The 57,429-nt window shown below is 70.0% G+C and carries 48 protein-coding genes (2 of these 48 cut by a window edge); 23 read left to right on the top strand and 25 right to left on the bottom strand.

Translation table 11 applies throughout. The features are described 5' to 3' along the window. The 12 genes from Q0937_RS07365 to Q0937_RS07310 form a co-directional block, all read right to left on the bottom strand. Positions 1 to 1,696, bottom strand: the 5' portion of a protein-coding gene (locus Q0937_RS07365) for a hypothetical protein (protein ID WP_299301712.1). The gene continues 47 nt to the left of window position 1, outside the view; the window shows 1,696 of its 1,743 coding nt (coding positions 1-1,696); it begins with the start codon at positions 1,694 to 1,696; its stop codon lies off the left edge, out of view. A gap of 74 nt (positions 1,697 to 1,770) precedes the next feature. Continuing rightward, positions 1,771 to 2,775 (bottom strand): sugar ABC transporter permease, encoded by a 1,005-nt coding sequence (locus Q0937_RS07360; protein WP_299301709.1) that lies wholly within the window; start codon positions 2,773 to 2,775, stop codon positions 1,771 to 1,773. A gap of 9 nt (positions 2,776 to 2,784) precedes the next feature. Continuing rightward, a complete protein-coding gene (locus Q0937_RS07355) occupies positions 2,785 to 3,732 on the bottom strand; it encodes a carbohydrate ABC transporter permease (RefSeq protein WP_299301706.1) in 948 nt (315 codons plus the stop codon). A gap of 715 nt (positions 3,733 to 4,447) precedes the next feature. Beyond that, on the bottom strand, positions 4,448 to 5,671 hold the full coding sequence (locus Q0937_RS07350) for a toxic anion resistance protein (protein WP_299301704.1): 1,224 nt from the start codon (positions 5,669 to 5,671) through the stop codon (positions 4,448 to 4,450). Between the two features lie 94 nt (positions 5,672 to 5,765). Continuing rightward, the gene (locus tag Q0937_RS07345; protein WP_299301701.1) at positions 5,766 to 6,749 is read right to left on the bottom strand and encodes a hypothetical protein; all 984 of its coding nucleotides are present in this window, start codon (positions 6,747 to 6,749) and stop codon (positions 5,766 to 5,768) included. A 345-nt stretch (positions 6,750 to 7,094) separates the two neighbouring features. Further along, complete coding sequence (locus Q0937_RS07340) at positions 7,095 to 8,354, bottom strand: glycoside hydrolase family 125 protein (protein WP_299301699.1); 1,260 nt, start codon at positions 8,352 to 8,354, stop codon at positions 7,095 to 7,097. Next, positions 8,338 to 9,903, bottom strand: coding sequence for a beta-N-acetylhexosaminidase (locus Q0937_RS07335; RefSeq protein WP_299301696.1), 1,566 nt, complete (start codon positions 9,901 to 9,903; stop codon positions 8,338 to 8,340). The genes Q0937_RS07340 and Q0937_RS07335 overlap by 17 nt, the downstream gene beginning before the upstream one ends. Next, entirely contained in the window at positions 9,900 to 10,544 is a 645-nt protein-coding gene (locus Q0937_RS07330) for an HAD family phosphatase (RefSeq protein WP_299301693.1), read from the bottom strand. The genes Q0937_RS07335 and Q0937_RS07330 overlap by 4 nt, the downstream gene beginning before the upstream one ends. 110 nt (positions 10,545 to 10,654) lie before the next feature. Beyond that, entirely contained in the window at positions 10,655 to 11,560 is a 906-nt protein-coding gene (locus Q0937_RS07325; protein WP_299301690.1) for a carbohydrate ABC transporter permease, read from the bottom strand. Continuing rightward, positions 11,557 to 12,552 carry a carbohydrate ABC transporter permease gene (locus tag Q0937_RS07320; RefSeq protein WP_299301687.1) on the bottom strand — a complete coding sequence of 332 codons (996 nt, stop codon included), beginning with the start codon at positions 12,550 to 12,552 and terminating at the stop codon, positions 11,557 to 11,559. The genes Q0937_RS07325 and Q0937_RS07320 overlap by 4 nt, the downstream gene beginning before the upstream one ends. Positions 12,553 to 12,554: 2 nt before the next feature. After that, a complete protein-coding gene (locus Q0937_RS07315; RefSeq protein WP_299301684.1) occupies positions 12,555 to 13,859 on the bottom strand; it encodes an extracellular solute-binding protein in 1,305 nt (434 codons plus the stop codon). A 117-nt stretch (positions 13,860 to 13,976) separates the two neighbouring features. Beyond that, entirely contained in the window at positions 13,977 to 15,023 is a 1,047-nt protein-coding gene (locus Q0937_RS07310; protein ID WP_299301681.1) for a carbohydrate kinase family protein, read from the bottom strand. A gap of 192 nt (positions 15,024 to 15,215) precedes the next feature. On the opposite strand from Q0937_RS07310, the gene Q0937_RS07305 reads away from it, so the two are divergent. From Q0937_RS07305 to Q0937_RS07285, 5 genes are read left to right on the top strand one after another with little or no spacing between them, the layout of a single operon-like run. Then, positions 15,216 to 16,037: a DeoR/GlpR family DNA-binding transcription regulator gene (locus Q0937_RS07305; RefSeq protein WP_299301678.1), complete on the top strand. Its 822-nt coding sequence runs from the start codon at positions 15,216 to 15,218 to the stop codon at positions 16,035 to 16,037. Beyond that, positions 16,034 to 17,419, top strand: coding sequence for a 6-phospho-beta-glucosidase (locus Q0937_RS07300; protein ID WP_299301675.1), 1,386 nt, complete (start codon positions 16,034 to 16,036; stop codon positions 17,417 to 17,419). The genes Q0937_RS07305 and Q0937_RS07300 overlap by 4 nt, the downstream gene beginning before the upstream one ends. A gap of 13 nt (positions 17,420 to 17,432) precedes the next feature. Next, positions 17,433 to 20,537 carry a glycoside hydrolase family 38 C-terminal domain-containing protein gene (locus Q0937_RS07295; protein WP_299301672.1) on the top strand — a complete coding sequence of 1,035 codons (3,105 nt, stop codon included), beginning with the start codon at positions 17,433 to 17,435 and terminating at the stop codon, positions 20,535 to 20,537. Beyond that, positions 20,534 to 21,562, top strand: coding sequence for an alkaline phosphatase family protein (locus Q0937_RS07290; RefSeq protein ID WP_299301669.1), 1,029 nt, complete (start codon positions 20,534 to 20,536; stop codon positions 21,560 to 21,562). The genes Q0937_RS07295 and Q0937_RS07290 overlap by 4 nt, the downstream gene beginning before the upstream one ends. A gap of 37 nt (positions 21,563 to 21,599) precedes the next feature. After that, complete coding sequence (locus tag Q0937_RS07285; RefSeq protein WP_299301666.1) at positions 21,600 to 22,439, top strand: endonuclease/exonuclease/phosphatase family protein; 840 nt, start codon at positions 21,600 to 21,602, stop codon at positions 22,437 to 22,439. Here the strand turns inward: Q0937_RS07285 and Q0937_RS07280 are convergent. The 4 genes from Q0937_RS07280 to iolD form a co-directional block, all read right to left on the bottom strand. Further along, a complete protein-coding gene (locus tag Q0937_RS07280) occupies positions 22,391 to 23,614 on the bottom strand; it encodes a Gfo/Idh/MocA family protein (RefSeq protein WP_299301663.1) in 1,224 nt (407 codons plus the stop codon). The two genes, Q0937_RS07285 and Q0937_RS07280, sit on opposite strands and share 49 nt — an antisense overlap. Further along, entirely contained in the window at positions 23,611 to 24,564 is a 954-nt protein-coding gene (locus Q0937_RS07275) for a TIM barrel protein (RefSeq protein ID WP_299301660.1), read from the bottom strand. Before Q0937_RS07275 ends, Q0937_RS07280 begins: the two co-directional genes overlap by 4 nt. A gap of 185 nt (positions 24,565 to 24,749) precedes the next feature. After that, positions 24,750 to 26,246, bottom strand: a complete 1,497-nt coding sequence (locus tag Q0937_RS07270; RefSeq protein ID WP_299301657.1) for a CoA-acylating methylmalonate-semialdehyde dehydrogenase — start codon at positions 26,244 to 26,246, stop codon at positions 24,750 to 24,752. An 83-nt stretch (positions 26,247 to 26,329) separates the two neighbouring features. Beyond that, the gene (gene iolD, locus Q0937_RS07265) at positions 26,330 to 28,336 is read right to left on the bottom strand and encodes a 3D-(3,5/4)-trihydroxycyclohexane-1,2-dione acylhydrolase (decyclizing) (protein ID WP_299301654.1); all 2,007 of its coding nucleotides are present in this window, start codon (positions 28,334 to 28,336) and stop codon (positions 26,330 to 26,332) included. 443 nt (positions 28,337 to 28,779) lie between these two features. On the opposite strand from iolD, the gene iolC reads away from it, so the two are divergent. Genes iolC through Q0937_RS07240 form a run of 5 tightly spaced genes read left to right on the top strand, consistent with a single transcriptional unit; the run spans position 28,780 to position 33,636 of the window. After that, the gene (iolC, locus tag Q0937_RS07260) at positions 28,780 to 29,808 is read left to right on the top strand and encodes a 5-dehydro-2-deoxygluconokinase (protein WP_299301651.1); all 1,029 of its coding nucleotides are present in this window, start codon (positions 28,780 to 28,782) and stop codon (positions 29,806 to 29,808) included. Then, the gene (locus Q0937_RS07255) at positions 29,805 to 30,740 is read left to right on the top strand and encodes a deoxyribose-phosphate aldolase (protein WP_299301649.1); all 936 of its coding nucleotides are present in this window, start codon (positions 29,805 to 29,807) and stop codon (positions 30,738 to 30,740) included. Before iolC ends, Q0937_RS07255 begins: the two co-directional genes overlap by 4 nt. A gap of 25 nt (positions 30,741 to 30,765) precedes the next feature. Then, complete coding sequence (gene iolB, locus Q0937_RS07250; protein ID WP_299301646.1) at positions 30,766 to 31,683, top strand: 5-deoxy-glucuronate isomerase; 918 nt, start codon at positions 30,766 to 30,768, stop codon at positions 31,681 to 31,683. Beyond that, the gene (locus Q0937_RS07245; RefSeq protein WP_299301643.1) at positions 31,680 to 32,804 is read left to right on the top strand and encodes a Gfo/Idh/MocA family protein; all 1,125 of its coding nucleotides are present in this window, start codon (positions 31,680 to 31,682) and stop codon (positions 32,802 to 32,804) included. Before iolB ends, Q0937_RS07245 begins: the two co-directional genes overlap by 4 nt. Beyond that, entirely contained in the window at positions 32,794 to 33,636 is an 843-nt protein-coding gene (locus Q0937_RS07240) for a GntR family transcriptional regulator (protein ID WP_363323212.1), read from the top strand. Before Q0937_RS07245 ends, Q0937_RS07240 begins: the two co-directional genes overlap by 11 nt. Positions 33,637 to 34,117: 481 nt before the next feature. Here Q0937_RS07240 and Q0937_RS07235 read toward each other — a convergent pair whose 3' ends face one another. Further along, complete coding sequence (locus Q0937_RS07235; protein ID WP_299301640.1) at positions 34,118 to 35,038, bottom strand: cation-transporting ATPase; 921 nt, start codon at positions 35,036 to 35,038, stop codon at positions 34,118 to 34,120. Positions 35,039 to 35,234: 196 nt separating this feature from the next. After that, complete coding sequence (locus Q0937_RS07230) at positions 35,235 to 35,987, bottom strand: TSUP family transporter (RefSeq protein WP_299301637.1); 753 nt, start codon at positions 35,985 to 35,987, stop codon at positions 35,235 to 35,237. A 116-nt stretch (positions 35,988 to 36,103) separates the two neighbouring features. Between Q0937_RS07230 and Q0937_RS07225 the strand changes: the two genes are divergently transcribed. After that, positions 36,104 to 36,937 (top strand): aldo/keto reductase, encoded by an 834-nt coding sequence (locus tag Q0937_RS07225; protein WP_299301634.1) that lies wholly within the window; start codon positions 36,104 to 36,106, stop codon positions 36,935 to 36,937. A gap of 38 nt (positions 36,938 to 36,975) precedes the next feature. On the opposite strand, the gene Q0937_RS07220 is transcribed toward Q0937_RS07225, so the two are convergent. Both Q0937_RS07220 and Q0937_RS07215 read right to left on the bottom strand, forming a co-directional pair. After that, positions 36,976 to 38,391, bottom strand: coding sequence for a 6-phospho-beta-glucosidase (locus tag Q0937_RS07220; RefSeq protein ID WP_299301631.1), 1,416 nt, complete (start codon positions 38,389 to 38,391; stop codon positions 36,976 to 36,978). Next, a complete protein-coding gene (locus Q0937_RS07215; protein WP_299301628.1) occupies positions 38,388 to 39,158 on the bottom strand; it encodes a DeoR/GlpR family DNA-binding transcription regulator in 771 nt (256 codons plus the stop codon). Before Q0937_RS07215 ends, Q0937_RS07220 begins: the two co-directional genes overlap by 4 nt. A 177-nt stretch (positions 39,159 to 39,335) precedes the next feature. Between Q0937_RS07215 and Q0937_RS07210 the strand changes: the two genes are divergently transcribed. The 6 genes from Q0937_RS07210 to Q0937_RS07185 all read left to right on the top strand — a co-directional run bounded on the left by Q0937_RS07210 (position 39,336) and on the right by Q0937_RS07185 (position 47,741). Further along, the gene (locus Q0937_RS07210; protein WP_299301624.1) at positions 39,336 to 40,700 is read left to right on the top strand and encodes an ABC transporter substrate-binding protein; all 1,365 of its coding nucleotides are present in this window, start codon (positions 39,336 to 39,338) and stop codon (positions 40,698 to 40,700) included. Between the two features lie 4 nt (positions 40,701 to 40,704). After that, entirely contained in the window at positions 40,705 to 41,640 is a 936-nt protein-coding gene (locus tag Q0937_RS07205; protein WP_299301621.1) for a carbohydrate ABC transporter permease, read from the top strand. Continuing rightward, positions 41,637 to 42,440 (top strand): carbohydrate ABC transporter permease, encoded by an 804-nt coding sequence (locus Q0937_RS07200; RefSeq protein ID WP_299301618.1) that lies wholly within the window; start codon positions 41,637 to 41,639, stop codon positions 42,438 to 42,440. The genes Q0937_RS07205 and Q0937_RS07200 overlap by 4 nt, the downstream gene beginning before the upstream one ends. Next, complete coding sequence (locus Q0937_RS07195; RefSeq protein ID WP_299301615.1) at positions 42,437 to 43,648, top strand: carbohydrate kinase family protein; 1,212 nt, start codon at positions 42,437 to 42,439, stop codon at positions 43,646 to 43,648. Before Q0937_RS07200 ends, Q0937_RS07195 begins: the two co-directional genes overlap by 4 nt. A gap of 66 nt (positions 43,649 to 43,714) precedes the next feature. Further along, entirely contained in the window at positions 43,715 to 46,483 is a 2,769-nt protein-coding gene (locus Q0937_RS07190) for a sugar-binding protein (RefSeq protein WP_299301612.1), read from the top strand. 112 nt (positions 46,484 to 46,595) lie between these two features. After that, positions 46,596 to 47,741, top strand: coding sequence for an AAA family ATPase (locus Q0937_RS07185; protein WP_299301609.1), 1,146 nt, complete (start codon positions 46,596 to 46,598; stop codon positions 47,739 to 47,741). Positions 47,742 to 47,953: 212 nt separating this feature from the next. On the opposite strand, the gene Q0937_RS07180 is transcribed toward Q0937_RS07185, so the two are convergent. The 3 genes from Q0937_RS07180 to Q0937_RS07170 form a co-directional block, all read right to left on the bottom strand. Next, on the bottom strand, positions 47,954 to 48,664 hold the full coding sequence (locus Q0937_RS07180) for a DUF899 family protein (protein ID WP_299301607.1): 711 nt from the start codon (positions 48,662 to 48,664) through the stop codon (positions 47,954 to 47,956). Between the two features lies 1 nt (position 48,665). Further along, positions 48,666 to 49,217 carry a dihydrofolate reductase family protein gene (locus Q0937_RS07175; protein ID WP_299301550.1) on the bottom strand — a complete coding sequence of 184 codons (552 nt, stop codon included), beginning with the start codon at positions 49,215 to 49,217 and terminating at the stop codon, positions 48,666 to 48,668. A 480-nt stretch (positions 49,218 to 49,697) separates the two neighbouring features. Beyond that, entirely contained in the window at positions 49,698 to 50,435 is a 738-nt protein-coding gene (locus tag Q0937_RS07170) for a sulfite exporter TauE/SafE family protein (protein ID WP_299301547.1), read from the bottom strand. A gap of 150 nt (positions 50,436 to 50,585) precedes the next feature. Here Q0937_RS07170 and Q0937_RS07165 point away from each other — a divergent pair, with 150 nt between their 5' ends. Next, the gene (locus Q0937_RS07165; RefSeq protein WP_299301545.1) at positions 50,586 to 51,413 is read left to right on the top strand and encodes an SDR family oxidoreductase; all 828 of its coding nucleotides are present in this window, start codon (positions 50,586 to 50,588) and stop codon (positions 51,411 to 51,413) included. A gap of 72 nt (positions 51,414 to 51,485) precedes the next feature. Here the strand turns inward: Q0937_RS07165 and Q0937_RS07160 are convergent, their stop codons facing one another. Further along, a complete protein-coding gene (locus Q0937_RS07160; RefSeq protein WP_299301542.1) occupies positions 51,486 to 52,712 on the bottom strand; it encodes an amidohydrolase in 1,227 nt (408 codons plus the stop codon). 282 nt (positions 52,713 to 52,994) lie between these two features. Here Q0937_RS07160 and Q0937_RS07155 point away from each other — a divergent pair, with 282 nt between their 5' ends. The 4 genes from Q0937_RS07155 (at position 52,995) to Q0937_RS07140 (ending at position 56,016) form a co-directional block, all read left to right on the top strand. Beyond that, positions 52,995 to 53,177 carry a hypothetical protein gene (locus Q0937_RS07155; RefSeq protein ID WP_299301539.1) on the top strand — a complete coding sequence of 61 codons (183 nt, stop codon included), beginning with the start codon at positions 52,995 to 52,997 and terminating at the stop codon, positions 53,175 to 53,177. A 134-nt stretch (positions 53,178 to 53,311) separates the two neighbouring features. Beyond that, positions 53,312 to 54,019 carry a GNAT family N-acetyltransferase gene (locus tag Q0937_RS07150; RefSeq protein WP_299301537.1) on the top strand — a complete coding sequence of 236 codons (708 nt, stop codon included), beginning with the start codon at positions 53,312 to 53,314 and terminating at the stop codon, positions 54,017 to 54,019. Between the two features lie 140 nt (positions 54,020 to 54,159). Beyond that, entirely contained in the window at positions 54,160 to 55,326 is a 1,167-nt protein-coding gene (locus Q0937_RS07145) for a DUF1524 domain-containing protein (RefSeq protein ID WP_299301534.1), read from the top strand. Between the two features lie 309 nt (positions 55,327 to 55,635). Then, a complete protein-coding gene (locus tag Q0937_RS07140; RefSeq protein WP_299301531.1) occupies positions 55,636 to 56,016 on the top strand; it encodes a nuclear transport factor 2 family protein in 381 nt (126 codons plus the stop codon). Between the two features lie 15 nt (positions 56,017 to 56,031). On the opposite strand, the gene Q0937_RS07135 is transcribed toward Q0937_RS07140, so the two are convergent. Beyond that, positions 56,032 to 56,733, bottom strand: a complete 702-nt coding sequence (locus tag Q0937_RS07135; RefSeq protein WP_299301528.1) for a bifunctional 2-polyprenyl-6-hydroxyphenol methylase/3-demethylubiquinol 3-O-methyltransferase UbiG — start codon at positions 56,731 to 56,733, stop codon at positions 56,032 to 56,034. A gap of 184 nt (positions 56,734 to 56,917) precedes the next feature. Between Q0937_RS07135 and Q0937_RS07130 the strand changes: the two genes are divergently transcribed. Next, positions 56,918 to 57,429, top strand: partial view of an acyltransferase family protein gene (locus Q0937_RS07130; RefSeq protein WP_299301525.1) — the beginning only. 799 nt of this gene lie beyond the right edge of the window; 512 of the gene's 1,311 nt are visible here — the first part of the coding sequence; it begins with the start codon at positions 56,918 to 56,920; its stop codon lies off the right edge, out of view.

Genomic DNA, 57,429 nt, shown 5'->3' with positions numbered 1-57,429 from the left:
TGTCCACCCCGATCGAGGTGAAGCCGTCCTGGAACTCCTGCCAGGCCGCGTCGTCGTCCACGTCCGCCCGACCGGTGCCGATCGCCGCGAAGAACTGCTCGAGGTGCTGCCCCAGGTTGGTCTCGAACTCGCCGACCTGTGCCGCCTCATCCGTGGTGAACACGAGCAGCGGGAGCTTGCTCTCCTTGGGGATCCGGTAGGGCTCATACGCCTTCCCGGCCTCGTACAGCGTTCCCTCGATGGTGAGCGTGTCCTGGGGGACGGCCTCACCGTGGCGCTGGTCCTCGGACTTGTAGTACGGGCCCCACTCCCACCAGAGCTGGTTGTCGAGGTCGTTCGGGATCCTGGTGTAGACGGCCTGTGCTCCGTTGATCCCCATGGCGCCCTCGTCGGCGAAGTCCCAGCCGACACCCTGCTCGCCGGCACCCATGGCGACGGTCATCCCGAGCTCGAACTGGTGGTCGGCCCAGCGGATCATGGTCTCCGGGTCCTCGCAGGAGGAGGTGATCACGAAGTTCGGCGAACCGATCTGGTACCAGTCCCAGTCGCAGGTCCTCACGCCGTCGGGACCCTCCATCGGGGCCAGCGGCACCATGATGCTGGCCGGGCTCCGCTCCTGCGAGGGGTCGTTCACGGAGGTGAAGCTCCCCTGGCTGCCGCCGTGCGTGACCAGGAAGCTCGGTCCCCCGTTGGCATCCCCGAGCCGCTTGAGCTGCTCGTCGGTGAGCGCGAACATGTCGGTCGAGAAGAGGCCCGCCCGGAACTGCTTCTGGATCCAGGACAGGCCCTCCCGGTACCCCTCCTGGGAGGGTCCCCAGACCACTTTCCCGTCGTCGAGCAGCAGGTGGGTGGTCGAGACGGGCAGGAAGGAGCCGAGGAAGAAGTTGAAGAGATTGGGGACGGTGGTGCTGGTCGTGGTGACGACGGCACCGCTTCCTGTCCGATCGGGATGGTCCTTGAGCTCGGTCATCAGGCTCTCGAACTCCGCGAGCGTCTGCGGATGGGCATCGGCGGGGACGAGGTCGGAGTTGATCCACGTCCTCACCCCGCTGGACTTGCAGTGGTAGCAGTCGTTCATCGACGGGACCGCATACATCCGGCCGTCGGGAGCCGTGAAGAGGGAACGCATCTCCGGGAACGTCTCGAACATGTCCCGGACGTGGGGCGCCAGGCGATCGATCAGCTCGTCGACCGGGATGAACATCCCCATCTCGCCATAGATCGCCACCTGGGACGGGCTGAACAGCTCCATCCCGCACATGATCGCGTCGGGGAGATCGCCTCCGGAGAGCATCGCGTTGACGGTCGTCTGGCCGTCCTCTCCGAGCGGGACGTCCTGATAGGCGATCTTGACCCCGGTCTTCTCCTCGACGAGGTTGGCGTAGTAGTTCTCGAGGTACGACAGGCCGGGGATCGAGCGGCCGATGACGGAGAACTCCGTCTGGCCGTCGCCGAAGGGCTCGAGCTCTCGGTGCCGCGGCCCGGCGTAGTCCTCGGGATAGTTCACGCCCTCGATCTCGGGGCCCAGCTCCACCTCGAGGGCGGCGCTCCCCTGTTCGTACTCGGCGGCGGGTTCCCCGCCTCCGCCGGGTATGGAGTCGCCCGAACAGGCGGCCAGCACGGGGGCGACGCCGGCGAGGCCGAGGCCTGCAACGCCCGCCTTGAGAACGGTGCGACGATTCGCGTGGAGGGTCATGGTGGGTCCTTCCTCAGCGTGGCGGGATGCCACGTGAACGGGGTGGGAGGGCACTGCGGAGGCGGTGGCAGATCTCAGAAGAGACCGGCCTTGGTGATGCGCTTGGACAGGTGGTTCACGGCCAGCAGCAGGACCAGGCCGATCACGCTGCGGAACAGACCGATCGCGGTGGCATAGCTGTACTGGGGGATCGGGCTGTTCAATCCCACCTGGTAGACGTACGTGTCGATGACCTGCGAGGTCGCCAGGTTGATCGGGTTCTGCAGCAGCAGGACCTTCTCGAAGCCGACGCTCATGATCGTGCCGACGTTCAGGATCAGCAGGACCATCGCGATGGGCAGGATCGCGGGGATGTCGATGTGCCACATGCGGCGAAGATGCGAGGCGCCGTCGACCTTCGCGGCTTCGTGCAGCTCCGGCGGCACGGAGGACAGCGCCGCGAGGTAGATGATCGCGCTGAATCCTGCGGTCTGCCAGACGCCGGACCAGACGTAGACGTGCCTGAACCAGCCGGGGTCGGTGAGGAAGGCCGGTGGTTCGATCCCGATCAGTTGGAGTGCGTGGTTGACGATGCCGGCCTGTGGGTCCATCAGCATCACGATCATGCCGACGACCACCACCACGGAGATGAAGTTCGGGGAGTAGGTGATCAGCTGGACGACGCGGGAGAAGTACTTCTGCCGCACCGCGTTCAGAGCGAGCGCGAGGATGATCGGGATGGGGAAGCCGGCGATGAGCTCGTAGATCGCCAGGACCAGGGTGTTGCGCAGCAGGGGCCAGAAGTTGTGGCTCTCGATGAACCTCGTGAAGTGGTCGAGACCCACCCATTCGGAGCCGGTCAGGCCCCCGACGGGCGTGTAGTTCCGGAACGCGATCTGGATCCCGTACATCGGCCAGTAAGCGAAGACGATCAGCCAGAGGATCGCGGGGAGGACCAGCAGATACAGCTGCCAGCTTCCCCGCAGCCGGGCTCCCAGGCTTCGTGTGCGCTGCTCGGCCTGCCGCGGCTTCCGCCGTGCGGGCTTGTCGTCGTCGTCGAATCGGAGCTGATCGACGAAGTTTCCGCTCTCAGTGGTCACGGTGTTCACTCAGCCTTTCAGGGAACCGATCATCATGCCCTTGACGAAGTGCTTCTGCACGAACGGGTAGGCGACCAGCGGCGGGATGGAGGCGATGATGATCAGCGAGTACTTCAGCTGATCCGACAGGCGCTGCATCTCCACGATGCGCGCGGGATCCATGCCGGGGATCTTCGAGGGATCGAAGCTGTTCTCCAGCAGGATGTTCCGCATGATCAGCTGCAGCGGATACAGGCTGTTGTCCGTCAGGTAGATCAGGGCGGGGAAGTACGAGTTCCAGGTGGCGACGCCGTACAGGAGCAGATTCACCGCGATGATCGGCTTGGACAGCGGCAGGGCGATCTGGCCGAAGAAGCGCAGGTCCGAGGCGCCGTCGAGGCGAGAGGTCTCCAGCAGCTCGTGGGGAATCGTGGTCTGGAAGAACGTGCGGGTGACGATGAGCTGCCAGACGCTGACCGCCGTCGGGACGATGACCGCCCACGGGGTGTTCAGCATCCCCAGCTGGCCGACGACCAGGTACAGGGGGATCATGCCGCCGGAGAACATCATCGTGAACACGAACAGCAGGGTGAAGACGTTCCGTCCCACGAGATCGCTGCGCGAGAGCGCGTAGCCGCCCATCGTGGTCACCGCCGTGCCGAGGAGCATGGCTGTGCCCGAATACAGCACGGAGTTCAGGAATCCCCGGGGGATCTCGGGATAGTCCAGCAGCGCCTCATAGGCGGCCGCGGATCCTCCGACGGGCCATAGCCACATCTCGCCGCGCGAGACGGCCAGCGGATCTGACAGCGAGGCGCTGACGATGTAGACGAATGGATACACGATCGTCAGCGAGAACAGTGCCAGGAGCACGATCAGGATCACATTGAGCACGCGATCCCCGCGGGGCTCCTTGATTCTCCGAGGAGAGCCGTGCGGCGGGGCGTCGGTCGACGGTGTGAGCAGCGTCGTCGCCATAGAGGGTCGTCCTTCCTGTCTCCTCAGCAGTGAGGGCTAGGCAAAGACTGAACGATGATCCTATGTCTGTCAAGTGAACCCGCGCCCGGTGGGCGGCAGGCGGGTATCGCGCCGGCAAGAGCGACTCCGCGGAGAGGTGGGGCGGGCCGGTGCCTGATCGCTTGGATGCGACTGCCGGGTTCAAGGAGGTATGAGCTGACTGACCGAACTTCTTTGCAGGTCGCGGCGGTAAGCTCGGTGACCTGCTGAGATGCGGGGCGTCACGGGAGGGGGCGCCGGCGTCATCCGTGGGAGCGGGAAGAGCGCTCTTCATAACGGGGTGCAGGGCGCTCGGCTGATTGTCTCGCGGCACGAACTCCGAGGCCTCATGCCCTAATACATCGGAGGACTGTCTTCTGGCGACCGCGATACATCCTATGTAACTGAGGTTCAGGATCAGGCAGCGCCCGTCGCGCGTCGAGAGTGCGGCAGGCCGGGAACCCGGTGACCGTGGAAACCGCGAAGGACAGCAGTCCCTGCTCCGTCGGTTCCTGCAAGGAGGCCGACGGGCGTGAGCAGCTCGGCGTCGCCGCAGAGTTCGTCAGCGCTCCACGATTTCGGGCGCACCCCTGGAGGAGCCCCCGTCGACCCTCGGAAGCCACGGTCGTCGATACCGTGCTCCCGTCGGCCGCGATGCGCAGCGCTCAGTGCCGGGCCTGCGCGGCCGGGCCTGGTCTCAGCTCCGGTCCTCGATCTCCAGCAGATCCATCGCGCTCGCGCTCTCGATCTCCGCGTGCTCGGGCTGCTCCTTCTGCATCCGCTCGAGGTACGGCTGGGAACGCTGCACCTGCTGCTCGAGGCTGTTCACCGTGGCCAGGAAGTTCTCGTTGGCCTTGGTGCGGAAGGCGTCGATCCCGTCCATCGTGGTGAACAGGTTGTCGAAGGCCTTCTGGAGGGTCTCGGGGGAGACGCCCGAGGTCGCGGCCTGCTCCTGGATCTTCACGGAGTTGTCCGCGAGCATCTGCGAGGTGCGGGAGATGAGGCTGTCGGTGGTGCGGTTGACCGCGTCGATCTGGTCCAGCACGATCTTCTGGTTCTCGAGCGCCTGGGCGGTGATCACCGCGGTGCGCAGCGCCGTGACAGTGGTGGTGCGGGCCCGCTCCACCCCCTGCTGAAGCTTGGTGTTGTTGTCCTCGATCAGGCCCATCGACAGGTAGGCCTGCACGGTGACGGCGATCTGCGTGGCCACGTCCTGGCGGCGCTGGCGCACGGCGAACAGCACATCCTTCTCGAGCGCGGCGGCCTCGGCGGCCTTGCCCTCGGCGCGGGTCTGCTCGGCCCGGCGCACCGTCCGATCATCCAGCAGGCTCAGCAGGTAGGCGGCCTTCTGCAGCGCGGCGAGATCCTCCCAGAGCGCCCGACGCTCCACGGAGAGCTCGGCATTGTCCTTCAGCAGCATCTCCTGGCCGCGGGAGAGGGCGCCGAGCACCTGATCGAGCTGGTCCTGGTTCGACTCGAAGTTGCGGAAGTAGCGCTTGGCGACGTTGCGGCCGGGCAGGAAGGAGAGTGCCTTCTCCGCGAAGGTCTCGTCTTTCGGGGCCAGGTCCTCCATGGTGGTGCGCAGCTCGGAGAGCGACTTCGCGACCGACTCCTGCGCATTTCCCTTCTCCTTCGACTCCCGCAGCGACTGCTGCATGAAGCGGGAGGAGGTCTGGCTGGTGCGCTCGAAGGTCCGCCTCGCCACCGCGCCGAGCGCGTTGACCTGCGCGGTGAACTCCTGCGAGTGCGGGTTCAGCCCTGCGACCTGATCCACCCAGGCGTCGGCCCGCTGCTCGAGCTCCTGCGCCTTCTCCTGGGGCAGATCGGGCAGCACCGAGACCGCGTCGTCATCGCTGATCTGCTCGATCGGCTCGGCGGGCGTGATCTCTTCGGCGGGGGTGGGCGGCTGCAGCTTGTCCATCGGTGCCTCCTGGGCGGTGCGGTGGGTGGAGTCGGTGCGGGGACGGTCAGTTCTGGGCTGTGTCGGTCCGGGCACGGGGTATCGGATGAGTGGGTCAGACGTCGATGATCGGGTTCAGGTGCTGGTCGGCGAAGCGGGTGCGCAGGAACTCGGAGTGCACTTCGAGGGAGCGGGAGACTCCGCCGACGATGTCGCTCTCGATCTGCTCGACCCCCTCGGCCAGCACAGCGAGCTGCTGGTCGATGCTCTCGAGGTTATCGAGCGCTTCCTGCCGGGCGGACCCGGCGAAGGTCTGCAGGAAGCCGAGGGTGTCCCCGGCGGCCGCGACCAGCTCGGGCACGTAACGGCAGGCGATCCCCTCGAGCATGGTCACCTCCGCGGCCGACGGGCGCAGCGCCTGCAGCTGCTCGGAGCCGACCAGCGCATCGATCCTTCTGACCAGGGAGTCCACGTCATCCAGCACCTGGGCGGCGCCGGGGACGGTCGCGCGGGGTCGGAGCCGGGCGCTGCGCTCACGGGTCTCGGCGTCCGCCGCCAGGATCCGCTCGAGCACGGTGCGGGTGCTGCCGTTGACCGAGGCGTCCAGCACCGGGCGTTCGTCGGCGCTGCGGCGCGGGGCGTTCAGCACCAGGGCGCTGCCGCCGAGGGTCACCACGCCGATGCCGGCGGCCGCGGCGAGCACCAGCAACGGGCCGGCCACGGCGGTGCCGAGCCCCAGCACCACCGTCGCGATCGCGGCGAGGCCGCCCAGCAGCAGCGGGGCGCCGAAGCGCACCAAAGGAGAGCGGCGGGGCCGCCCGACGGCCTTCGAGGCGGGGGAGTGGACCTTCCCCTCGAGGGGCTGCTCGATCGGACCCCAGAGGTCACGGCGCTCCGCGGTGGCCTTCCACGGCAGGTCCTGGTCGCCGGGCGCGAAGGCGAGCGTCTCGTCGGCGGCGCGGTCTGCGGCCCGGTGGGGGTCACGGTGGCCGGAAGCGGGCGCGAACGGGTCAGGGAACCGGCTGTTCCCGCTGTTCGTTCCACTGCTCGTCGTCCCACTGCTCGGCCGTTCGGCCGACGGATCGCGTTCTTCGCTCACTGGTTCCGGCTGTCCTCCCCGAGGCGGAAACGAGAGACCCGGCACGGACCGGCGGTGCAATCCTGCGATCGCTCCCGGCACCGTGCGAGCGCCTCGTCCTGGGCGTGCCGAAAGGTTATCGCGAGCCACTGGATATCGCCCGAGGATTCGCCGGGCGCGTACTCAGCCCCCGCCCGCGGAACCGGCCCCGCTGCCGGCCCCTGGCGGTTCTGGGCCGCCAGCCGTTCATCGAGATCGACGTTCGGTACAGCTTCACCCTCGCATAGGGTTCCGAAGGTCGATCTCGGTGACGGAGACCGACCCCGTCGTTTTGCTCGGCTTGCTCGGTGACGGAGGGGGCCAGGATCAGGCTGCTGCGATCCTCATCATCAATGCGCAGGCCATGGAGTTCGCCCAGCTGAACCACTCCCGGGTGAACGTGGCGGGGTCATCGGGGTCGAACCCCTCGTGCATCCGACCGGTGCCCGCATCGGTGGCGAGGAGGGACTCAAGGCAGGAGACCGCCTCCTCCGGCGTCCCCGTCAGCCCCTGCACGGCCAGCGCGATGTGCCAGACGTAGCCCTCAGGGGTGTGGGGGCTGCCGACGCCGGAGGCGTGGCGGCCGGTGAAGTGGAACGGGTTCTCCGGTCCGAGCACCCAGGCGCGAGTAGCGAGGTAGCGAGGGTCGGTGGCGGCGATGTCACTGGTCAGCGGGAGGGACAGCAGCGACGGCATGTTCGCGTCGTCCATGCACAGCTGGTGTCCGAGGCCGTCGACCTCATAGGCGAACCGGCCACCCACCATGCCGTGCTCCTCGACGCCAGCGGTGATGTCGCGCGCCAGGGACTCGGAGTCGGTGCGCAGGGCGGCGTCGTCCCAGAGCTCGGCGAACTCTCCGATCATGCGCAGCGCCATGGTGGCCATGAGCTGTGCGGGGATGTTGTAGCCGAAGGTGCAGGCGTCGTCGGAGGGGCGGAACCCGCTCCAGGTCATGCCGGTCACCGCCACGGGGGCGCCGCGGCCGTCCCGGGGCAGCGTGTCCTGCGGCTCGGTGGGGCGCACGTGCCGGTAGGGGGATCGCTCGTCGTGGTGCTGCTCGAGCCGCCACAGATCCACGATGGTCCGGCATCCCGTGTGGACGGCCTCACCCAGGTGCGAGGCGTCGCCGGTGGCGCGCCACAGCTGATGCGCCAGCTGCACGGGAAAGGCGAGCGAGTCGATCTCATACTTCCGCTCCCATACGCCCGGGTGCAGATCGAGGTCCTCGGGGTCGAAATGGGCGCCCGTGTCGCAGGCGTTGAACGCATTGGCGTACGGGTCCAGGGCGATGCAGCGCCACTGCTCGCGCACGAGGCCCTGCAGCACGTCCACCACCTCGGGGACGTGCACCAGGTGCAGGAACGGCAGCACCTGCGCCGAGGAATCGCGCAGCCACATGGCGGGGATGTCGCCGGTGATCACGAACGTGCCCTCGCCATCGCGCGACATGGTGGTGCTCCACGTATCCAGCATCATGCCGGTGAACATCTCGGCGGCGCGAGGGCCGGTGCGGGCCTCGATCCTCGAGGACCAGTGCGCGATGGCCTCGGTGACGCCGGCGGATGCGGGGTTAGTGATTGTGCGCATCGAACGCTCCTCGGGTGCTGCTGGTGGTGTCAGGGTGCGAGCGGCACCAGTTGATGTCGGCGGCGGTGAGTCGGCGCAGGTGGTGTCCGAACCCTTCGAGGGAGTCGAGCCCGCCGGGCGTGCCGGACCACAGCTGCTGGGCCACGCTGGCCCCGCGGGGCCAGGCGAAGTATTCCGCGCGTGCCGGGGTGCGGATGTACTCGCTCCATAGCTGGAACTGGCCGCCCAGCACCCTGCTGCTGGCAGGGACGTCGAGAACGGTATGCAGCTGCCCCACCTTCTGCAATGTCAGGGGCCCGCCGATCGACAACGGATGGCCGGGGGTGCCCTGGTGGTGGTCCAGGTAGGTGAACTCGGCGGGGGCGGCGATGACTTCGTGGCCCATCGCCGCTGCGCGGGAGATGGCCTGCGCTTCACGCCACACCATGATGGTGGTGCCCTCCGGGGCTCCGCCGTCGAGGACTTCGTCCCATGCGATGACCCTGCGGCCGGCGTCCAGGACGTGCTGGCAGATGAGGTTCTCGAACCATGCCTGCGCCGCTTTCCCGGTGGTGGCGCCGATGGACGCCATCGTGGCGCGCGAGATGGGGTCGGTCAGCCACTCGCGGTCCGGGCATTCGTCCCCGCCGACGTGGAGGGGTGATCCGGGGAACAGGTCCATGGCCTCGTCCAGCACCGTGGTGCAGAAATCCACGGTCCTCCTGCTGAGCTGCAGCACGTGCTCGGAGACTCCCCAGCAGGTGCGAGGGTGAGACACGTGGTCGCAGGCGCCGAGCCATGGATATGCCGCGATGGCGGCCTCCATGTGGCCCGGCATGTCGATCTCGGGCACCACGGTGATGCCCAGTCGGGTGGCCTTGGCCATCAGCGTCCCGATCTCGGCCACCGTGTACGAGCCGCCGTGGGGCCGCCCGTCGTGATGCGCGACGTCATCGCAGTCGTTCTCGTCGGGCGGGGGCTGGTGTCCCGGCAGGGTGCCGGGCCGCCAGCCGCCCACTTCGGTCAGCAGCGGGAACGAGGCCACCGGCAGGCGCCAGCCCTGGTCGTCGGTGAGGTGCAGGTGCAGGACGTTCAGCTTGTGCATGGCCATGGTGTCGAGGTGCTTCAGCACATATTCCATGGGCAGGAAGTGGCGTGCCACGTCGAGCATCGAACCGCGCCAGGAGTACCGCGGCGCGTCCTCGATCATTGTGCGCGGAAGCCGCAGGTGTGCCGGCTCCATGGGGCCGGGTCCGTAGACCTCGGGCGGTAGGAGCTGCAGCAGGGTCTGCACGGCCCAACCAGCCCCACGGGAATCGCCGGACACGATGTTGACGCGCTCATCGATGTCGAGCCGGTAGGCCTCCGCGCCGAGTGTCTCGTCGATGGCGAAGGACACGTCGGCCTCCGACGGAACGGCCACGTCGCGGAACCTCACCCCCGCCGATCGGCGGAGGTGCTCGGCTAGCACGCCCGCCGCGTCACCGCCGCCGAATACCGCCACGACGGGGCCCAGCAGCAGGTCCCCGCCTCGGCGCTGCCACGAACGCGGCGTGGGCACCACCGTCATGGCAGCTGCCCCGGTTCCCAGGCGAGGACCAGGGGGTCGGTGAGAGAGGCCGCGTGGGCATCGCCATGTCCTGCCCCGGCAGCACCGACGGTGAGCACGAATGCTCCTGCGGCCTTCCCGGCGGCGGCGCCGACGGGGGAGTCCTCCACCACGACGCACGTCTCCGGCTCGACACCGCAGCCGCGGGCGGCTGCCAGATAGAGGTCCGGTGCAGGTTTGCCGCGGGCTACGTCATCGGTCCCGACCGCAATGGTGAACACGTCATCCCATCCCATCCTCGTCACCATGTCCGACACGATGATGCTGGGGGAGTTCGAGGCGATCGCCAGCGGCACCGTCAGTGCCAGGCGCCCCAGGAGCTCGGTGGCGCCCGGCATCGTCATCACTCCTTCTGTCAGGCGCACGTGCAGGAGTTCCATGAATCGCTGCTCCGCCGCGGCGGGGTCCGCACCCGGGTGGGCGTCCATGAACTCGTCGATGATGTCCGCGGTGCTCCCGCCCAGCACATCGGCGCCGCGTTGCGCGGGGCCGGCGTTCTGCCAGAGGTCATCAGTGGCGGCGGACCATGCGTGCTCGGAAGACACCAGCGTGTTGTCCATGTCGAACAGCACGGCGCCGATGTGCTGGGGCAGGGCGGTCATCGAGTGAGCTCCAAGCTGAGAGGTGAGAGGTGAGGGGTGAAGGGGGAGTCGTCGAGGCGGTCGGTGCTGTGCCCTGCCGCGCCCGCTGCTGCGGTGTCCTGCAGCGCCTGCTACTTCAACGCCCCCTCGGTGATCCCGTCGATGAACTGCTTGGCACCGATGATGAACACGATGATCAGCGGTACCACGGCGATCAGCGCGCTCATCATGAGCATGCCGTAATCAGTGCCGTGGGTGGTCTGCAGCTGGGACAGGGCCACCTGCAGAGTCAGGCGGGAAGGGTCGTTGAGCACGATCAGGGGCCACATGAAGTCGTTCCAGGAGCCGATGAACGTGAAGATTCCCAGGAACGCGAGAGCAGGGCGCGCCGAGGGCAGCGCGACGTGGAGGTACTGACGGAAGAAGCCGCAGCCGTCGATCGTCGCGGCTTCGATCAGCTCGGTGCGCACCGAGTTCTGGAAGAACTGCCGCAGCCAGAACACGCCGAAGGCTCCGGCCAGCGACGGCACGATGACGGCCTTGAGCTCACCCACCCAGCCCAGCTCGGTCATCATCAGGAACTGGGGGATGGTGGCCAGCTGCGAAGGCAGCAGGAAGGTCAGCATCACCACCAGGAACAGGATTCTTTTGCCCGGGAAGGAGAACTTGGCGAAGGCGAAGGCGGCGAGCGAGTCGATGAGCAGCACGAAGAACGTCACCGTCACGGCGACGAGGAGCGTGTTGGCCATGGCGGCCCACACGTTGATCGTGCTCATCACCGACTCGAAGTTCTCCCGGAAGCGGTCACCCGGCAGCAGCGGCGGCGGGAATTCGTAGATCGCCGCCGAACGGTGAGTGGACAGCACGAACATCCAGTAGAACGGGAAGAACGAGAGCAGGGCGCCGGCTGCCAGCAGCAGATGGCGCAGAAGCCTGCCGACGCTCCGCCGGACGGGTGGGCGCCGACGGCGCCGGGCTGTGACGCCGGCCGCCGGGCTGGTGAGGCGGGAGGACTCCGGAGCAGAGGTGGTGGTCATCGTGAACGCTCCCTCGTGGCGACCCAGTTGATGATCGTGAACAGGATGACCACGACCATCACTCCCCAGGCGATCGTGGCGCCGTATCCGTAGCGGTTCTCCTGGAAGGCGACCGAGTAGAAGTACAGCACCAGGGTCAGGCCCGAGTTGCCCACCCCACCGGCGCTCGAGGCACCGCCACCCTGGGAAGAGGTCATCACCTGCGCCTCGGTGAAGCTCTGCAGCGAGCCGATGGTCGACATGATCGTGATGAACATGATGATCGGGCGCAGCATGGGGACGGTGATGGAGAAGAAGGTGCGCACCGGACCGGCCCCGTCGAGCTGCGCGGCCTCATAGACCTGCTTCTCCACGGACTGCAGGCCGGCCAGGATGATCATCGCGTTGTAGCCCACGAAGCTCCATGCGGAGAGGGTGGAGATCGCGACCTTGATCCCCCATTCCGATTGCAGCCAGCGCACGGACTCCAGCCCGACGGAGTTCAGCAGCGCGTTCACGATGCCGAAGTTCGAGGAGAAGATCGAGCTGAAGAGGATGCCCATCGCCACCAGCGAGGTGATGTTGGGGACCAGGTAGGCGACCCGGTAGACGGTCGAGAAGCGCACCGCGGAGTTCAACCCGAGGGCGACCAGCGTGGCGAGGGTGAGGCACGGGATCGTCGTCATCACCCAGAGGATGAGCGTATTGCTCAGAGCCTTCCAGAACAGCGGATCCTCGAGCAGGTACCCGAAGTTCGTCAGGCCCACCAGGTTCCAGTCGCCGATCCCGCGCCAGTCGGTGAAGGCGAGGAACATCGTGAACCCGATGGGGATCGCGCTGAAGATGGCGAACAGCAGGAAGTACGGTGCCAGCGCCACATAGGCGGGCCGGGCACGCCGGGAGCCGAGGGCGATCGTGCCCGGGTCCGTGCGCCGCCCCGCCCCCCGCCCGCGTCCAGCGGACGCAGGCGAGGCAGCGGTGGCGGTGAGCTTCTGGGTGAGCGAGGTGGACATCGTCAGGAGACCGTGACGCCGTTCTGCTCGGCCAGCCGCTGGGCCTCGGAGACCGCGTCCTTCCACGCGGTCTCCGGGTCCTTGCCGCTGGCCTCGACCAGGGAGAGCTCGGCGTAGTACGGCCCGTTCACGATGCCGTCGCGCGAGTCCTCGTACAGCGGCCGCACGTACTCGGCCGCGCGCGCGAAGACCTCCGCAGCCACCTGACCACCGAGGAACTCGACCTCGCCGGTCAGCTCCGGCGAGTCGAAGGCGCCGGTGTTCGCGGGGAAGTTGCCCGAATGGGTGTACTCGATGGCCTGGTTCTGGGCGTTCAGCAGGCGCAGGATGATCTCGAAGGACTGCTCGTGGTTCTCGGAGCCGGACGGGATCCCGAGGAAGGATCCTCCCAGGTTGGTGGCATCTCCGGGATGCTCGCAGACGTGCCACTTGCCAGAGGTGTCGGGGGCGTCGACGACGAGGTCCGCCAGGTGCCAGGAGGCGCCGAAGTCCACGGGGAGCTTCCCGGCCGCGACCGCCGCGGCGACGTCCGGCGTGTTCGATTCCAGTGCGGCGTTTATCCCGGCCTCCTGGGCGGCGATCGAGAGGTCCCAGGCCTTGCGGATGTGCTCGTCATCGCCGATGAAGGTGCCGTCCTCGTCGATGAAAGCGGCCCCCGACTGGCGCCAGCCGATGTCGAAGACGGCGGAGAGGTTGCGGATGATGTAGGTGTCGGGGTCGGCCTTGTTCAGCTGCTTGCCGAGCTCGAACAGGGCCTCCCAGTCGCGGATCGCCGCGGCGAGATCCTCCGGGGTGGAGGGCAGGCCGTGCTGCTCGAAGATGTCGAAGCGGTAGAACAGGGCGGTCGGGCCGATGTCGATCGGGATGCCCAGCTGGCGGCCGTCCTTGGTGGTCGCCTGCTCCCACTTCCAGGCGACGTAGTCGCCCTTGTGGTCCTCGGCGCCCAGGGTGTTGAGGTCGACGAAGAAGTCGGCGACCTCGGAGAAGTGCGCGATGTCCTCGCCCTTGATCCCGGTGAGGTTCGGCAGTCCGGACCCTGCCTGCAGCGTGGTCTGGAGCTTCTGCTTGAAGTCGCCGCCCTGGATGATCTGCTCGAAGTTCGCGTCGGGGAGGGCGGTGCGGATGTCCTCGACGATCGTGTCGTCGAAGCCCTCCGGCCAGTACCACAGCGTGGTCCCTTCGCCGGTGGCACCACCATCACCACCGCCGCCGGCGGTACTGGTCGAGCAGGCCGCGAGCAGGGCGAGCGAGCTGGTGGCGGCGCCGAAACCGAGGGCGGTGCGGCGGGAGAACGGGGTGCGGATCATGGATCTCTCCTTTGAGACGGGTGATGCAGGTGAGGGTGAGGCGGGCTGGGGAGCTGGGGTTGGATCGCAGTCGGCGGCCCGCGGCGTCCGTCCGACCAGTGGAGGGGGTGCATGAGGTCAGCTCTGCCCGGGTGTCTCGGTGAGGAGCGTTTCGAGCGCTTCGGTGCACTCCAGACGGTGCTCCCGGGCGAGGGCGGCAAGGTGGGCCAGGTCGGGGGTGGTACCGGGGCCGGCCAGCCCGGCAGCGCGTGCGGAGGCTGCCAGACATGCCGCCTCCAGGGAGTCACGGAGCTCGAGGCCACGATCTCGCAGCACGATGAGCGCGGCGCCGAAGGTGTCGCCGGCGCCGGTGGGATCGACGGGGCCGAGCGCGGGTGCTCCCACCTCCACCTCGAGACCTGAGCGCGAGTCGATCCCGATGGCCCCGTCGGCCCCGCGGGTGACGACGGTGATCGGCACGAGGTCAGAGAGCCGGCGGGCGGCGGTGAGCGGCGAGTCGGTCCCGGTGTAGGCCATCGCCTCGACGTCATTGGGCAGGAAGCCCTCGCACTGTGCGAGGTGGCGCAGCAGGGCGCGATCCCAGGTGCCGGTCGCGTCCCAGCCGACGTCGGCCCACACCGAGGCGTCCGTCTCCGCGAGCCAGGGGAGGTCCTCGAGCCCGAGGTGCAGGGCGATCGAGGAGGCGCCGCGCACGTCCGGAGCGGGCGCGGCACCCGTGGGGGCGGGGCCGCCGGTGACAAGCGCGCGATCTCCGGCATAGGGGAGTGCGGAGGTCACCTGGAGGTCCCAGCCGGGCACGAGCTGGAGGCGGGTGGTGTCGACGCCGGAGTCCTCGAGCAGCGCACGGGTGATGCGGCTGACGGGCCCGTCACCGATCCGGGCCGCGATCGCCGTGCGGGCTCCGAGCGCGGAGGCCGCAGCGGAGAAGTTCGCGATACCGCCGGGGATAAGCTGGGCGCGATCGGTGAAGATCTCCTGCCCCGGGGTCGGTGCTGCGGGGAGGACCCCGTAGAGGACGTCGAGGAAGAGCTGGCCCACCGCGAGCAGGTCCACCTGCAGGGGCATGACCGTGGCGCTCGCTGGCGCTGCGCTCGTCGGCGCTGCGCTCGCAGGCACGAGACCCGCAGGCGCGGCGCTCGCGACGTCGATCGGGGAGGGGTGCATCGATGCTCCGTTCCTCGGCGGCTCGTGGCACATCGCTGTGACCCGAGAAGATGACGCCCATTGTGCGCAGATGATTGCAGATGGTCAAGAGTGATCACAGATTGGGATTGAAGAGCCGCAAATCGGGACAGTTTGAGCGCGCATGAGCGAAAGTGTTGCTATCGCGGCGTCGCGAGGGATAGCGTGTCCCAGGTGATCAGAGTTGCCCGCCTCGATGCGATCGAGTCCATGCTGCAGGAGCAGAAGGTCGTCTCCACCCACGAGATCGTCGATGTCCTCAAGGTGTCGGGAGCGACCGCTCGTCGAGATCTCGACGACCTGGTGGCCGAGGGGCGCGTGGTGCGCGTCCACGGCGGCGCCAAGCTGCCGGAGAATGCCGAGGAGGATCCATCCTCTCTCGACGCCGAGGTGACCGAGGGATCCACCCCCCATGAGGCGGCAGAGGTCGATGAGCCCTTCCATGAGGTCCTCACGCGCAACTCCGCGCTCAAGCGCACCCTCGCTCGCGCCGCCGCCGCACTGGTGGCGGACGGCGAGACCCTCTTCCTCGACATCGGCACCACCACCTATGAACTGGCCCGCTGTCTTCTGGACCGTCCGCTGACGGTCGTCACCAACTCGCTCGGCGTGGTGGACGTCCTGTCCGCCTCGCAGCGCGGGAAGCTCGTGGTGCTCGGTGGTGAGTACAACCGCGAATATCGCTGCACACAGGGTCGGAGCGTCCAGGAGGAGCTGCGCGAGCTCCACATCGATCGTGCTTTCCTGGGCTGCGCGGGCATCACGGAGCTCGGCATCGTGCGCGACAACGACGCGCGCCAGGCTGCGATCAAGCGAGCCGCGGCCGAGTGCAGCGGCGAGACCACCGTGCTCGCCGACTCCTCGAAGATCCCCGGTATCGGTGCCTACACCGCGCTCGAACTGGCCTCCGTGGACAGACTCGTCATCGACCGCCCCCTGCCGACGGCGCTCGCTCGCCTCTGCGCCGACGCCTCGACGGAGGTCCTCGTCCCATGATCCTCACGCTCCTCGGGGGAGGCGGATTCCGCGTCCCTCTGGTGTTCCGCACCCTGCTGGCAGATCGGTCCGAGGGTCGGGTGACCCAGGTGCGACTGCACGACAGCGACCCAGCGCGCCTCGCCGCGATGACTAAGATCCTCACCGCGATGGCGGACCGGGCTCCCCACGCCCCCGAGGTCATGCACTGCGAGGACCTCGCCGAGGCGGTGCGAGGCGCCGACTTCGTGTTCTCCGCGATCCGGGTCGGCGGCACCGAGGGACGAGCCGTGGAGGAGAGGATCGCTCGAGAGCTGGGGATCCTCGGGCAGGAGACCACGGGGTTCGGTGGTATCAGCTATGCGCTGCGCGGCCTGCCCGTCGCGCTCGACATCGCGCGCACCCTTGCCGACGTCAATCCCGAGGCCTGGCTGATCAACTTCACCAACCCCGCCGGGATCGTCACGGAAGCCAGCCGGCAGATCCTCGGCGACCGGGTCATCGGCATCTGCGACTCGCCGATCGGCCTCGCCCGTCGGGTGCTCGGCAGCCTCGAATCCGCGGACCTGGTCCCGGCAGGCACGACCCGCGAGGTCGGCGTCGGCGGGGGTGACGTGCGGCTGGACTACGCGGGACTGAACCACCTCGGATGGCTCCAGGGGCTCGAGGTGCACGGCGAGGACGTACTGCCCCGGCTGCTGGAGCGGCCGGATCTCCTGGAGAGCTTCGAGGAGGGGCGGCTGTTCGGCGCTGAATGGCTGCGCACCCTGGGCAGCATCCCCAACGAGTACCTCCATTACTACTACTTCGCGCGCGAGACGGTGGAGGCCGACGGTCGCAGCGACGCCACCCGCGGTGTCTTCCTCGCACAGCAGCAGCGTGAGTTCTATCGGGCCGCTGCGGAGGCGGGTCCTGCGGACGCGGCCCAGCTGTGGGAGCGCACCCGGCAGCGCCGGGAGGAGACGTACATGGCCTCGAACCGCGAAGCCGCCGGAGGGGTGGGGCGTGACGCCGAGGACCTCGACGCCGGCGGCTACGACCGGGTGGCCCTCGCGATCATGCATGCGATCGCCCAAGACCGCCCCGCCCAGCTGGTGCTCAACGTCGCCAATCGCGGGACGCTCGAGCACCTGCCCGACGACGCGGTGATCGAGGTGCCATGCCTGGTCGACGCCCAGGGACCGCGACCGCTGCCCGTCTCCCCTCTGCCCGCGCATGCCCGCGGCCTGGTCCAGACCGTCAAGCATGTCGAGCGCACGGCGATCCGCGCGGTGACCGAATCACGCCGAGACCTCGCCATCGAGGCGCTGGCGCTGCACCCGCTCGTCGGCGGTGTGGGAGTCGCCCGTCGAGCATTCGATCTCGCGGCCGCCGAGTTCCCCGAGCTCGCCGCCCTGCGCTGACCAGGAGGTCCCGATGTTCCACGATGAGTCACGGATCCTCGCCCGGGTCGACCGCACCCAGCGCGAGCGCATCGCCCCCGCGGTGCAGCGCGATTTCGGCCCGCTCGCGGTGAGCGCCTGGGCCGTGCCCGGCGACGGCGAGCCGGTCCCGCCCGCCACCGTCCCTGCCCAAGGCCATTCTCCGATCACGCTGCCCCACCCCTGGGGCATCCCGTGGTCGACCACCTGGTTCCGGCTCGACGGCACGGTCCCCGCCGTGATGGACGGGGAGGTGCTGCGACTCGAGGTGGATCTCGGCTTCAAGGACGACTGGCCCGGCAACCAGTGCGAGGGCCTCCTCTTCGACGCCGGCATGACCCCGCTGAAGGCGATCAACTCCCGCAACCGCAGCGCGCTCGTGCCCGACGCGGCCGGCCGCGAGGTGCGCTTCCACATCGAAGCCGCGGCGAATCCCGACATGATGGAGCGGGGGACCGAGCCGACCGAGCTCGGCGACCGGCTCACCGCGCCGCAGGAGCCGCTCTACTCGCTGCGCAGCGCCCGCTGGGTGGTGCGTGATGAGAACGTGTGGGGGCTCTGGCACGACGTGGACGTGCTGCGCGGCCTCGCCGGGGAGCTGGAGGAGGGGTCTGTGCGTCGGGCCCGGATCCTCGCGGCCCTCGATGATGCGATCGACACCCTCGACCTCCACGATGTCCCCGGGAGCGCCGCGGCGGCGCGAGCGGTGCTCGCTCCGGCGCTCGCCGCCCCGGCGGGAGCGTCGGCGCTGCAGGTGACCGCGATCGGTCACGCCCATATCGATTCCGCCTGGCTGTGGCCGGTGCGTGAGACCGTCCGCAAGGTGGCCCGCACCTTCTCCAACGTCGCCGCGCTGATGGAGGAGTACCCCGAGTTCACCTTCACCGCGACCAGTGCCCAGCAGTACGAATGGCTGCAGGAGCACCAGCCGGCGGTGTTCGAGCGGGTGCGCTCGGCCGTCGCGGCGGGGCGCTGGTTCCCCGCCGGGGGCATGTGGGTCGAATCCGATGCGACGATGCCCGGCGGCGAGGCGCTGCTGCGCCAGTTCACCTACGGCACCAGATTCTTCGAGGCCGCGTTCGGGGTCCGCTCGCGCACCCTGTGGCTTCCGGACTCCTTCGGCTACTCCGCCGCTCTGCCGCAGATCGCCCGGCAGCTCGGGATGGACGGCTTCCTCACCCAGAAGATCTCCTGGAACCGCACCAACCAGCACCCGCACTCGACCTTCTGGTGGGAGGGGCTCGACGGCACCCGCCTGTTCACCCACTTCCCGCCGGTGGAGAGCTACGACTCGATGCTCACCGCGGACGAGATCTCCCATGCCGAGCGCACCTTCCACGAGAAGGGCCGTGCGAGCCATCAGGTGATCCCCTTCGGCTACGGGGACGGCGGTGGCGGGCCGACGGCCGACATGCTCGAACGTGCCCGTCGGCGCGCGGACCTCGAAGGCTCGCCGCGCGTGCGGATGGGGGACCCGGATGCCTTCTTCGACGCCGCGCGCGAGGAGTACGCAGAGGCCGCGCCGACCTACCGCGGAGAGCTCTACCTGGAGTTCCACCGCGGCATCTTCACCTCGCAGCTCGAGATGAAGCAGGGCAACCGCCGTGCGGAGCACGCGCTGCGCGAGCTCGAACTGGTCTGGACCTTGGTGGGCCTCGCCGGTCGCGGCGCCCTGGACCAGGCGGCGGTCGATGCGCTGTGGAAGCGGACCCTTCTGCTCCAGTTCCACGACATCCTGCCCGGCACCTCCATCGCCTGGGTGCATCGGGACGCCCGGGCCGACCACGCCGCGATCCTTGAACGGACGGCGGAGCTCACCAGCGAGGGCCTCGCACTCCTCGCCGCCGACGGGGCTGAGGAGCGCGGGCTGCTGAACCCCGGCCCGCACGCCCGCCGCGAGGTGATCGAGCTCGCCGGCGCCCCGCACCTCGTCGAGGTGGCCGGCTCCTCCCTCACGCCGCTCACAGAGGCGCTCGCCGCTCCGCGCGATGCCGTCACCGCCGTCGCGGACGGTGCCGGTGGTGCGATCCTGCGCAATGCCCACCTCGAGATCCACGTCGACCCCGATGGCGCGCTGCGCCGCGTGCACGATCGGAACGGGGACCGGGAGGTTCTCGCCCCCGGCGCCCGCGGCAACGAGCTCCAGCTGTTCGAGGACGTCCCCAACGAGTTCGATGCCTGGGACATCGACCGTCACTACCGGGGCAGTCGGCATGCTCTCCCTGTCGAGCCCGCGCCGACGCTCGAGATCCTCACCGCCGGGCCGCTGCGCGCCGCTCTCCGCATCGAGCGGAGGCTGGGGGATTCCCCCGCGACGATGACGATCAGCCTGGATGCGGAGTCCCGGCAGCTCGACATCGCCCTCGAGGTCGACTGGCAGGAGCGGGAGACCCTGCTCAAGGCGGCGTTCCCGCTCGCCGTCCGGGCCGAGCGCACCCTCGCCGAGACGCAGTTCGGGCACGTCGCGAGGGAGCTGCACGAGAACACCACCTGGGAGTTCGCGAAGTTCGAGACCGTGATGCATCGCTGGGTGCTCGCTGCGGAACCCGGCGACGGCGCGGCGCTGATCACCGACTCCACCTACGGCTACGACGCCATGCCCTGGTACGGGGACGGCGCCACCGGCACCCTGCTGCGGCTGAGTCTCATGCGCAGCCCGAACTGGCCCGACCCCCGAGCGGACCGCAGCCGGCGACGCCTGCGCTACGCGCTGCTGGTCGAGGCCGATCCGGTCGCCGCCGCACATGCCGGCTATGCCCTGAACCAGCCGCTGCGGGCCACGACGGCCCCGGCACGAGCCCGCGCCCTTGCCCGGGTGGAGCACCCGGGCGTGCATGTCGAAGCCGTGCTGCCGGCCCACGACGGCTGCGGCGACGTGATCGTGCGCCTCTATGAAGGCGGCGGCTCCCGGACCCGCACCGTGCTCCATCCCGGCATCGCCCTGACCCGAGCGCGAGAGGTCGATCCGCTGGATGAGCCGGTCGAGAACCCGCAGGTGGACCTCCATGCTGGTGACCTCGCCGCAGGCGCGGGGATCCCTCTCTCCCTGCGACCCTTCCAGATCCTCTCGCTGCGCCTCACCCCGGAGGACCTCTCATGAAGCTCCTGCTGATCGGACTGGACGGGGTTCGCATCGATCTCGCGATCCCCGCCGCACTCGACCGGCATGACGGGTTCGCCAGCCCGGACCATCCCGCGGACCCCCGGTTCGCCGCCGCACCCCGCCCTGCCGATGCACCGGAGATGCCCGCGCCCGGCGGTGAACCGGCGGCGCCCACCCTGTCCCGTCTGCTCGAGGGCGGGGCGGTGCTCCCGGTCTGGATGACCCCGCCCACCGACTCCGGGCCGGGCTGGGCCTCGCTGCTCACCGGCACCACCCATGAGCAGAACAACGTCTGGTGGAACGAGTTCGTCGGCCATCGGCTCGCCCGCACCCCGGATCTGCTCTCCCAGGTGTTCTTCGCCGACCCGTCGGCCCGCACCTTCGCCGCCTCCACCTGGGATGCGCTGGTCACCGCCGGCGGTGCGGGCCCCGTCATCCACCAGCGCACGGATCAGCAGCTCGGCGGGCAGCACCAGCTGATGGCGGCCACCGACTTCTCCCGCGGCTGCGTGAGCGCGGACGTGCAGGTGCGCACGCACGCCGCGTGGGTGCTCAACCACGAGGGGCCGGACGCGGCCTTCGTCTACTTCGAGGGGGCCGACGAGGCCGGCCATGCCCACGGCGCCGCGTCCCCGCAGTACCGGGCAGCGATCACCGCGGTCGACGAGCACGTGCGCTACCTGGTCAAGGCCGTCAGCGAACGCTATGAGCAGCTGGGGGAGGAGTGGCTGATCGCCGTGGTCACCGACCACGGCCACAAGCCCGGCGGCGGGCACGGGGAGGACGAGGAGGACGTGCGCCGCTCGTTCCTGCTGCTCCACCGGGTCGGGCCGGAGGGCTCCTCCACGTGGGTCCAGGACCGGGTCGCCGGGACTCCTGCCCTGCGCAGCGAGGACGTCACCCCGCTGCTGCTCGATCTGATCGGCGTCACCCCGGCGCGCTGGGAGGCCGGGCACGAGGTCGGGATACGGTGCGACACCCCCTCCGTCGGCCCGACGCGGAACCAGGCGTACGAGTGGTGAACCTCAGCACCCGTCACGCAGCACCCAGGAGCTCCTCATGACCCGACCCTCGCCGGCTCTGATCGGGCCCGCCACCCCCGCGCAGCTGCACGTGATGAGCATGAACATCCGCCTCGACCGCTCCGGCGACGGCGCCACCCACCCTGGAGATGCTGATCACTGGCCAGAACGTCGGCCGCGGCTCATCGAGCTGCTCGCGCGTGAGCGGCCCGCGGTGCTCGGTGTCCAGGAGGCTCTGCACGGCCAGCTCTCCGCGATCGAGGAGGCGCTGCCGGGCCATCGGTGCGTCGGCTACGGCCGCGAGGGCGGCAGCCACGGCGAGCATGCCGCGATCTTCTATGACGCAGAGCGCCTCGAGCTGCTCTCCTGGGACCAGTTCTGGCTCTCGGACACTCCGGAGATCATCGGCTCGACGACCTGGGGTCACACCGTCACCCGCATCGTGGTGCGAGCTGAACTGCGCGACCTCGCCACTCACCGTGAGCTCACCGTGCTGAACACCCACTTCGACCACGAGTCCGAGATCGCCCGGCGCCGGAGTGCCCGGGCCCTCACCGAACTGGTCACCGGCAGCTCGGTGCCCGTCATCGTCACCGGCGACTTCAACGCTGCGGCCCACGACTCCGGTGCCTACACCGCTCTGGTCACCGAGGGGCCGACGGTCGACACCTGGGACACCGCGGAGGCGCAGCTCACCCCGGCCTGGGGCACCTTCCTCGACTACCGGGCACCCGTCGAGGGCGGTGAGCGCATCGACTGGATCCTCACCTCAGAGGACATCACCACGGTGCGCGCGGCGATCAACGTCTCCCGTGGCGGCGAGGGCCGCTATCCCTCCGACCACGCCGCCGTGCAGGCACTGATCGCTCTGCCCTGAGGCACGGCCTCCCAGCTCCGTGACGCGGCGGACCGCACGATCGAGTCGCAGATCTCCGCTGCGCTCAGCCCGTCGGCCGCGTTCGGGGCGAGCTGCGTGCCGTGCACGACGTCGGAGAGGAACGACGCGGCCTCGATGGTCTTGAGGTCATCGAAGCTCATGGGGATGCCCGGCCCGGGCTGGAAGCGGGCGTAGTCGCCATGGCCGGGACCTGCGAGCACCGTGGTGTAGCCGTGCTCGGTGCCGCCCTCGCCGAGCATCACCTCGAACTCGTTCATCCGGGTGAAGGACCAGCGCGCCGAGCCCTCGGTGCCGAACACCTCCAGCGCGTAGTCGGAGCGGTGCCCGCGCGCCACCCGCGAGGACTCCAGGGTCGCGTGGGCCCCGCCGTCCAGCCGCGCGAGCGCCGCCACCCAGTCCTCGTTGCCGACGCGGCCGCGCTCCTCGCCGACCTCGATACCGCCATGACCCACCCCCGCGGAGAGGGCGATCGGACGCTCGGTGATGAACACGTCGGAGACGGCGGTGACCTCCGTGAGGCGCTGCCCGGTGACATGCTGGACCAGGTCCGCGCCGTGGGAGAGCAGGTCGCCGATCACGCCGCTGCCCGCCTTCTCGCGGTCGTAGCGCCAGATCAGGGCGCCGTCGGGGGAGGAGGCGTAGTCGGCGTTCAGCCAGCAGCGCACGTTCGTGATCCAGCCCAGACGACCCTCGGCGACCAGGGCGCGCAGATGCGCGATCGCCGGGGCGTGGCGGTAGTTGAAGCCGACAGCCGTGGCGACGCCCGCGCCGTCGTTCGCAGCGGCAGCGGCGTCGTGGATCTCGCGGGACTGCGCGGCGGAGACCCCCATCGGCTTCTCGATCCAGAAGGGCTTGCCGGCCCGCGCCGCCGCGACGGCGAAGTCGCGATGGAGGAAGTTCGGCGAGCAGATCGAGACCGCCTCGACCTCGGGATCGGCGAGCACCTCCTCGATGCTCGCGACCGCCTTCTCGAAGCCGAACTGCTCGACCGCGGCCTGCTGGTTCTCCTGGATCGGGTCTGCCGCGACCACCAGGCGGGGCCGGATCCCGAGCTCGGGGAAGCGGGAGGGGAGGCGCTGGTAAGAGGAGGCATGCAGGCGCCCCATCCAGCCGAGGCTGACCAGGCCGATGCCCAGTTCCCGCGGCGCGCTCACTTCAGTCCCAGTCCGCAGTCGGCCAGGAACTCACGGGTGGCGATCGCGTTGGGCAGCGGCAGACCCGGCTCGCAGGGGTAGAGATCCTGCTCGCAGATCACGTAGAGCTCACGATCCAGGGTGGCCAGCTTTGCGACCAGCTCCCGCATGTCCGGCAGACCGTTCGGCGGGCGCACCGAGGCGCCCTTGGCCACGGCCTCCCCGAAGGGCCAGTCCTTCTCGTGGGCCTCGCGGGTGATGTCCGGGTCGAAGGCCTTGATGTGCACGTAGCCGATGCGCTCGGGGTACTCCTCGATCATCTGCACCGGGTCTCCGCCGCCGTAGACGATGTGGCCGGTGTCCAGGCAGAAGCTCACCAGCTCCGGGTCGGTCGCCTCGAAGACGCGCGCGATCTCCTCCGGGGTCTCGATGTGGGAATCGCCGTGGGGGTGCAGCACCATCGTCAGCCCGTAGTCCTGCTTGAGCAGCTTGCCGAGGCGGTTGGCGTTGTTGACATACAGCTTCCATGCCTCACCGGTCAGCTCCCGATCGTCGGTGAACTCCCAGGTCTTGTCGTCGCGGTAGAGCGGCGGCAGGTGCACCATGTACTCCGCGCCCACGGCCGCGTGGGTCTCGGCGATCGCGCGGAAGGTCCGCTCGGTCTCCGCCCAGGCCTCCTCCTTGTGCAGGATCCCCCAGCCGGTGCCGGCCACGACGCGGAAGCCGTGCTCGTCCATCACGGACTGGAGCTGCTTCGCATCCTGGGGGAAGTAGCCCCAGGGCCCGGTCTCCATCACGGAGAAGCCCGCCTCGGCCATCTCGCCGAGCGCTGTGCGCCAGGGGATCTGCTTCTCGTCCTGGGGGAACCACACCCCCCACTGGTCGGGGCACACGCCGATGGTGAGCTTGTTGAACGGCGGCTCGGGGTTGCGGGACTTGTCGATGCGCGCGGCACCGGAGGTGGTGGTCAAGACTCTTGCTCCTTCGGAGGTCATGTGCACGGAGGGGCCAGCCCGGGGTGTGGCCGAAGCGCTGTCTCTCGGACCAGGCCCGAGGATCGCGGCGAGGGTGCGGAGTCTTGTGGCCTGAGGACCGATGGTGAGCTCAGCATCGGTCCTCAGGCCACAAAACTGTGGCACCAGACCCCGGGCACGGGTCAGTCGTGGGTGGGGAAGCTCATCGAGGCTTCGACGGTCTCGTTCTGGGCGGGCCAGCGGGTGGTGACGGCCTTCTGGCGGGTGTAGAAGCTGACGCCTTCGGGACCATGGGCGTGGTGCTCGCCGAACAGCGAGTCGTTCCAGCCGCCGAAGGAGTAGTAGCCCACCGGGGTGGGGATCGGGACGTTGATGCCGATCATGCCCACCTGGATCTCGTCCTCGAAGCGGCGGGCGTAGTGGCCGGAGTCGGTGAAGATCGCGGTGCCGTTGCCGAAGCGTGAGGAGTTGACCAGGTCGATCGCCTCGTCGAAGTTGTTCACATGCATCACCACGAGAACCGGCCCGAACACCTCCTCGGTGTAGGTGGGATGGTCGGCGGCGAGGTCGGTGATGACCGTCGGCCCCACGAAGTTGCCCTTCTCGAAGCCCTTCACCACGAGGCCCCGCCCGTCGACCACGATCGTGGCGCCGGCCTGCTCGGCTTCGTCGGTCATCCGGATCACGCGCTCGCGCGCTTCGGGGGTGATCACCGGCGGCATGTCGGTCGTCGGATCATCTCCCGGGCCCACGACGAGCTTCTTCGCCTCGGCCGTGATCGCAGTCATGAACGCTTCATGGGCGTCGCCCACGGTGACCGCGACTGGGACCGCCATGCAGCGCTCGCCGGCGGAGCCGAACGCGCCCGAGGCGACCTGCGCGGCGGCGAACTCGAGGTTCGCATCCGGCATGATCACGGCGTGGTTGTTCGCACCGCCGAGGGCCTGGACCCGCTTGCCGGCCGCGGAGGCGGTGGCATGGACGTGCATGGCGATCGGGGTGGAACCCACGAAGGACACCGCGGAGACACCCTCGTGGGTGGACAGGGCGTCGACCACGGTCTTGCCGCCGTGGACCACCTGGAACACGCCGGCAGGCAGGCCGGCTTCCTGGTAGAGGCGGGCGACGATGTTCGAGGCGGACGGGTCGCGTTCGGAGGGCTTGAGGATGAACGCGTTGCCGGTCGCGATGGCGACGGGGTGCATCCAGAAGGGCACCATGGCCGGGAAGTTGAACGGGGTGATCCCGACGACCACACCGAGCGGCTGACGCAGGGTGTGCGCGTCCACCCCGGTGGAGACGTTCTGGGAGAACCCGCCCTTGAGATCCTGGGTGATGGAGGTCGCGAATTCCAGGGTCTCCAGGCCGCGGGCGATCTCGCCCTTCGCGTCCCCGAAGGTCTTGCCGTGCTCGCGCGAGATGACCTGGGCGATCTCGTCGGTGTGCTCGATCATCAGCTCACGCATGCGGTAGAAGATCTGGGTGCGTCCGGCTAGGGACACCTTGGCCCATGCCTTCTGCGCGTCCGCGGCGATCTGGACGGCGCGGTCGACGGTGGACTCATCGCCCAGCTGCAAGGTGCCCACCTGGGCGCCCGTGGCAGGGTTCATGATCGGCTGGGTGGAGCCGCCGCCGTTCTCTTCATGGCCATCGATCCAGTGCGGGACGTCGTAACCCATGAGTGTTCTCCTTGCGGGTCGGGCTTGCAGGTCGGTCGGTGCGTGGTGTCGTGGGGTGGTGCTTCGTGCGGTGCGCGGGCGGGTCAGAGGTAGTGGCGCTGCGGGGAGCGCTGGTCCTCGTAGACGCCCCGGGCGGACTGCGTGGAGTCGAGGGTGGAGACCTCCGAGACGGGTACGTCCCACCAGCTGTTGCCGGGCGGGTTCGGGCCGTACAGGTTCGTGGTGACCACGATCGCGGTGGCCTCGCTCGAGGCCGCGGCTCGACGATAGGCCTCACGGAAGTCGGCGGCGCTCGAGACCTCCTGGACCTCGATGCCGTAGGAGCGGATGTTCGCGGGGACGTCCAGCGGGACCAGCCCGCCGTCCAACAGCCCCGACGTCGCGTCGCGCATGCGGTACTGGGTGGCGAAGCGCTGGCTGCCGTGCGATTCGGACAGCGCACCGATCGAGGCCCAGCCGTGGTTCTGCAGGATCACCAGGATCACCTTGACCCGTTCGGCGACGATCGTGGCGATCTCCTGGGGTGCCATCTGGAAGGTGCCGTCGCCGATGATCGCGACCACCTCCGAGCCGGGGGAGGCCATCTTCGCGCCGAGCGAGGCCGGCAGCTCGTAGCCCATGCACGAGTAGCCGTACTCCAGGTGGTACTGCAGCGGCGAGCGGGCCTTCCACAGCGCCTGCAGGTCACCGGGCATGGAACCGGCGGCGTTGATGACGATGTCCTCGTCGCCCATCAGGTCGTTCAGGGCGCCGAAGATCTCGGTCTGGGCGGGCAGCTCCTGGTCGTGCGGGGCGAAGCACGGGGCCACGAGCTCCTCCCACTCGGCGCGCAGGGTGCGGGCGCGCTCGGCGTGCTCGGCCGGTGCCTGGTAGCCGGTAGCTGAGGCGATGTCGGTCGCCGTCGCCCCGGGTGCCGCGTCGCTCGCCGTGGCCCCGGCCAGAGCCTCGCGCAGGGCGTCCAGCCCGGCGCGGGCATCGGTGACGACCATGGTCGCGGAGTGCTTGGCGGCGTCGAACGCCTTGACGTTGAGGTTCACGAAGCGCACGTCGGGGTTGCGGAAGGCGGTGTGGGAGGCGGTGGTGAAGTCGGTGTAGCGGGTGCCCACACCGATCACCACGTCGGCCTCGGCGGCCAGCGTGTTCGCGGCGTTGTTGCCGGTCGAGCCGACGCCGCCGATGCACAGCGGGTGATCCGCGCTGAGGGCGCCCTTGCCGGCCTGGGTGTCCAGCACCGGGATGGAGGTGGCGTCGGTGAAGGCCGCCAGCGCATCGCTCGCCTCGGAGTAGATCGCGCCGCCACCGGCGATGAGCACCGGCTGCTTCGCGGAGCGGATGACCTCGGCGGCGCGGTCGAGGGCTACGGGCTCGGGCACCGGACGGGCCACGTGCCAGGTGCGCTCGCGGAAGAACTCCAGCGGCCAGTCGAAGGCCTCGGCCTGCACATCCTGCGGCAAGGAGAGGGTCACCGCACCGGTTTCCGCCGGATCGGTGAGCACCCGCATCGCCTGCAGCGCCGCCGGAATCAGCTGCTCGGGCCGGGAGATGCGGTCGAAGTAGCGCGAGACAGGACGGAAGGCGTCGTTGACGGAGACGTCCCCGCTGGTCTCGTCCTCGAGCTGCTGCAGCACCGGGTCAACGGTGCGGGTGGCGAAGATGTCGCTGGGCAGCAGCAGCACCGGGATGCGGTCGACGGTCGCAAGCGCCGCGCCGGTGATCATATTCGTGGAACCGGGGCCGATCGAGGCAGTGCAGGCGAAGGTCTGCAGGCGGTTCTTGGTGCGGGCATAGGCGACGGCCGTGTGCACCATGTTCTGCTCGTTGCGGGCCATGTGGAAGGGCATCGGCGCTTCACCCTCGGCGGGATCCTGCGCGTTCTGCAGCAGCGCCTGGCCCAGCCCGGCGACGTTCCCATGGCCGAAGATACCGAAGGTGCCGGGGATGAAGCGCTCCCGGATCCCGTCGCGCTCGGCGTACTGGGCGGCCAGGAAGCGCACCAGCGCCTGGGCGACGGTGAGCCGGATGGTCCCGGTGGGGTGAGCGCTCGCGGCGGGGCTCACGGCCCCGGCGGGCGTCGAGAGGTTCTCGCTCATGCTGCCTCCGTTGTGCAAGCCCGCCGCGCAGGGCGGGACGTGGGTGGCACCGCCGGACGCGGTCCACTCGACGGTGAGTTCGTTATCCACCAGCATGGACCGACCGCCCAACCATGTCAAGACAATGTCGAGGTGTGGCGGCGTTGCTGTCCGCGCAGGTCGCGGCAAGCTTTGCGGGATCCGCCGGCTCCGACAGGCATGCCGAGAGGTACGTGTGGCGCGACTACTGGCGTGAGGTGTCGGGCTGCCAGCTTGGCTGGTGCATGCACCCAGCAGGCAGCATCTTTTGTCTGGACAAAGAGGAGCCTCCGTGGGAGCATGGGCGCACTCGCCGGACCGCCGGGCACCGTCGCACACGGCAGCAGTCACACACGGCGGCAGTCACGGCAGCAGTCGCAGACGGCGGCGATCCAGGTTTTCGACGCAGGGAGGCATGGAGACCCATGGCAGCAGATTTCGACATCATCACGTTCGGGCGCAGCGGTGTGGACATCTACCCGCTGGAGATCGGCAAGGGGCTCGAGTACATCCAGAGCTTCGGCAAGTTCCTCGGCGGCAGCCCTACCAACGTCGCCGTCGCCGCGGCCCGCCTGGGGAACAAGCCCGCCGTGATCACCGGGGTGGGGGATGATCCCTTCGGCCGCTATGTGGTCAAGGAGATGGAGCGCCTCGGCGTCTCGGGCCGCTTCGTGGTGAGGAACCGCGAGCTCAACACCCCGATCACGCTGTGCGAGATCTTCCCGCCGGATGACTTCCCGCTGTACTTCTACCGCCAGCCCAGCGCCCCGGACCTGCAGGTCGCCCCCGAGCACCTGGACCTCGAGGCGATCCGCGAGGTGCCGCTGTTCTGGTTCTCCGGCACGGGGCTGTCCGAGGAGCCCAGCCGCTCCGCCCACTTCGCGGCGCTCGAGGCACGCGGCCGCACCGCCCACACCGTCTTCGATCTCGACTACCGGCCCATGTTCTGGTCCAGCCCGGAGGAGGCCCGCGAGCTGTACCGCGAGGCGCTGAAGCACACCACTGTCGCCGTGGGCAACAAGGAGGAGTGCGAGGTCGCCGTCGGAGAGACGGAGCCCGAGCGCGCCGCCGATGCGCTGCTCGAGGCGGGCGTGCAGATCGCGATCGTCAAGCAGGGCCCCAAGGGGGTGCTCGGCAAGACCGCCGATGACCATGTGGTGGTCGCCCCGAATCTGATCCAGGTGATCAACGGCCTCGGCGCCGGCGACAGCTTCGGCGGCTCCCTGGCCCACGGCCTGCTGGCCGGCCAGGACCTGGAGACCATCCTGACCCGCTGCAATGCGGCAGGCGCCATCGTCACCAGTCGCCTGGAGTGCTCCACCGCGATGCCCACCGGTGAGGAGATCGACCTGCTGATCGCGGGCGGTGACCCCAACCACGGCCAGACTGTCGAGCAGATGCTCGATGCGCTGCGCAATCGCGGTGTCAACGAGCCGGCGGTGCAGAGCGCATGAGGCCCTTCCAGGTCGGCGGAGCCTCTGCCAGTACCCCCACCACCGAGTTCGTCTCCACCTACGAGGACGTCACGCGGGTGCGCGTCGAGGATCCGGGCCGTTTCGCGCGCCTCGCCGCGACCCGCAGTCGACGCACCGTCGCCGACACGGACGGCACGATGATGATCATCGCCGCGGACCATCCCGCCCGTGGTGCCCTCGGAGTCGGCTCCCGCGGCCAGGCCATGGCCAGCCGCACCGAGTTGCTGGATCGCCTGCGTGAGGCGCTCGCCGTCCCCGGGGTGGACGGAGTGCTCGGCACCGCCGACATCCTCGAGGACCTGCTGGTCATGGGAGCTCTTGAAGACAAGATCGTGTTCGCCTCGATGAACCGCGGTGGCCTGCAGGGCAGTTCGTGGGAGATCGAGGACCGCTTCACCGCCTATGACGCGGCGTCCGTCAAGGCGGCCGGCTTCGACGGCGGCAAGATGCTCACCCGCATCGACCTGGACGATGACCGCACCCCCTTCATCCTCGAGGCGAGCGCGACGGCGGTCTCCGAGCTCGCCCATCACGAGCTGATCGCGATGGTCGAACCGTTCATGTCCTCCCGCCCCGGCGGACCTGGCACGAAGGTCGTCAACGACCTCTCCCCGGAGGCTGTCATCAGGTCCATCCACATCGCCCAGGGCCTCGGCACCACCAGCGCCTACACCTGGTTGAAGCTGCCGGCGGTGGAGCACATGGAGCGCGTCATGGACTCCACCACGCTGCCCACCCTGATCCTCGGCGGGGACCCGGCGAACGACGACCCGATCGCCCTGCGGGCATCGTGGAAGCGTGCCCTGGACCGGCCGAACGTGCGCGGGCTGGTCGTCGGCCGCACCCTGTTGTATCCGGCCGGTGACGACGTGACCGCTGCGGTGCGCGCCTCGGTCGAGATGATCCGCTGACTGACCCCTTCGGGAGGAGAGCACGATGACCACGCATGTCACGAGCACGCACGACAGCTCGGAGTTCCATCTGCCCGCCGGCTCCACCGGCCGCGGCCCCTACGAGACGATCATCGACCCCGGTGCGCGCGAAGGCTGGGTCCATACCGGCCTGCGCGTCCTCGCCCTCGGGGCGGGGGAGAGCGAGATCTTCACGGCGAACAGCGTCGAGGCGATGATCGTGCCCCTGAACGGCAGCTGCGAGATCTCCGTCGACGGCGAGACGTACACGCTGCGCGGTCGCGCCGACGTGTTCGCCTCCGCGACGGACGTGCTCTACGTGCCCGTCGGCTCCCAGCCCACGATCTCGTCGGCCGACGGGGGCCGCTTCGCACTCGCGACGGCGGTCGCGACGGGCAGCCACCCGGTCGCGCTGATCCGCGCCGAGGACGTCCCGGTCGAGATCCGCGGCGGCGGGAACATGACCCGGAAGGTGCGCAACTTCGGTACCGTCGGTGCCTTCGATGCGATGGACAGCCTCATCGCCTGCGAGGTCATCACCCCTGGTGGGAACTGGTCCAGCTACCCGGCGCACAAGCACGACGAGACCGTGGACGACGGGGAGCATCGCGAATCGGAGCTCGAGGAGATCTACTACTACGAGATCCAGGACGCCCCCGGCGGCGGGCCCGGCTTCGGCTTCCACCAGACCACCTCCAGCGGTGAGGACACGCCCATCGACGTGCTCACCGAGGTGCGCAGCGGCGACACCGTCCTGGTCCCGCACGGCTGGCATGGCCCCTGCGCCGCCGCCCCCGGCCACGACATGTTTTACCTCAACGTGATGGCCGGCCCGGACGCCGAGCGGGCCTGGAATATCACCGACCATCCTGAGCAGACCTGGGTGCGCGGCACCTGGGATGAGGCCGGGATCGACCCCCGACTCGAAGGAGAGGCCCGATGAGCGCAGCCACGGCCCAGCCCGCCGCACCCCCGCAGACCGGGCCGCAGGACGCGGCGAAGAGCACCGGCCCCACGGCGCTCCCGCAGGACATCCGCGTGGGCGTCATCGGCGTGGGCCGCATGGGCGCCGACCATGTCGAGCGCCTCTCGCACCGCATCAAGGGCGCGCGCGTCAGCGTGGTCAGCGACTACCTGCGCGAGACCGCGGAGAAGGTCTCCGCCACGGCTCCCGGCTCCCGCGTGGTGGATACCCCCGAGGAGGTCATCACCGCCGACGACGTCGACGCCGTTCTCATCGCGAGCCCCGGCCAGTTCCACCGCGACCAGGTGCTGGCCTGCATCGCCGCGGGCAAGCCCGTGCTGTGCGAGAAGCCGCTGGCGATGAATCCCTCCGATGCCTATGACGTGGTCCGGGCCGAGCACGAGGCCGGCCGCGCGTTCGTCTCGCTGGGCTTCATGCGCCGATTCGATGCGGGCTACGGCGAGCTGAAGGACGCGCTCGACGCCGGTGACCTGGGCACCCCGCTGGTCCTGAACTGCAAGCACCGCAATGCCGACGTGCTGCCGGGCTTCACCGACGTGCACATGGTCTACGACTCCGCCGTGCACGAGATCGATGCGATCTCCTTCTTCCTCGAGGAGCCGGTGGTCTCGGTCCAGACGCTCACCGGTCGCAGCTCCGAGAACGCGCCGGACGGGCTCAGCGACCCGATGCTGCTGCTGTTCCGCACCGCATCGGGCACCCTGATCACCGACGAGCTCTACGTCAGCACCCACTCCGGTTACGAGGTGCGCACCGAGCTGGTGGGCTCGAAGGGCACGGCGACCATCGGCCAGGAGACCGGCATGGTCACCACCCAGCAAGCCGGAGGCCGCTGGGGCGGCGCGGTCCCGCTCGACTTCCGGCCCCGCTTCCTCGCCGCCTACGACGCCGAGGTCCAGGCCTGGATCGCGGCGGTGGCCGACGGCTCCTTCGTCGCGCTCCGCTCGGCGACCGCCTGGGACGGCTACGTCGCCGCAGCGGCGTGCGAGGCGGCAGAAGCCTCGCTCACGGCCGACGGTGCCGTCGAGGTCACCCTGCTCGAGCAGCCCGGCACCGAAGCAGGCCGTCGTGGACACTGACAGTCTCAGCAGCAGCCCTGCCAGCAGCCATGCCACAAGCCCCGCCAGCAGCCATGCCACCAGCCCCGCCAGCGGCGCCGACCCTGCTGAGAACGGCCCGATCACGCTCGACCTCGTGGTCGACCGTGACGCCAGCATCCCGCTGTACCTGCAGCTGGCCGGCGGGATCGAGGACTCGATCCGGGGCGGGGTGCTGGGCCCCGGCAGCCGGCTGGAGAACGAGCTGGCGCTGTCCAAGCGCCTGGGGCTCTCCCGGCCGACGGTGCGGCAGGGAATCCAGGAGCTCGTGGACAAGGGCATGCTGGTGCGCAAGCGCGGCGTGGGCACTCAGGTGGTGCAGGCTCCGGTGAACCGGAAGGTCGCGCTGACCTCCCTGTACGACGACCTGCGCATCGCCGGGAAGGCGCCGCGCACCGAGGTCGTCGAGTACCGGATCGGCCGCCCTTCGCCGGAGGCCGTGGACCGACTCCAGCTGCGACCGGGGGAGCAGGTGCTGGATCTGATCCGGGTGCGCTACGCCGACGACGAGCCGCTGGCCGTCATGCGCAACACCATCCCCGAGCGCATCGCCCCGACCCGGGAGGCGCTCGCCGCCTCGGGTCTGTACGCCTGCCTGCGCGAGGCCGGGATCACCACGGTGCTGGCCCATGAGCGGATCGGTGCGACGGTCGCCGACGAGGAGCACGCCGAGCTGCTCGACGAGGAGCTCGGCGCGGCGCTGCTGACCATGGAGCGCAAGTCCTTCGCCAACGACGGCTCCGTGGTCGAGTACGGATTCCACGTCTACCGCGCCTCGCGGTACTCCTTCGAGGTCACGCTGGTGGATTCCTGAAGGTCGGCCATGACGCTGGGGCGGTGTTCATCCGATTCCAGAGCGCAGTGCCGAATCGTCGAGGGTCGTTCCCGGGGATCTTTGCGACGACGAATGGGTTGCGCGACCAGGGTCTGCTCGGTGACGACTACATGGAGTGAGCCGCCGGCAGGCCGGCGCGGCGCTTCTGCCCGGAGCGACTTCTGCGGCCGAGGTCGTGCTCGGGGCGGGCGTCGCGGGGTCTCGCCGGCGTCGCGGACCGTCGACCGTTGCATAGTTGGCGTTCTGGCGTCTGAGAACGCCCCAAACGCAACGGTGGGCGGGGGAGTGCGCCGCGAACGCAACGGTGGGCGGGGGAGTGCGCCGCGAACGTAACGGTGGGCGGGGAAGTGCGCCCCGATCGCAACGGTGGGCGAGGTGGGGCGCCGTGAACGCGACGGTGTGCAAGGATCTCGACCCTCTCCTGCACTCTGATGGCTCGGCGCCGCGTTGACGTGGCAGGTCAGCGACCGAAGAGGTCTCCGAGGCCCAGGTCCGAGATCCGGTCGCCGAGACCGGAGACCTGCTCTCCGGCGCCCGACACGGCCCCGCCGACACCGTCGGTCATGCCCTCGACGCCCTCGAACCCCTGGAAGTCCGAGAACCCCTGCAGGTCCTCGACGCCTGAGAATCCTTCGACCCCCTCGAACCCCTCGAACATCCCGCTGAGATCGCCCGCGAGATCGGGGGCCAGGGAGTCGATGTCGATGCCTGAACCGACGGCGTCCTGCAGCAGCGAGCCGCCGACGGAGGTGACGGCGGCGCCGCCGGCGACCACGGCCAGCAGGCCTCCGACGCCGAGCGCGCCGGCACCGACGGCCCCCGCACCCATCGCGGCAGCGCCGGCACCTCGGCGTCCGCCGCCGCCGGAGCGGCCCAGCAGGCGCGTGAGCTTGCGGGGATCGAGCGCTCCGAGCCGGGTGGCGGAGCGGGCGAGATCCTGCGGGGCGTCGGTGCGGGGGCGCTCGCCCTCGGGCAGCTCCGAGCGCATGGTCGCCGTCAGCTGGGTGCGCTGCTGCGGGGTGAGCTTCTCGAAGGCCTCGCGGTGGACCTGTTCGAGCTGCTCAGGCTCCGCAGTACGCACCAGGTAGTCGTAGCGCGCGATCGCGCGACGGTCCGTCTCGGAGAGAGGGGCATTGGTGGCGGAGCCGTGGGTGGACGGAGCGGGGCCCCGGGCGGGTGCGGTGGGAGCACCACCCCGTGCGGAGTCGGTGAATCCGGTGCGCTGCGGAGCCGAGCTCGAGCTGCCGTCTCCCGTGAGGGAGTCGGCGGCGCTGCGCACGAGGGAGCGCCAGTCGGAGCCCTGTCCTGAGCGACTGGAGCCGGAGCTCTTCGCGTCGAGGGCCTTCTGAGCGGTGCCGAGCAGGCGGCGGAAAGTGCTCACGATCGGTCCTTCCGATGGGGGCTGCGCCTGGTCTTCCGGACGCTGTATGAGGGTGAGGGTCCCACCTCCGTGCGCGCCGGGTCCGAGCATGGAGTTCCCTGGGAACGGCGGCCCTTCTCGTCGACGACGACAGGACCAGGCAGAGCAAGGCATGGTGACGACGATGCTTACCAGAGTGACGGGTGCTCCGGCGATCTCACCCGACCAGCAGCCGCACCCCGGTCCCGAGCGCCAGCAGCGCGCCCACGAAGCCGAGCACCATCACGAAGCGCTGGATGGTCCTCTCGGCCAGGCGTTTCTGGACCGCCTCACCGAGGAAGATCGAGGCGATCACGATCGCGACCATCGCGGCCCACATCCACCAGGGCAGGTCGGGGACCTGGCCGTCGTCCCAGGCCAGCTTCGAGGCGAAGGACACCGAGGAGATGAGGATCCACAGCGGCTGCAGCGTCGCCACCATCGGCAGCACCGGCCAGCGCGAGAGCACCGCGTAGACGGTCACCGCGGGGCCGCCCACGCCACCGAGCACGGTCCCGAGCCCGGACCCGATGCCGGTGACCACCTGGGCGGTGCGGCCGTCCACGGTGGTGTTCACCCGCACGAGCGCCACCGAGATCAGCAGGCTCAGCAGCACCAGGGATGCGGTCACGATGTACAGCGGGCCGGGCGGGGAGACCGAGGACAGCCAGGCCGCGCCCGGCATCACCGCGACCGCGGGCAGTCCGATCCAGGCCACGGTGCGCCACTGGATCCGATCCCAGATCCGCGGCAGCAGCAGCAAGGGCATCAGAGTACCCAGGAAGTTCGCGAGCATGATTCCCTGGTGCGCGCCGATCAGCACCACCGCGTAGGGCGCGAACAGCATGCCGAGCCCCAGCCCGGCGACCCGCTGGATCACGGCGGCGAGCAGCACCAGACCGAGCAGGGTCATCGCCAGGGGGACACTCACTCCGCCACGGTATCGGCTCCGCCGACCGCGCTTCCCGACCGGTCGGACGAGGTCTATCGGTGAGCCGAGAGCGGGCATAGGGTGGATAGGCAACCGCATACCCAGGAGGCTCCCGCATGACCACTGTTCCCACCCAGCCCTTCCATGACGGCAGGGCCGTCCCCCAGCTCGGCTACGGCGTATGGCAGGTCGAGGACGAGGTCGCGGCCGACGTCGTCCGCCAGGCGATCGACGCCGGCTACCGCCACATCGACACCGCCGCCGGCTACCAGAACGAGGGCGGCGTGGGCCGGGCCGTGAAGGCCTCGGGAATCGCTCGCGAGGAGCTGTTCATCACCACCAAGCTCGCCAACGGCGACCAGGGCTTCGACTCCGCGAAGCAGGCTCTGGAGACCTCTCTCGGCAAGCTCGAGATGGACTACGTGGACCTCTACCTCATCCACTGGGCGAGCCCCCAGCGCGGGACGTACCTCGAGTCATGGAAGGCGCTCATCGAGCTGCAGAAGGAGGGGAAGGCGAAGTCCATCGGCGTCTCCAACTTCCCGATCGAGCAGCTCGAGGAGATCATCGCCGAGACCGGGGTGGTGCCGGTGATGCACCAGATCGAGCTGCACCCCGAGTTCCAGCAGTCCGCGCTGCGGGACTACCACGCCGACAAGAAGATCCTCACCGAGGCCTGGTCCCCGCTGGGGCAGGGCGGCGACATCCTGCAGAACCCGGTGATCACCGCTGTCGCTGAGGCGCACGGCGCCGATGCGGGCCAGGTGATCATCGCCTGGCATCTGGCGATCGGGAACGTGGTGATCCCGAAGTCCGTCACGCCTGAGCGGATCGTCTCGAACTTCGCCGCCGCCCAGCTCGAGCTCACGCCCGAGGAGATCGAGAAGATCAGCGCCCTGGACCGCGCCGACGGTCGGATCGGGGCAGACCCCGCGAACCCGGGGTTCTGAGCCGGGACTCCGCGATCGCGGCGCAGCGACGGGGACTCTCAGCCTTCTGCGAGCAGCGCCGCGATCTCCGGGTGCCCGGCGATGTATCCCTCGAGCAGCTTCTTTCCCAGCACGGGTGAGCTGACCAGGGGATGCATCGAGAAGCCCTGCCAGGCCGCCTCGCGGGAGCCGGTCATCGCGGCCTCGAGGATCTTCCGCTCGGCGGCGCGCAGGGTGCTCATCATGCCGAGCCGTCCCAGTCCCACCGGGGCGACGGGCTGCGGGTGCACGCCCTCGCCGTCGACCACGCACAGCACCTCGAGCACGGCATCGGCCGGCAGCTCCGGCACGATGCGCTGCTCCGGGGGAGCGTCGCTGCCGGTGGGGGCATTGCCGACGTCCAGGATCATCCGCTCGCTGCGTCCGGTGGCGAGCGCGGTCATCAGCCGCAGCGCCACCTCCTGGTAGCCACCGCCGGCGATGTCCTCCTCGCGGCGCTCCTCGTCCCGGGACTCCGCCATATACGTCGCTTCGCGCTCATGAAGGGTCTCGCGCCAGAGGTCCAGGGGCGAGGTGCAGCAGGAGGCCGGCTCGGAGCTCTCGGCCGCGGCGAGGTAGAAGTCGCCCTGCTGCTTCGCGAGGAACTCGCCGCGGGTGGTCGCGGCGCTCGTGATGCGGTCGATAGCGGCGGCGGTGTGCAGGTAGTAGAAGAGGTACTCGTTGGGCAGAGCGCCGTCGGCCCGCACCCAGTCCTTGCCGATCAGGCGCGCCTCCTCGATCTCCTCGAGGGCGGCGTCGTCGGCGAGCAGGCCGGGCAGGCGGTCCACCCCCTCCACGGTCACCGAGCGCAGCCAGCCCAGGTGGTTCAGGCCCACGTAGTCGAAGCTCGCGCCGCGCTCGCCGGCGACCAGGTCCACGTCCAGCAGCCTGCCCACGCGCCGGACCAGGCCGATGGGGGTGTCGCAGATGCCCACCACATGGTCTCCGAGCACGCTGCGCATCGCCTCGGTGACGATCCCGGCAGGGTTGGTGAAGTTGATGACCCAGGCGCCCGGTGCGACCTCGGCGACCATGCGGGCGATCTCCAGGGCCACCGGGATCGTGCGCAGGGCGTAGGCGAGGCCGCCGGGGCCGATGGTCTCCTGGCCCAGCAGCCCGAGCCCCAGCGCGACCCTTTCGTCCACCGTGCGGGCCTCGGCGCCGCCCACCCGGATCGCGGAGAACACGAAGTCCGCTCCGGTCACGGCCTCGCGCAGGTCCGTGGTGGCGGTGAGGCGGGGGAGCGTTGCGGTGCTCCCGTCGGCCAGCAGCTGCGCGCCGAGGCCCTCGATCACGGAGGTGATGGCGTGCAGGCGCGCGGGGTCGACGTCGTACAGCGCGATCTCGTCGACCGTGAGGCCGGTGGCGGCGGTGGCGACTGCCTCGTAGACGAGGGGCACGCGGAATCCGCCGCCTCCCAGGATGGTGAGCTTCATGGCAGGAGGACCTCCACGTCTTCCCCGTCGGGGAGCGCGATGTCGAAGGGGAGGGGGGAGCGGTCGGTGATCAGGGCGGTGAAGCGGGACAGTCGCGCCACCTCGAGGAAGCCGGAGCCGGGGAACTTCTCGTGGTCGGCCAGCAGGTAGGAGAAGGCGGCGACGTCGAGCAGGCCGCGCTTGATCGGCACCTCGCTGGGGGTGGAGTCGAGTACGGCGCCGTCGGGCCGGACCCCGGCGCTGCCCAGGAATGCCCGGTCCACGCGCAGCTGCCCGAGCGCCGACTCGGTCAGAGTGCCCACCATGGAGTCGTAGTTGGGGCGCAGCAGCCCACCCAGGATCACGATGTCGACGTCGGGGGCGGTGGAGAGCGAGCGCACCACCGCGAGCGAGGCGGTGACCACCGTGAGGGAGCGCTCCGCGAGCAGCGGGCACATCGCCGCGACCGTGGTGCCGATGTCCAGGGCGATCACCTCGCCGTCGGTGATCAGGGAGCAGGCGCGGGCGGCGATCGCCTGCTTCGCGGCGGTCGCGGTGCTCGCGACGTCCGCGAAGGAGCGCAGATCCGCCTCGGGTCGCACCGAACCCCGCACGGCAGTGGCTCCACCGCGCACCCGGCGCAGGGCTCCGGCCTCGGCGAGCAGCTCGAGGTCCCGGCGCACGGTCGCCTCGGAGACCCCCAGGTCGGCGCTGAGCGCGGCGACGGTGACGGTGCCCCGTCGTCGGAGAACCGTCGCGATCGCCTGGTGGCGCTCTTCGCTCAGCATGGCGTCACCGTAGCACCGAGCGCGCAATTTCGCGCAGGTACGAGCAGTCGCGTGCAGTCGCACGCAACTCATGTCATCATGGTGGTCCGGACCACACGGCCGGCCCGCGATCAGCGGACGTGACGATGACGTGCGACCGCGACGATGCGGCGGGGCCGATCACTTCAGGAGGACATCATGCGACGACGGAACTTCCTCGGCAGCACCGCTGCGCTCGGCGGGCTCGGCCTCCTGACCGCCTGCGCCCCCGGCTCCGACGGCGGCGACGGTGGGAGCGAGGCGCCCGCTCCTGCGGCCGACGAGGTCGACACCGACATCGCCGCCCTCGGCGACATCACCCTGACGGTCTGGGACCAGGAGGTGCGCGGTGCGCAGAACGACGCGATCGAGGCGCTGATCGGCAGCTTCCAGGAGAAGTACCCCAACGTCACGATCGACCGCAACTCCCAGTCCTTCGACGACCTCCAGCAGCAGACCGGCCTGGCGCTGTCCGGCAACGACGTGCCGGATGTGCTGCAGGTCAACAACGCCCGCGGCGACATGGGCACCTTCGTGGCCGACGGCCTGCTCACCGACCTCACCGGCTACGCCGAGGCGTACGGCTGGGCGGACCGCTTCACCCCCAGCGTGCTGGGCAAGATGAGCTATTCGAGCGACGGCGTCACCTTCGGCGAGGGCTCCCTCTACGGCCTCGCCCAGACCGGCGAGGTCTGCGGGATCTACTACTCCCAGAAGAAGCTCGACGCGCTCGGGCTCGCAGCGCCCACCACCTGGGACGAGGTCTTCTCCCTGGTCGAGGCCGCCGCCGCGGCCGACGAGCAGCCGATCATGCTCGGCAACCTCGACCAGTGGCCCGCCCTGCACGTGTTCGGCCCGCTGCAGGCGAACTTCGTTCCCGCCGAGACGATCGTGACCCTCGGCATGGGCAACGCCGGCGCGGACTGGACCACCGACGACAACCTCGCCGCCCTCAGCCAGCTCGCCGAGTGGGGCGCCAGCGGTGCGCTCGGCGACTCCCCGAACGGGCTCGCCTACGACGATGCCTGGCCGCTGTTCACCGAGGGCACCGGCGTGCTGCTGATCGGCGGCTCCTGGCTGGGCCCGGACATGGAGGCCGTGATGGGGGAGGACCTGCGCTTCATGGCCCCGCCGGCCGGGGCCGACGGGAAGGTCGCCACCACCGGCGGCACGGGCATCCCCTTCTCCGTCCCGTCGGCCGCCGCGAACCCGGCCGCGGCCGCCGCCTTCATCGACTTCATCACCAGTGACGAGGCGATGGCGATGATCGCCGAGAACGGCGGCATGCCGGTGAACCGCACCGCCGAGCTCGCACCCGACTCGGGCGTGAACAAGGACATCTACGAGGCCTTCGACGCGGTCTCCACCGAGGGCACCCTGCTGCCCTACCTCGACTACGCGACCCCGTCCTTCGCGGACACCGCCGGGGCCACCCTCCAGGAGGTCATCGGCGGCCAGGCCGAGCCGGCGGCCGCCGCAGAGGCGCTGCAGGAGGACTACGGCGCGTTCACCGAGGGATCCTGACCCTATGGCGTCCAGCACGACAGGCAGGCGGGCCCCGGCCCGTCTGCCTGCCCGCAGGCGGCCCCGGCCCTCCGCGGTGGCGCGCTCCGCGGCCACCCCGTACCTGTTCATCCTGCCCGCCTTCCTGGTCTACGGCGCGTTCGCGCTGTACCCGCTGGGCAGAGCCGCGCAGTTCTCCCTGTTCGAGTGGAAGGGCTTCGGCTCCTCCACCTTCGTGGGACTGCGGAACTATCTGGACCTGGCGGGGGATGCGGACTTCCGGGCGGCGATCGCGAACGCCCTCATCCTGATCGTCTTCTATGCGGTGATCCCGCTGGTGGTCGGGCTGGTGCTGGCCGCGGTGCTGCGGCGCGGTCAGGTGCGGGGGATGGGCTTCTTCCGCACCGTCGTCTTCCTGCCGCAGGTGATCGCCCTGGTGGTGGTCGCCGTGGCGTGGCGGCAGATCTACTCGCCCAACGGGCTGCTGAACGAGGCGCTGCGCGCCGTGGGCCTGGACGTGCTCACCCGAGGCTGGCTCGGGGACCCGGGCACGGCACTCGCCGCGGTCGGGTTCATCGGCACCTGGGTGGAGATGGGCCTCGTGATGCTCCTGCTGCTCTCCGGCATGAGCCGCATCCCCGCCGAGCAGTTCGAGGCCGCGCGCCTGGACGGTGCGAACGCGGTGCAGGAGTTCTTCGCGATCACCCTGCCCGCGGTGCGCGGCGAGATCACCGTCGCGCTCGTGCTCACCATCATCGCGGCGCTGAAGACCTTCGACCTCGTGTACATGACCACCTCCGGCGGCCCCGGCAACTCCACCACCGTGCCCAGCTTCGAGGCGTACTTCCGAGCTTTCGAGCTGCGCGAGGTGGGGTCCGCCTCGGCCGTCGCGATCGTCCTGACGCTCCTGATCTTCGTGATCAACGTGGGCGTCTCCCGCATCGGGGAGCGTGAGGCATGAGGGTCTCCCGCGTCGAGACGACGATGAACTACGTGATCCTGGGCGGCTTCGCGCTGTTCGCCCTCATCCCCGTGCTCACGATCCTGCTCACCTCGGTCTCCGCCCCGCTGGGGGAGCCGGACGGCTTCTACCTGTCCAACTATGTCGAGGCCTGGACCGTGGGCGGCTTCGGCAGATCCCTCGGCAACTCCGTCGTGGTCGCCGCGATCGTGGTGTCCCTGGCGACCGTGCTCGCGATCCTCGCCGGCTATGCCTTCGGGACGATGCGCTTCCGCGGGTCGACGGCGCTGTTCTACCTGTTCCTGCTGGGCCTGATGATCCCTGCCGAGGCGACGATCATCCCGCTGTTCTTCGACCTGCGCTCTCTGGGCCTCACGGACACCTACCTCGCGATCGCGCTGCCCCAGGTCGCGCAGTCGATCGCCTTCGGCACCTTCTGGCTGCGGGCGCAGTTCCGCTCGATGCCCACCAGCCTGATCGAGGCCGCCGCCCTCGACGGTGCGGGGCCGATGCAGGCGCTGGTGCGGATCCTCGTCCCCGCCTCGCGGCCCGCGATCGTCACGATGCTGGTGCTGGTGTTCATGTGGACCTGGAACGAGTTCCTCATCGCCCTGATCATGGCGCCGGGCGGGAAGCTGCGCACCGCCCCGCTGGGGCTGGCGAACTTCCAGGGCCAGTACACCTCCGAGACCGCTCTGCTCGCCGCGGGCGCCGTCATCGTTGCCCTGCCCACCGTGATCCTGTTCCTCGTCCTCCAACGCCACTTCATCCGTGGAATGCTCGAAGGAGCTGCGAAATGACGACCGAACCCTCCGGTGCCGACGCCCCTCGCGCCGCCGCCTCCGGTGCCGACGCCCCCCGTGCCGCCGGCTCCCCCGCAGGCGGCACCACCCCGTCCCCGCCGGATGCGGCCGCCTGCGAGGACTGGGACCCGCTGGCCGCGAAGCGCACCCCCGAGGATCCGCCGCTGGACGTGCTGCTCTCCGGCACCGTGTTCTTCGACATCGTCTTCACCGGCATGGACCGCCTGCCGAAGCCGGGGGAGGAGCTGTGGTCCAAGGGCATGGGATCGAGCCCCGGCGGGATCGCCAACCTCGCCACCGCGGCCGCCCGCCTGGGCCTGCGCACCGGCCTGGTCGCCGGCTTCGGGGACGACGCCTACGCCGACTGGATGTGGCACACCATGGAGAGCGAGGAGGGCATCGACCTCTCCGCCTCGCGCCGCTTCACCGACTTCCACTCCGCGCTGACCGTCTCCATCGCCGCAGACGGCGACCGCGCCATGGCCACCCACGGCCATGACCTGCCTGAGCCGCTCTCCGCGCTGATCGCCCGTGCCCCGCACGCCCGAGCTGCCGTGGTGGACCTGGCCGGGGAGACCTCCTGGTGGGCGGAGCTCGGCGCCCGCGGGTCCCTGGTCTTCGCCGACATCGGCTTCGACGAGACCGAGCGCTGGGACATCGCGGACCTCGCCCCGCTCGCGCATTGCCACGCCTTCACCCCCAACACGATGGAGGCCATGGCCTACACCCGCACCTCCAGCCCGGACCGGGCAGTGCGCAGGCTCGCGGAGAAGGTGCCGCTCGCGGTGGTCACCGACGGCGCCCAGGGCTCCTATGCGATCGACTCCTCCACCGGCGAGGAGGCGTACTGCCCGGCCGTGCCGGTCACGGCGATCGACACCACCGGCGCCGGGGACGTGTTCGCCGCCGCGCTGGTGCTGGGCACCCTCGCGGAGTGGCCCCTCGAGGAGCGGCTGAAGTTCTCCTCCCTGTGCTCCGCCCTCGCCGTCCAGCAGTTCGGCGGCTCGCTCGCCGCTCCCGGCTGGGGCGATCTCACCGACTGGTGGCGCTCCCTCAGCGCCGCCGCCGACGAGGGCGACCTGCGCGCCGCCTACACCAGCGGCCGCTACCGATTCCTCGACGCGGTGGTCCCCGACCACCCCGTCCACGGCCGACGCCGCGCCCAGGGCACCTTCGCCCTGCGCTCCGACGCCGGAGACCACTGACCCCGCTGGCTCCACCCCGAACCGACGCACCGATGCGTCGTTCCTCTCGAAAGAAGGCAGCACCTCATGTCGACCCTCTCGACCCCCACCGGCTCGCAGCCCGCCGCACGCCCCGCCCCGATGTCCCTCACCCGCCGTCGTCTGCTGCAGGGCAGCGCGGTGCTCGGCCTCGCCGCCGGCGCGACCGCCCTGGACCTCCCAGGCCTGCCGCCGATGGAGCGGGCACTCGCCGACGGCACCGTCGATCTGGACATCCTCTACATCGGCGCCCACCCCGACGACGAGGCCTGGACGCTCGCGGCGCTCGGCCAGTGGAACGAGTACTCCGGTCAGCGCGCGGGCGTCATCACCCTCACCCGCGGCGAGGGCGGCGGCAACGCCGTGGGTCTCGAGGAGGGCCCGGCACTGGGCCTGATCCGCGAGGGCGAGGAGCGCACCGCCGTTGGCTACGCCGGCATCGAGCACGTCTTCAACCTCGACGCGGTAGACTTCTTCTACACCCTCTCGGCCCCGCTCACCTATGACGTGTGGGGCGGTGCGGCCGCGCTCAGCCGCGTGATCCGCGTGGTCCGCGCGACCCGTCCGGACGTCATCATCACGATGAACCCCTCCGCCGTCGAGGGCAACCACGGCAATCACCAGCAGGCCGCGATGTTCGCGGTCGAGGCGTACCTGCTGGCCGGCCGCGAGGACGTCTTCCCCGAGCACTTCGAGGAGGGGCTCGAGCCCTTCTCCCCGAAGCGCCTGCTGCGCTCCGGCTCCGACGGCAGCGCCGGGGTGGGCCCGGGCGCGGTCGCCGCCGGGTACGCGCCGCGGGTGGCGAGCGACGTGGTGTTCGGCGCCTGGAACGGCACCGAGTCCGAGAAGTGGGGCAAGCGCTGGAGCGCCGTGCGCGACGACTCCGTCCACTCCTACCGCACCCAGGGCTGGTTCGCGATCCCGCCCACCACCACCGATCCCGCGAAGATCCCGGCCACCTGGTTCACGCTGATCGACTCGCGCGGCCCGCTCGCCGATCCGACCAGCTCGGACACCGCGGCGCTCGAGGGTGCGACCCTGCCGATCGCGGGCGGTCTGCCTCTCGGCACCACCCTCGAGGTGCGCTCGGATCGTTTCACCGCCCTGCCCGGCGAGGCGCTCGAGGTGAGCGTGACCCTCGGCTCGCCCGGCAAGGCCCTGCCCGGCGCGGCCGTCGAGCTGGAAGTCCCTGCGGGCTGGACCGTCAGCGGCCGCCAGATCCTCGGCACCGTCCCCGCGAAGCAGCAGCGCACCGCGACCTTCACCGTCACCGCCCCGGCGGAGGCGGTCCCGGGCGAGCCCGTGCTGCTGCGGGCCCGCGCGAGCTCCAAGGGCGCGAGCGGCGAGAATGTGCTGCCGCTGCGCACCGCCGGTGTGGTCGAGGCGGGGATCGAGGACCGCCCCGAGATCGCCGCCTTCCTGGAGTGGACGGCGGAGCTGGGCATGCAGCGGCTCGATGCGCTGGTCCCGACCCGGTACACCCTCGGCTCAGGTCGCGCCGACACCGTCGAGGTGGTGGTGCGCAACCTTTCCGGCGCCGTGCAGGATGCCGAGGTGGTGCTCGAGCTGCCCGACGGCATCACCGCGGACCCGGCCGAGCTGCTGGTCGAGGGCGTCCCGGCGCATGGGGAGACCCGGGTGGAGGTGCGGCTGGAGAACACCGACACCTCGCTGCCCACCGCCAACCGGGCACCGGGCGGCGGGGTGTACCCGGTGACGGTCACCGCGACCGCGGCCGGCGTCTCGGCACCGATCGTCCAGGGCCTGTACCTGGTGCCGCGCCTGATCGCCGCTCGCTCCGAGGGGGTCGAGGTGGATGCCGCGCGCGGCGCCGCGGAGTATCCCGACGACGGGATCGACATCGGCACCCTCTGGGAGGGTCAGGCGGTCGAGCCGGCCGACGCCTCCGGCCGCACCTGGGTCACCTTTGATGACGCGAACCTGTACGTCTTCGTGCAGGTCACCGACGATGTGCTGGGCGCGCTGCTGCCGCCGCAGGACAACAAGCAGCGGTTCCGCACCGACTCGATCGAAATCATGATCGACCCGCGCGGCACCTCCGACAACACCGCGACCACCTTCATCCTCGGCGCTCTGCCGGGCACGGCGGTGGACGGCGGGGTCGGCGGCCCGGTCGCCGGGCGGGACCACGACAACCGGCAGGGACCGATCGCGGAGACCGCCCCGGGCGTGCTGATCGCGGCGACAGTGTCCGATCCGTACGAGGGCTACCTGTTCGAGACCCGGATCCCCTTCGCGGAGCTGCCCGACGGCATCGACCCCACCAGCATGGGGTTCAACGTGGTGGTCTACGACTCGGACACCCAGGACCAGACCGGCCAGTCCCGGATCGGCTGGTCCACCTTCCAGGGCATCCAGGCCGACCCCTCCCGCTGGGGCGTGCTCGAGCTGCCGGGCCTGGAGGTCGCCGCCTCCGCCCCGGTGGAGCCGCAGATCCCGGACACCGGCGCGCGGTCGGTCGAGTCCCCGGCCTCGATCCTGCAGGCCACCGGGGACGGCACCGGACTCGGCGGAGCACCGGTACTGCCGGCGGGTTCGCTGCGGATGGACAAGGTCGCGCGCACCGACGGTGGGGCCACCGCCCGGGTGCGCACCGATCGGGCCGGCACGCTGCGGCTGTACCTCTGGGACGGTGCGGCGATCGTCGGCGCACTGGACGCCCAGGAGGTGGGCGCCGGGCGGGACACCTATGAGGTGCCGCTGACCGGCACGCCGGCCGACGGCGCGACGCTGCAGCTGGCGGTCTCCTTCGAGGCCGAGGGCGGCACCGCCGCCGCAGGCGCTGACGTGAAGTGAGCCGACTCCGGCGGGCGTGACCGACAGCGGTCGCGCCCGCCGGGGTGGGCATCAGCGGGAGGCTTCCCTTTCAACTCTTTTCAATATGCGGAGTCTTCTTTATAATTTTTACATGTCTTTCAATCTCTTCAGGCCGTCGTTCGGCACCTATCCCCACCTCCTGGTCGGGCGCGACGAGCTGCTCGATGAGTTCGAAGACACCTTCGACGGGATCCTCGACCCCGCTGGGCTGACAATCCTCCTGTCCGGACAGCGAGGCATGGGCAAGACCGTGCTGCTCGACTCCTACCGTCGGGCAGCAGAGAGTGCGGGCTGGCTGGTCATCACCGAGAGCTCCAGCAGCGGGCTCCTGGACCGACTCACCCGAGACCATCTCCCCCGACTCCTCCAGCGGTACTCCGACAAGCCGCCGACGCGGCTCGACTCCGTGAACGCGGCCCTCGGCCCCGTCGGGGGAGGGGGTTCCTGGACCGGCCGCTACCCCGCCGAATCCACTCTCCGATCGCAGATCACCGAGCTCACCGACGCTCTGCAGCCCTCCGGGCGGGGTCTCGTGATCTCTATCGACGAGGTTCAGGCGGCAGACATCGAAGACCTGCGCAAGGTCGGGGAGATCATCCAGTACGGGCGGCGTGAGGAACGGCTGCTTGCCTTCGCGGCCGCGGGTCTGTCCACCCCGATCGAAGAGCTCCTTGACCACCCCGGGGCGACCTTCCTGCGCCGCGCCGAGCATCACCCCATTGGCCGCGTGAGCCGTGCGGACGTCCGGGCGGCCCTCGCTGGAACGATCGCAGACAGCGGCCATGAGATCGAGGCCCGAGCACTGGATCTGGCAGCCGACGCCATCGACGGCTATCCGTTCATGATTCAGCTCGTCGGATACCACTCCCTGAAGGCTCATCGGACGTCGGCTCCGGTCTCCGTCGACGACGTGGACGCCGGAGTCAAGGCTGCGCGCCGACGCCTCGGCAGGCACATCCACACTCCCGCCCTGCGACCCCTGTCGAGCGTGGACCGCACGTACCTGCTCGCCATGGCTCAGGATGATGAAGGCCCCTCCCGGACTGCGAAGATCGCTGAACGAATGGGGGTGGACCCCACCTACGCTGGCCAGTATCGGCGTCGGCTGATCCGCGACGGGATCATCGAGCCCGCCGGTCACGGGCTCGTCCGCTTCACGATCCCCTACACCGCCGAGCACCTGCGCGAGCATGCCGCACATGACGCCCTCGAAGGTTTGAGCGAGGACGAGCGCTGAGCTCCTCGGATCACCGACTCCCGGGCCGTGAATTCTCCGTATCGAAAGGTCGCTCCTGCCAGACTCTCACCCAAGGATGCGCTGGCCCCCGGTCGGTTTCAGGTCATCTTGGGAGGGTCGCTGCGCGGCGCACGTCCTGAGCGCGCTGAACTGACTGTACGAACGCTGTTTTCAGCAGTGGCATGTCAGGGAGCCCCCGTCGTAGGCCACCGTCACCGGGCTCGAGGCCCGTACAGCGCCGCGACCTCCTCGGAGCTGAGCCACCCGTCGTAGGTCTCCGACTGCGGCCAGCCCTCGGGGGAGTCCTGCCAGGCCTCCTGGCGGCCGTAGGGCAGCACGTCGACGAAGGGGAAGGTGTGGCTGAGCTGCTCGGTGCCGCGACCGTCGGAATGCCAGGTGCGGTAGGCGGTCTCGCCGTCGCGCAGGAAGACGTTCAGGGCGAAGCCGCCACCGGGCGGGGCACCGACGTCGGCCCCGAAGTCGCTGCCCGCGGTCGAGTACCAGTCCAGCTGGTTGCCGACCTTCTTGCGGTAGGTGAGGGCCTCCTCGATCGGACCCTGGGTGACGATGACGAAGCGGGCGTCGTACTTGCGCAGGAAGTCGGTGCGGGTGAACTGCGCGGTGTAGCTGGTGCAGCCGCCGCACTGCCACTCGGAGTCCGGGAACCACATGTGGTGGTAGGTGATCAGCTGCGAGGCGCCGTCGAACAGGTCGATCAGGGACACCGGCCCGTGCGGACCCTGCAGCGTGTACGCGGGCAGCTCGACCATCGGCAGGCGACGACGCTGGGCGGCGATCGCGTCGAGCTCGCGGGTGGCGGCCTTCTCCCGCATGCGCAGGGCGTTGAGCTCGCGCTGCCAGGTCTCGGGATCGGTGACGGGTGGGAGCGCGGGGGAGGCGGTCTGGTCAGTCGTGGTGGGCATGTCAGTCCTTCCTGGGTGACCAGCGGGTGTAGGTGACGCCGGAGCTGAAGGCGTGGTGCTCGCGCAGCTCGAGCCGCTGCTGGTGGCCGCCGGGGAACAGCCGGCGGCCGCGGCCCTGAACGTAGGGATAGGTCCACAGCCGGTACTCATCCACCAGGCCCGCCTCGATCAGCGGATGGCACAGCCTGATCGAGCCGGTCAGCGAGATCTCCCCGCCCGCCTGCTCTTTGAGCTCGCGCGCCGCGGCGACAGGGTCCCCGGTCAGCAGCGTGGAGTGCTGCCAGGCGGGGTCCGTCATGGTGGAGGTGACGACATACTTCTCAAGGGAGTTCAGCTCGTCGGTGATGCCGGTGGTGTCGTCCTCCTGGAGCGGCCAGAAGCCGCGGAAGTCCTCGAAGGTCTGCCGTCCCAGCAGGAGCGCGTCGCAGGCGGCGCTGTCGCGCTGCAGGAGCTGCTGCTGATCGGGCGGGGAGTCGGTGGGGTCGAACCAGTCGTCCAGCATCTCGATCGACCCGTCGACGGTCACGTTCTGCGTGATCACCAGTGGTCGCACCGATGCCTCCTCGGTGGCCGTGGAGCGTCGCGTCCTGGGGGCGGCAGGGGGCCTCCACGTGCACCACTGCCGGGGGCTCGGAGTGTAGTCCTCGCCGCGCCGTGCCGCTATGGGGCAGCGGCGGTGCCTGACCCGGACCGATCCTCTGCCCTCAGTCCCCGCAGACCGGCGGCCCAGGCCGTGACCAGCATGGGGAGTTCTCCCCGGGGACTTCTGCCCAGGCAGTTCACCCCATCGCGCTTCCGCCGGATCAGCCCTAGATTTCAGGTGGTTGGTGCGGGACTCTCCGAGGGGGAGAGGCACCGGCACGAGGCTCACGCAGCGCGGGAGCTGCTGGATCGACGGTGGGGGCCGACGGTCCGGCAGCGGGGACCCCGCCGCTGCCCGCCTCGTGACCGGTGTGCACCGCAGCCGGGAAGTCGAGACGATCCGGGCTCGGGCCAGCGCCACGGGAGCGGGGCTGGCGAACCGGCGGCCAGGTCAGAGCTGCACGAGCCCCTGGCCGAGCGAGAGCAGCGCGCCGACCATCGCGATCACGATCACCCAGCGCATCGCCCGGGGGCCGTGCACCCGTCGGGCCAGGACATTTCCGCCGAGCAGCCCGGCCACCAGCAGCCCCATCAGCATCGCCCACCCGGCGATCGGCAGCGAGGGCAGGGACCATTTCGTGAGCAGGGCGGCCACGCCGAGCACCGCGAAGTGCAGCTGGGCGGTTGCGGCGAAGGAGCGATGCTCCCACTGCGTGGCCAGCGCATAGACCACTAGGCCCGGCCCACCCACCCCGGCGGTCACGTTCATGACGCCCGACGCGAACCCGCCGCTGGCACCCACCCAGACGGAGTTCGGCACCTCCAGCGAGCGGGACGCGATTGTGAACAGCAGGCCCGCGATCACCAGCAGGCTGATCGCGATCGCGAGCACCGCCGGGGGCAGCCACAGCACCAGCAGCGCCCCGGGGATCGTGCCCACGATCCCGGCCGGCACTACGCTCGCGGCCCGCTTCCAGTCCAGGTCGGCGTGGACCACGGTGAGGTTCAGCAGTGCCGCGACGATCCCGCACACGTTGGTGACCAGGATGCCCTCGAACGGGCCCAGCGCCATCACGAGGAAGGGGGAGGACAGCAGCGCGAAGCCCATCCCGGTGGTGCGCACGGCCACCGCGCCGGCCAGGACGGCCAGTGCGGCCAGGCCCAACGGCCACCATTGAGGATCGATCACGCAGGTCACAGTACGTGCTGACGGTGGGTGCCCGGGCCGGCGGAACAGTCTCCGGAACAGTGACCTTGTGCCCTGGAGCACATGCCTTCACGAGGCTAGTTTCGAGGTACGAGCACTGCTCGACGCGGTGCGCTCACCAGGAGGTCCGTCATGACCCGCACCTACATCATCACCGGCGCCGCCTCGGGCATCGGGGCGAAGACCGCCGAGCTGCTGCGCGAGCAGGACCATACGGTCGTCGGCGTCGACCTGCAGGGCGTCGAGGTCTCCGCGGACCTCTCCACCCCGGCCGGCCGGACCGAGGGCGCACGTCAGGCGCTCGAGGCGGCAGGCGGAAGGGTCGACGCGGTGATCCCGTCGGCCGGGCTCGCGCTGCCGAAGCCTGTCACGGCGGCGGTGAACTACTTCGGGATGACCGAGTTCCTGCAGGCGCTGCAGCCGGCGCTGGCTCGCTCCGCAGCGCCGCGCGTCGCGCTGGTCTCCTCGATGTCCTCGTTGCAGCCGCTGGACCAGCAGCTGCTGGAGGCCTTCATGGCGGATGACGAGACCGCGGCGCTCGCCCGGGCCGAGGAGCTGGCCGCTGATCCGCTCACCGGGAACCTCATCTACGCCTCCTCGAAGCGGGCGATCTCCCGCTGGGTGCGCCGTGAAGCGCCCGGGGCGGCCTGGGCCGGCGCCGGCATCCCCCTGAACGCCGTCGCCCCCGGCATCGTGATCACGCCGATGACCCACGACATGCTCGCGGATCCGCAGTACGCCGCGTTCCTGGACATGGTGGTGCCGATGCCGTTGAACGGTCACCAGGACGCCGAGAGCGTGGCTCGCCTGCTGATGTGGCTGACCTCGGTGGAGAACTCCCACTGCTGCGGCCAGACCTTCTACACCGACGGCGGCGCCGATGCGGTGCTGCGGGGCGATGACGTGTGGGGCTGGAACGACGAGGCGATCACCGCGAAGTTCGCCGCGTTCAGCGCCTGAGTTCCCCCGCCTCCGGGACGGGAGGAGAGAGGCGGGCCGCCGACGGCAGGAGTGCCGGCGGCGGCCCGTCCGTCACTGCGCGGGGCCCAGCAGCGCGAACGCGGCGCTCGCCGCGGCCTCGGTGGCGATGCGGAGCGTCGGCTGCTGATCCGGGGCCCAGAGCGGGGAGTGGTTCGGGGCGGCAACGCGTCCCTCGGCGTAGGCGCCGGTGCCCCAATAGCAGTACGGGACCCCGAAGGCGTCGGGGATGGCGGAGAAATCCTCGGAGGCGGTGGCCGGGTCCATGTGCTCGACGCGGTCCTCCCCGAACTGGCCCACGAACGCCTCCCGCACCCGCTCGGCGAGCACGGGGTCGTTGTCGGTGACGGGATAGCGGTTGAACTGCTCGAACTGCGCCGGCTCCGGGGAGCGGGCCGCCTCGCACTCGGCGTTCACGATCCGCTGGGTGCCCTCGACCAGGTGATCGAGGATCTGGTCGCTGTAGGCCCGGAAGTTCAGCGCCAGCTCGGCCCGGTCCGGGATGATGTTCGCGCTGGTCCCGGCGTGGAGGGCGCCGACGGTGACCACCCCGAAGTCGCCGGGTGCGATCTCGAGGGCCACCAGGGTCTGGAGGCGGGTGACGATCGCGGCGGCGAGCACCACCGGGTCCACGCCCAGGTGCGGCATCGAGCCGTGGGAGCCTGCGCCGTGCACGATCACCCGCATCGACACCGAGGAGCTCAGCACCGGGCCGGGCGCGACGGCGACCTTCCCCGCCACGGGCGAGGTGAGCACGTGCTGGCCCAGGCACACGTCCGGCCGGGGCACCCTGTCGACCAGACCGTCCTCGACCATGGAGCGGGCGCCGGCGGCGATCTCCTCGCCCGGCTGGAACAGGGCGATGTAGGTGCCGGACCAGTCCTCGCGGTGCTCCGCCAGCAGCTTCGCCGCGCCGAGGCCCGCGGTCACGTGGAAGTCGTGCCCGCAGGCGTGCATGGTGGGCTGGATCTGCCCGTCGGCGTCGGCCTGGGTGTGCGCCGAGGCGTAGCGCAGGCCGGAGGCCTCCGCGACCGGGAGCCCGTCCATGTCCGCACGCATCAGGATCGTGGGCCCTTCGCCGTTCTCGAGCACGCCGACCACGCCGCCGCCGATCTGCTGGACCTCGTACCCGAACTCAGTCAGCTGCGCGGTGACGATTCCGCGGGTGCGCTCCTCGAGCATGGACAGCTCGGGGTGGCGGTGCAGGTCCTCGAACAGCGGCCCCTGCCAGGCGGCGTAGCTCTCCAGCGCGGCGGTCATACGGTCGGTCAGGGTGGTCATGAGAGAACTTTCCCGGCTCCGCAGAGCGGCCGGAACGGCCGACGGAACGAGAGCACTTCCGGGGACGCGGGCATGCTTCTGCACCCGAGCGTATCGACCCTCGCACGGGCTGCGGATCCGTCCATGTGATTCGCCTGACCCGGGCCTCTTCCCCCTTTCGCACAGCCCTTCTCGGCCCTACTGTTGTCGCGAGCACAAAAGATGCATGGAAACAGTGTCTGATCAGGCGGTACTCAACCTTGGGTGCCGTGCTCCCATCACATCGAGAAGGAGGGACCCACTATGGAGTCGCGCCATGACCTCACCGTCGGCAACGAGCTGAAGGCTGCCACTGAGACCGGACAGATCCAGGCGGTCCCGATGACCTCGGATGCGGGTGATCAGCCCACCACCTGGCGAAGCAGCCTGGGCGTCACGGCAGCGCTCGTGGCCGCCTTCGTGCTGGTCACTCTCGTGAGTCTCTGAGGGACCGCTGACGGGGGTGCAGCGCACCCCGACGTGCTGCGCCCGGGAAGCACCGCGAAAAGAACTCGCAGGTCGGGAACGTGCTCCGGTAGGTTCCGAGGAATCTGCCGTCCTCCGCCCGAAGGGTCCTCGCCGTGTTCTCCTCCCTCGTCTCCAGCCAACGGATCCCCGCCGCCCTCACACCCCTCGCCGAGAGGGAGGTGCTGGTCGCCCTCGACCCTGCGCTGACCGGCCTCCGCTCGGTGTCGCTGCTGCGCGTCGAGGGAGAGGCGACGGTCCTCTCCCTCTCGCCGGCCCGGGCGGAGCAGCTCGAGCTCTCCGCGAGCGACCGCATCGAGCGCGGGGAGCTGAGCGCCCGCCTCGACCGCGCCGGGATGGTGCTCGCCGACCCGGACCATCTGTTCTACCTGCCTCTGACCGAGCAGGCCGTGCTGCGCGAGGAGCCGTGGGAGGGCGCTACCCGCCAGCTGACGGAGGCCGATGCCGCAGTGTTCGCGGAGTTCACGGCCCAGGCGCCCGAGGGTGACCTGGACGAGGCTTTCGTCGAGCTCGACCACTGGCTCGTGGTCGGTACGTTCTGCGGTGAACGGCTGGTCTCCGCGGCGAGCATGTACCCGTGGGGCGAGACCCTGCTGGCCGACCTCGGGGTGATCACGCTGCCGGAGTTCCGCGGTCGCGGTCTGGGCCGCGCGACCGTCCGTGCGATCAGCGCTGCCGCGCTGGCCCGGGGCTACGAGCCGCAGTACCGCTGCCAGCTGGAGAACACCGCCTCCGCGGCGCTCGCACGCGCTGCGGGCTTCGCGCTCTTCGGTGTGTGGGAAGGCCTGGAGTCTGCGGGCTGAGGGAGCTTATTGGTCCCGTCCTCTGTCAGCCTGACGGCCTACTCTTGTCGTAGGCACAGAAAGTGGGTGTGGGCGGCTCGGCCGGCCCCGCGGTGAACCGTCGTGCCCTTCCCCTCGAGCACGAAGGACCTTCCCTGGACATGCGACCGACTCCTCCCCTCGGGCGCCAGCGCGCCGCTGCTCGTGAGGCCCGGCGCCCAGCTCGGCGCAGCGCGACGTCGCTGCTGGGCATGCTGCTGGCAGCACTCGTGCTGCTCGTTCCGCTGAGCGCCTGCGGGCCGACGGGCACTGCCGGCGACACCGAGATCGCGGACGACTCCCGCCCCGTCGAGCAGACCTCACCCGCCCCGGTCGACTCACCCACCCCGGAGCAGAACGTCCCCGCGGAGACCTCAGCGTCCGAGTCCGCCGCCCCCACGCCGGAGGCGGAACAGACCACCGCGGTCCCGACGATCGAGCCCACCCCCGAGGCGGCTGACGGTACCGCGCTCGCGATGCTGTCCGGCCTCGAGGAGAAGGGTCGCGCCCCGAAGACCGGGTATGACCGTGACTCCTTCGGCTGGCGTAACGACATCGACCGTAATGGCTGCGACACCCGCAACGACATCCTGCGCCGTGACCTGCACCAGATCACGCTCAAGGAGGGCACGCAGGGCTGTGTGGTGCTGCGCGGCACCCTCGACTCCCCGCACAGCGGCGACACCGTTGACTTCGACCGTGCGGAGTCCACGATCGACATCGACCACCTGGTCGCGCTCTCTGACGCCTGGCAGACCGGCGCCGCGAGCTGGGACGAGGACTTGAGGCGCGAGTTCGCCAACGACCCGCTGAACCTGCTCGCGGTCGAGGCGAGCCTGAACCGTCAGAAGGGCGACGGAGACGCCGCGACCTGGCTGCCGCCGAAGCGCGACTACCGCTGCGAGTACGTGGCCCGGCAGATCGCGGTGAAGGACAAGTACGGCCTCTGGGTCAAGCCCGCCGAGGCCGACGCGATGGAGCGCGTGCTCAGCGACTGCGAGGGCTTCCTCGCGATCACTGGCGCGCACGGCTGGCCCGGCACCGGCGACGGCGACGTGGTGGGAACCGAGGCCCAACCGCCGTCGGAGCCCGCTCCGGCACCTGCCCCTGCACCCGCCCCTGCGCCGACGAAGGACGCCGCTCCCGCGCCTGCGACGGAGGACGGCGGCAGCGTTCACTTCCAGAACTGCGATGCCGCCCGCGCGGCCGGCGCCGCCCCGGTGCGCACGGGCGATCCCGGCTACCGCAAGGGCCTGGACCGTGACGGCGACGGGGTGGGCTGCGAATGACCGTCCCCGTGTGAGCGCGGCCCCGAGCCTGGGGCCGCGCTCCGTCGTTCACCCGCCGGTCGGAGTGCGGACCCCGGAGCCGCCGAGCGCCACTGCCGCGCGCGACCGGGCTCAGACGGCGAGCTGCGGGTATAGGACCTCCAGTGGAGCCGACAGCCCCGCCTTGGCCCCCACCTCCTCCGGAGGATGGCGGCGGGACGCCACGAGCGACCTGCGGACCCTCATGCCGCTCGGCCCGCTTGCCGCGGTGAGGCCGATGCTGTTTCCTGCTGCGAAGGCCTGCCACAACACGACGACCGAGGAGACCCCATGACGGAGCACGCCTTGACGTTCGATGCCCTGCTCGCGCTCGAGCACCGCGGCTGGGAGGCCCTCACCCGGCATGAGGGCGGCAGCTTCTACGGCGAGCTGATGACGGCCGACGCGCTGATGATCCTCGTCAACGGCATGGTGCTCGACCGGGACACGATCGCCGCGACCCTGAACGAGTCCCCGGCCTGGAGCAGCTTCTCCCTCGAGGACGCGCGCCTGGTCCCGACGGGGGAGGCGAGCGCCGCGCTGGTCTACCGGGCCACCGCCTCCCGCGATGGAGAAGACGAGCCCTTCGTCGCACTGATGTCGAGCCACTACACGCTGATCGGCGGCAGGCCCGCGCTCACCCTCTACCAGCAGACCACCGTCACCCACTGACGGGCGTCGCTCTGGTCAGCGTCGCCGCAGCACCAGCACCGCGTCGACGTGCTCGCCGGGCGCGCCGTCAGGGCCGACGGCGGGGCGCCGACGTTCCTCGGCGACCTCCACCGCCCAGTCGGCGACGGGCTGCGCGAGCTGCTCCGCCTCGGCCCGCACGTCGATCATGTGCGCGGGGTGGTGATCGGCCCAGGAGGGCGGCGCCGCATGGGAGATGGTGACCAGGTGTCCGCCGGGGCGCAGCGCGCTCGCCGCACGTCGCAGGATCTCCACCCGGTCCAGCTCGACCTCGGACTGGAAGAACGAGGCGGTGACCAGGTCCGCTGAATCCGGCTCGGGTTGCCAGGTGCTGAGGTCCGTCGCGGTGAAGACCGCGCCGTCCAGGCCGCGCGCGGCGGCTTCGGCGTGGGCGCGGCCGACGGCGGTCTCGGAGATGTCCAGGCCCCGGGCCTGCCAGCCCTGCTCGGCCAGCCACAGCACGTCCCCGCCCTCTCCGCAGCCGAGGTCGATCGAGGTGCCGGGCTCGAAACCGCCGACCACCTCGGCGAGCGTCGCGTTGACCCGCCCGGACCAGATGCGCTCCTGGCCCCCGTAGCGCTGCTCCCAGTGCTCGACGGGGGAGAGGGACGGGTCTGGGACGGTGTGGCCGGCGGGGGCGCCGTGCTGATGCGACGTGCCGTGCTGATGCGTGGTGGAGTGCTTGTGGGGTGCGTTCATAGGAGCGAGCCTGGCAGATCAACCGACGGCGCGGTAGCGGACTTGCGCGCCCGGCCGCACCCGACCGACCTCGCGTTGCGCCCCGCGCCGCTCGGGTAGATTGTCGTCACTTCCAGCGGTTCCTCTCCGGTGACCGCAGACGGGGACCACCACTCGGTGGGGGAGCGAGACGAGGGGGTCCACAATGACGACCACGGGCATGAGCCGCGCTCAGAAGGTGGACGCCGCCACCCCGAAGACCCGCAACCGCGTCGTCGACTTCCTGCGCGCCGCCGCGATCACCGTGGTGGTGCTCGGGCACTGGACGATCATCGCGATCGACGCCGACGGCGGGATCCTGCCCCACGGCGTGCTCGACGGCGCCGCCTGGACCCACCCGCTGACCTGGGTGTTTCAGGTGATGCCGATCTTCTTCCTGGTGGGCGGTTACTCCAATGCCCTCTCCTGGCGCTCCGCACGACGGAAAGACGTGGGGTACGCGCAGTGGCTCCGGACAAGGCTGCGCCGCCTCGGTATCCCGCTGATCCCGCTGCTGCTGGCCTGGCTGGTGATCGGCGTGGTCGCCGTCGCCGCCGGGGCCCCGCACGCGACCGTGCAGCTGGCCTCGCAGATGGCGCTGATCCCCACCTGGTTCCTCGCCGCCTATCTGATGGTCATCCTGGTCGCCCCACCGTGCCTGGTGCTGTGGGAGCGGTT

This window comes from uncultured Brachybacterium sp. (assembly GCF_947500705.1).
In the GTDB taxonomy this organism is placed as follows: domain Bacteria; phylum Actinomycetota; class Actinomycetes; order Actinomycetales; family Dermabacteraceae; genus Brachybacterium.
Note: the sequence above shows the minus strand (reverse complement) of the source record. Positions and strands in the feature narration are given on the sequence as shown.

Coding starts and splice junctions, on each gene's coding strand:
- Q0937_RS07270 (WP_299301657.1), bottom strand. CDS start 26,246: ATGGGTTACGACGTCCCGCACTGGATCGATGGCCATGAAGAGAACGGC.
- Q0937_RS07290 (WP_299301669.1), top strand. CDS start 20,534: ATGAAGCTCCTGCTGATCGGACTGGACGGGGTTCGCATCGATCTCGCG.
- Q0937_RS07245 (WP_299301643.1), top strand. CDS start 31,680: ATGAGCGCAGCCACGGCCCAGCCCGCCGCACCCCCGCAGACCGGGCCG.
- Q0937_RS07350 (WP_299301704.1), bottom strand. CDS start 5,671: ATGGACAAGCTGCAGCCGCCCACCCCCGCCGAAGAGATCACGCCCGCC.
- iolB (WP_299301646.1), top strand. CDS start 30,766: ATGACCACGCATGTCACGAGCACGCACGACAGCTCGGAGTTCCATCTG.
- Q0937_RS07135 (WP_299301528.1), bottom strand. CDS start 56,733: ATGAACGCACCCCACAAGCACTCCACCACGCATCAGCACGGCACGTCG.
- Q0937_RS07310 (WP_299301681.1), bottom strand. CDS start 15,023: ATGCACCCCTCCCCGATCGACGTCGCGAGCGCCGCGCCTGCGGGTCTC.
- Q0937_RS07325 (WP_299301690.1), bottom strand. CDS start 11,560: ATGACCACCACCTCTGCTCCGGAGTCCTCCCGCCTCACCAGCCCGGCG.
- iolD (WP_299301654.1), bottom strand. CDS start 28,336: ATGAGCGAGAACCTCTCGACGCCCGCCGGGGCCGTGAGCCCCGCCGCG.
- Q0937_RS07330 (WP_299301693.1), bottom strand. CDS start 10,544: ATGACCGCCCTGCCCCAGCACATCGGCGCCGTGCTGTTCGACATGGAC.
- Q0937_RS07255 (WP_299301649.1), top strand. CDS start 29,805: ATGAGGCCCTTCCAGGTCGGCGGAGCCTCTGCCAGTACCCCCACCACC.
- Q0937_RS07140 (WP_299301531.1), top strand. CDS start 55,636: ATGACGGAGCACGCCTTGACGTTCGATGCCCTGCTCGCGCTCGAGCAC.
- iolC (WP_299301651.1), top strand. CDS start 28,780: ATGGCAGCAGATTTCGACATCATCACGTTCGGGCGCAGCGGTGTGGAC.
- Q0937_RS07295 (WP_299301672.1), top strand. CDS start 17,433: ATGTTCCACGATGAGTCACGGATCCTCGCCCGGGTCGACCGCACCCAG.
- Q0937_RS07210 (WP_299301624.1), top strand. CDS start 39,336: ATGCGACGACGGAACTTCCTCGGCAGCACCGCTGCGCTCGGCGGGCTC.
- Q0937_RS07180 (WP_299301607.1), bottom strand. CDS start 48,664: ATGCCCACCACGACTGACCAGACCGCCTCCCCCGCGCTCCCACCCGTC.
- Q0937_RS07190 (WP_299301612.1), top strand. CDS start 43,715: ATGTCGACCCTCTCGACCCCCACCGGCTCGCAGCCCGCCGCACGCCCC.
- Q0937_RS07225 (WP_299301634.1), top strand. CDS start 36,104: ATGACCACTGTTCCCACCCAGCCCTTCCATGACGGCAGGGCCGTCCCC.
- Q0937_RS07220 (WP_299301631.1), bottom strand. CDS start 38,391: ATGAAGCTCACCATCCTGGGAGGCGGCGGATTCCGCGTGCCCCTCGTC.
- Q0937_RS07155 (WP_299301539.1), top strand. CDS start 52,995: ATGGAGTCGCGCCATGACCTCACCGTCGGCAACGAGCTGAAGGCTGCC.
- Q0937_RS07185 (WP_299301609.1), top strand. CDS start 46,596: ATGTCTTTCAATCTCTTCAGGCCGTCGTTCGGCACCTATCCCCACCTC.
- Q0937_RS07200 (WP_299301618.1), top strand. CDS start 41,637: ATGAGGGTCTCCCGCGTCGAGACGACGATGAACTACGTGATCCTGGGC.
- Q0937_RS07335 (WP_299301696.1), bottom strand. CDS start 9,903: ATGACGGTGGTGCCCACGCCGCGTTCGTGGCAGCGCCGAGGCGGGGAC.
- Q0937_RS07165 (WP_299301545.1), top strand. CDS start 50,586: ATGACCCGCACCTACATCATCACCGGCGCCGCCTCGGGCATCGGGGCG.
- Q0937_RS07315 (WP_299301684.1), bottom strand. CDS start 13,859: ATGATCCGCACCCCGTTCTCCCGCCGCACCGCCCTCGGTTTCGGCGCC.
- Q0937_RS07340 (WP_299301699.1), bottom strand. CDS start 8,354: ATGCGCACAATCACTAACCCCGCATCCGCCGGCGTCACCGAGGCCATC.
- Q0937_RS07300 (WP_299301675.1), top strand. CDS start 16,034: ATGATCCTCACGCTCCTCGGGGGAGGCGGATTCCGCGTCCCTCTGGTG.
- Q0937_RS07205 (WP_299301621.1), top strand. CDS start 40,705: ATGGCGTCCAGCACGACAGGCAGGCGGGCCCCGGCCCGTCTGCCTGCC.
- Q0937_RS07160 (WP_299301542.1), bottom strand. CDS start 52,712: ATGACCACCCTGACCGACCGTATGACCGCCGCGCTGGAGAGCTACGCC.
- Q0937_RS07355 (WP_299301706.1), bottom strand. CDS start 3,732: ATGGCGACGACGCTGCTCACACCGTCGACCGACGCCCCGCCGCACGGC.
- Q0937_RS07215 (WP_299301628.1), bottom strand. CDS start 39,158: ATGCTGAGCGAAGAGCGCCACCAGGCGATCGCGACGGTTCTCCGACGA.
- Q0937_RS07285 (WP_299301666.1), top strand. CDS start 21,600: ATGACCCGACCCTCGCCGGCTCTGATCGGGCCCGCCACCCCCGCGCAG.
- Q0937_RS07320 (WP_299301687.1), bottom strand. CDS start 12,552: ATGTCCACCTCGCTCACCCAGAAGCTCACCGCCACCGCTGCCTCGCCT.
- Q0937_RS07195 (WP_299301615.1), top strand. CDS start 42,437: ATGACGACCGAACCCTCCGGTGCCGACGCCCCTCGCGCCGCCGCCTCC.
- Q0937_RS07145 (WP_299301534.1), top strand. CDS start 54,160: ATGCGACCGACTCCTCCCCTCGGGCGCCAGCGCGCCGCTGCTCGTGAG.